Annotated in this window: 53 protein-coding genes, 1 tRNA gene, 1 pseudogene and 1 riboswitch (2 of these 56 cut by a window edge); of the genes and pseudogenes, 25 read left to right on the top strand and 30 right to left on the bottom strand. The window is 62.4% G+C overall.

Annotated features, from left to right (window positions below):
- A protein-coding gene (gene pta, locus I8746_RS14205) for a phosphate acetyltransferase (RefSeq protein ID WP_014755345.1) crosses the window boundary here: on the top strand, positions 1-1488 show its 3' portion. 600 nt of this gene lie to the left of the window's left edge; the window shows 1488 of its 2088 coding nt (coding positions 601-2088); its start codon lies beyond the left edge, outside the window; its stop codon occupies positions 1486-1488.
- Between the two features lie 79 nt (positions 1489-1567).
- On the opposite strand, the gene I8746_RS14200 is transcribed toward pta, so the two are convergent.
- The 8 genes from I8746_RS14200 to I8746_RS14165 form a co-directional block, all read right to left on the bottom strand.
- A complete protein-coding gene (locus tag I8746_RS14200; protein ID WP_003247328.1) occupies positions 1568-2287 on the bottom strand; it encodes an OmpA family protein in 720 nt (239 codons plus the stop codon).
- Positions 2288-2396: 109 nt separating this feature from the next.
- Positions 2397-3041 (bottom strand): MBL fold metallo-hydrolase, encoded by a 645-nt coding sequence (locus I8746_RS14195; RefSeq protein WP_004575872.1) that lies wholly within the window; start codon positions 3039-3041, stop codon positions 2397-2399.
- A gap of 334 nt (positions 3042-3375) precedes the next feature.
- Complete coding sequence (locus tag I8746_RS14190) at positions 3376-4068, bottom strand: sensor histidine kinase KdpD (RefSeq protein ID WP_010952009.1); 693 nt, start codon at positions 4066-4068, stop codon at positions 3376-3378.
- A complete protein-coding gene (locus I8746_RS14185) occupies positions 4065-5672 on the bottom strand; it encodes a tetratricopeptide repeat-containing response regulator (protein ID WP_003247330.1) in 1608 nt (535 codons plus the stop codon). The genes I8746_RS14190 and I8746_RS14185 overlap by 4 nt, the downstream gene beginning before the upstream one ends.
- Before the next feature lie 159 nt (positions 5673-5831).
- Positions 5832-8549 carry a LuxR C-terminal-related transcriptional regulator gene (locus tag I8746_RS14180; protein WP_012051199.1) on the bottom strand — a complete coding sequence of 906 codons (2718 nt, stop codon included), beginning with the start codon at positions 8547-8549 and terminating at the stop codon, positions 5832-5834.
- 326 nt (positions 8550-8875) lie between these two features.
- A complete protein-coding gene (locus I8746_RS14175) occupies positions 8876-10240 on the bottom strand; it encodes a DUF1329 domain-containing protein (RefSeq protein ID WP_012051198.1) in 1365 nt (454 codons plus the stop codon).
- Between the two features lie 25 nt (positions 10241-10265).
- On the bottom strand, positions 10266-12152 hold the full coding sequence (locus I8746_RS14170; protein ID WP_012051197.1) for a DUF1302 domain-containing protein: 1887 nt from the start codon (positions 12150-12152) through the stop codon (positions 10266-10268).
- A gap of 331 nt (positions 12153-12483) precedes the next feature.
- Positions 12484-14166 (bottom strand): fatty acid--CoA ligase, encoded by a 1683-nt coding sequence (locus I8746_RS14165; RefSeq protein ID WP_012051196.1) that lies wholly within the window; start codon positions 14164-14166, stop codon positions 12484-12486.
- Positions 14167-14459: 293 nt separating this feature from the next.
- Between I8746_RS14165 and I8746_RS14160 the strand changes: the two genes are divergently transcribed.
- From I8746_RS14160 to I8746_RS14150, 3 genes are all read left to right on the top strand, one after another.
- Positions 14460-15425 carry a 2-hydroxyacid dehydrogenase gene (locus I8746_RS14160; RefSeq protein ID WP_010952003.1) on the top strand — a complete coding sequence of 322 codons (966 nt, stop codon included), beginning with the start codon at positions 14460-14462 and terminating at the stop codon, positions 15423-15425.
- Between the two features lie 54 nt (positions 15426-15479).
- A complete protein-coding gene (locus tag I8746_RS14155; protein WP_014755338.1) occupies positions 15480-16478 on the top strand; it encodes a class I SAM-dependent methyltransferase in 999 nt (332 codons plus the stop codon).
- Positions 16479-16518: 40 nt separating this feature from the next.
- Positions 16519-16658: riboswitch (yybP-ykoY riboswitch) on the top strand.
- Positions 16659-16746: 88 nt separating this feature from the next.
- Positions 16747-17331 carry a TMEM165/GDT1 family protein gene (locus I8746_RS14150; RefSeq protein ID WP_003247342.1) on the top strand — a complete coding sequence of 195 codons (585 nt, stop codon included), beginning with the start codon at positions 16747-16749 and terminating at the stop codon, positions 17329-17331.
- A 43-nt stretch (positions 17332-17374) separates the two neighbouring features.
- On the opposite strand, the gene I8746_RS14145 is transcribed toward I8746_RS14150, so the two are convergent.
- From I8746_RS14145 to I8746_RS14130, 4 genes are all read right to left on the bottom strand, one after another.
- A complete protein-coding gene (locus tag I8746_RS14145; RefSeq protein WP_003247344.1) occupies positions 17375-18193 on the bottom strand; it encodes a M48 family metallopeptidase in 819 nt (272 codons plus the stop codon).
- 227 nt (positions 18194-18420) lie between these two features.
- The gene (locus I8746_RS14140; protein WP_003247346.1) at positions 18421-19041 is read right to left on the bottom strand and encodes an SOS response-associated peptidase; all 621 of its coding nucleotides are present in this window, start codon (positions 19039-19041) and stop codon (positions 18421-18423) included.
- Positions 19042-19056: 15 nt separating this feature from the next.
- Positions 19057-19317: a putative signal transducing protein gene (locus tag I8746_RS14135; RefSeq protein WP_003247348.1), complete on the bottom strand. Its 261-nt coding sequence runs from the start codon at positions 19315-19317 to the stop codon at positions 19057-19059.
- Positions 19317-19502 carry a CPXCG motif-containing cysteine-rich protein gene (locus tag I8746_RS14130; protein ID WP_003247349.1) on the bottom strand — a complete coding sequence of 62 codons (186 nt, stop codon included), beginning with the start codon at positions 19500-19502 and terminating at the stop codon, positions 19317-19319. Before I8746_RS14130 ends, I8746_RS14135 begins: the two co-directional genes overlap by 1 nt.
- 122 nt (positions 19503-19624) lie before the next feature.
- Here I8746_RS14130 and I8746_RS14125 point away from each other — a divergent pair, with 122 nt between their 5' ends.
- Complete coding sequence (locus I8746_RS14125; RefSeq protein ID WP_003247351.1) at positions 19625-20794, top strand: 1-acyl-sn-glycerol-3-phosphate acyltransferase; 1170 nt, start codon at positions 19625-19627, stop codon at positions 20792-20794.
- A 123-nt stretch (positions 20795-20917) separates the two neighbouring features.
- On the opposite strand, the gene I8746_RS14120 is transcribed toward I8746_RS14125, so the two are convergent.
- Positions 20918-21178, bottom strand: a complete 261-nt coding sequence (locus I8746_RS14120; RefSeq protein ID WP_012051192.1) for a hypothetical protein — start codon at positions 21176-21178, stop codon at positions 20918-20920.
- Between the two features lie 160 nt (positions 21179-21338).
- Between I8746_RS14120 and I8746_RS14115 the strand changes: the two genes are divergently transcribed.
- Positions 21339-21545, top strand: coding sequence for a hypothetical protein (locus tag I8746_RS14115; RefSeq protein WP_003247353.1), 207 nt, complete (start codon positions 21339-21341; stop codon positions 21543-21545).
- A 74-nt stretch (positions 21546-21619) separates the two neighbouring features.
- On the opposite strand, the gene I8746_RS14110 is transcribed toward I8746_RS14115, so the two are convergent.
- Positions 21620-22204, bottom strand: coding sequence for a YajG family lipoprotein (locus I8746_RS14110; protein ID WP_010951995.1), 585 nt, complete (start codon positions 22202-22204; stop codon positions 21620-21622).
- Positions 22205-22349: 145 nt separating this feature from the next.
- On the opposite strand from I8746_RS14110, the gene I8746_RS14105 reads away from it, so the two are divergent.
- Positions 22350-22583, top strand: a complete 234-nt coding sequence (locus I8746_RS14105) for a hypothetical protein (RefSeq protein WP_041168293.1) — start codon at positions 22350-22352, stop codon at positions 22581-22583.
- A 601-nt stretch (positions 22584-23184) separates the two neighbouring features.
- Positions 23185-24693: a malate dehydrogenase (quinone) gene (gene mqo / locus I8746_RS14100; RefSeq protein WP_003247357.1), complete on the top strand. Its 1509-nt coding sequence runs from the start codon at positions 23185-23187 to the stop codon at positions 24691-24693.
- Positions 24694-24858: 165 nt separating this feature from the next.
- Here mqo and I8746_RS14095 read toward each other — a convergent pair whose 3' ends face one another.
- The 4 genes from I8746_RS14095 to I8746_RS14080 form a co-directional block, all read right to left on the bottom strand.
- Positions 24859-25149: a PA4642 family protein gene (locus I8746_RS14095; RefSeq protein WP_003247360.1), complete on the bottom strand. Its 291-nt coding sequence runs from the start codon at positions 25147-25149 to the stop codon at positions 24859-24861.
- Between the two features lie 68 nt (positions 25150-25217).
- Positions 25218-25688, bottom strand: coding sequence for a hypothetical protein (locus tag I8746_RS14090; RefSeq protein ID WP_003247361.1), 471 nt, complete (start codon positions 25686-25688; stop codon positions 25218-25220).
- 51 nt (positions 25689-25739) lie between these two features.
- Complete coding sequence (locus I8746_RS14085; protein WP_012051191.1) at positions 25740-26213, bottom strand: WbuC family cupin fold metalloprotein; 474 nt, start codon at positions 26211-26213, stop codon at positions 25740-25742.
- Positions 26214-26215: 2 nt separating this feature from the next.
- Positions 26216-26773 carry a hypoxanthine-guanine phosphoribosyltransferase gene (locus I8746_RS14080; protein ID WP_010951990.1) on the bottom strand — a complete coding sequence of 186 codons (558 nt, stop codon included), beginning with the start codon at positions 26771-26773 and terminating at the stop codon, positions 26216-26218.
- Positions 26774-26935: 162 nt separating this feature from the next.
- On the opposite strand from I8746_RS14080, the gene upp reads away from it, so the two are divergent.
- Together upp and I8746_RS14070 are read left to right on the top strand one after the other, a co-directional pair.
- Complete coding sequence (upp, locus tag I8746_RS14075) at positions 26936-27574, top strand: uracil phosphoribosyltransferase (protein ID WP_003247366.1); 639 nt, start codon at positions 26936-26938, stop codon at positions 27572-27574.
- Between the two features lie 2 nt (positions 27575-27576).
- Entirely contained in the window at positions 27577-28842 is a 1266-nt protein-coding gene (locus tag I8746_RS14070) for a uracil-xanthine permease family protein (RefSeq protein ID WP_003247369.1), read from the top strand.
- Between the two features lie 35 nt (positions 28843-28877).
- Here the strand turns inward: I8746_RS14070 and hemH are convergent, their stop codons facing one another.
- Positions 28878-29894 carry a ferrochelatase gene (hemH, locus tag I8746_RS14065; protein ID WP_012051190.1) on the bottom strand — a complete coding sequence of 339 codons (1017 nt, stop codon included), beginning with the start codon at positions 29892-29894 and terminating at the stop codon, positions 28878-28880.
- Positions 29895-29907: 13 nt separating this feature from the next.
- A complete protein-coding gene (locus tag I8746_RS14060; RefSeq protein WP_012051189.1) occupies positions 29908-30813 on the bottom strand; it encodes a TIGR01777 family oxidoreductase in 906 nt (301 codons plus the stop codon).
- Between the two features lie 187 nt (positions 30814-31000).
- Between I8746_RS14060 and I8746_RS14055 the strand changes: the two genes are divergently transcribed.
- The 5 genes from I8746_RS14055 (at position 31001) to I8746_RS14035 (ending at position 36076) form a co-directional block, all read left to right on the top strand.
- Complete coding sequence (locus tag I8746_RS14055) at positions 31001-31987, top strand: NAD(P)/FAD-dependent oxidoreductase (RefSeq protein ID WP_012051188.1); 987 nt, start codon at positions 31001-31003, stop codon at positions 31985-31987.
- Positions 31988-32090: 103 nt separating this feature from the next.
- The gene (locus tag I8746_RS14050; RefSeq protein ID WP_003247377.1) at positions 32091-33059 is read left to right on the top strand and encodes a DUF523 and DUF1722 domain-containing protein; all 969 of its coding nucleotides are present in this window, start codon (positions 32091-32093) and stop codon (positions 33057-33059) included.
- A complete protein-coding gene (locus I8746_RS14045) occupies positions 33049-33948 on the top strand; it encodes a MerR family transcriptional regulator (RefSeq protein ID WP_003247379.1) in 900 nt (299 codons plus the stop codon). Before I8746_RS14050 ends, I8746_RS14045 begins: the two co-directional genes overlap by 11 nt.
- Positions 33939-35366, top strand: a complete 1428-nt coding sequence (gene phrB / locus I8746_RS14040) for a deoxyribodipyrimidine photo-lyase (protein WP_004575883.1) — start codon at positions 33939-33941, stop codon at positions 35364-35366. Before I8746_RS14045 ends, phrB begins: the two co-directional genes overlap by 10 nt.
- A gap of 11 nt (positions 35367-35377) precedes the next feature.
- Entirely contained in the window at positions 35378-36076 is a 699-nt protein-coding gene (locus I8746_RS14035; RefSeq protein WP_014755326.1) for an SDR family oxidoreductase, read from the top strand.
- A 123-nt stretch (positions 36077-36199) separates the two neighbouring features.
- On the opposite strand, the gene I8746_RS14030 is transcribed toward I8746_RS14035, so the two are convergent.
- The 6 genes from I8746_RS14030 to hemA all read right to left on the bottom strand — a co-directional run bounded on the left by I8746_RS14030 (position 36200) and on the right by hemA (position 41550).
- Entirely contained in the window at positions 36200-36718 is a 519-nt protein-coding gene (locus tag I8746_RS14030) for an acyloxyacyl hydrolase (RefSeq protein WP_003247385.1), read from the bottom strand.
- A gap of 106 nt (positions 36719-36824) precedes the next feature.
- On the bottom strand, positions 36825-37622 hold the full coding sequence (gene murI / locus I8746_RS14025) for a glutamate racemase (protein ID WP_014755325.1): 798 nt from the start codon (positions 37620-37622) through the stop codon (positions 36825-36827).
- On the bottom strand, positions 37615-38370 hold the full coding sequence (locus I8746_RS14020; protein WP_014755324.1) for a molybdopterin-synthase adenylyltransferase MoeB: 756 nt from the start codon (positions 38368-38370) through the stop codon (positions 37615-37617). Before I8746_RS14020 ends, murI begins: the two co-directional genes overlap by 8 nt.
- Positions 38364-39194 carry a peptide chain release factor N(5)-glutamine methyltransferase gene (gene prmC, locus I8746_RS14015; protein WP_004575885.1) on the bottom strand — a complete coding sequence of 277 codons (831 nt, stop codon included), beginning with the start codon at positions 39192-39194 and terminating at the stop codon, positions 38364-38366. The genes I8746_RS14020 and prmC overlap by 7 nt, the downstream gene beginning before the upstream one ends.
- The gene (gene prfA, locus I8746_RS14010) at positions 39194-40276 is read right to left on the bottom strand and encodes a peptide chain release factor 1 (protein ID WP_003247392.1); all 1083 of its coding nucleotides are present in this window, start codon (positions 40274-40276) and stop codon (positions 39194-39196) included. Before prfA ends, prmC begins: the two co-directional genes overlap by 1 nt.
- Positions 40273-41550: a glutamyl-tRNA reductase gene (hemA, locus tag I8746_RS14005; RefSeq protein WP_003247394.1), complete on the bottom strand. Its 1278-nt coding sequence runs from the start codon at positions 41548-41550 to the stop codon at positions 40273-40275. Before hemA ends, prfA begins: the two co-directional genes overlap by 4 nt.
- Positions 41551-42240: 690 nt before the next feature.
- Between hemA and I8746_RS27595 the strand changes: the two are divergent.
- The 10 genes and pseudogenes from I8746_RS27595 to I8746_RS13960 form a co-directional block, all read left to right on the top strand.
- Positions 42241-42346 (top strand): annotated as a pseudogene (locus I8746_RS27595) (3-deoxy-7-phosphoheptulonate synthase); the annotation flags it as partial.
- Positions 42347-43216: 870 nt separating this feature from the next.
- A complete protein-coding gene (locus I8746_RS14000; RefSeq protein ID WP_012051182.1) occupies positions 43217-44938 on the top strand; it encodes a tetratricopeptide repeat protein in 1722 nt (573 codons plus the stop codon).
- Between the two features lie 4 nt (positions 44939-44942).
- Positions 44943-45560 (top strand): lipoprotein insertase outer membrane protein LolB, encoded by a 618-nt coding sequence (gene lolB / locus I8746_RS13995; RefSeq protein WP_003247402.1) that lies wholly within the window; start codon positions 44943-44945, stop codon positions 45558-45560.
- Positions 45561-45564: 4 nt separating this feature from the next.
- Positions 45565-46425: a 4-(cytidine 5'-diphospho)-2-C-methyl-D-erythritol kinase gene (gene ispE / locus I8746_RS13990; protein WP_221100766.1), complete on the top strand. Its 861-nt coding sequence runs from the start codon at positions 45565-45567 to the stop codon at positions 46423-46425.
- A gap of 20 nt (positions 46426-46445) precedes the next feature.
- Positions 46446-46520 (top strand) — tRNA-Gln (locus tag I8746_RS13985).
- Positions 46521-46568: 48 nt separating this feature from the next.
- Positions 46569-47510: a ribose-phosphate pyrophosphokinase gene (locus I8746_RS13980; protein WP_003247410.1), complete on the top strand. Its 942-nt coding sequence runs from the start codon at positions 46569-46571 to the stop codon at positions 47508-47510.
- Positions 47511-47628: 118 nt separating this feature from the next.
- Entirely contained in the window at positions 47629-48222 is a 594-nt protein-coding gene (locus tag I8746_RS13975; RefSeq protein WP_003247411.1) for a 50S ribosomal protein L25/general stress protein Ctc, read from the top strand.
- Between the two features lie 79 nt (positions 48223-48301).
- Positions 48302-48886, top strand: a complete 585-nt coding sequence (gene pth, locus I8746_RS13970) for an aminoacyl-tRNA hydrolase (protein ID WP_003247413.1) — start codon at positions 48302-48304, stop codon at positions 48884-48886.
- A gap of 24 nt (positions 48887-48910) precedes the next feature.
- A complete protein-coding gene (gene ychF, locus I8746_RS13965; RefSeq protein ID WP_012051179.1) occupies positions 48911-50011 on the top strand; it encodes a redox-regulated ATPase YchF in 1101 nt (366 codons plus the stop codon).
- A 174-nt stretch (positions 50012-50185) separates the two neighbouring features.
- Positions 50186-51898: a SulP family inorganic anion transporter gene (locus I8746_RS13960; protein ID WP_012051178.1), complete on the top strand. Its 1713-nt coding sequence runs from the start codon at positions 50186-50188 to the stop codon at positions 51896-51898.
- 19 nt (positions 51899-51917) lie between these two features.
- Here the strand turns inward: I8746_RS13960 and I8746_RS13955 are convergent, their stop codons facing one another.
- The 4 genes in view from I8746_RS13955 to I8746_RS13940 are tightly spaced (at most 3 nt apart) and all read right to left on the bottom strand, a layout consistent with a single transcriptional unit that may run on beyond the window.
- Entirely contained in the window at positions 51918-52940 is a 1023-nt protein-coding gene (locus I8746_RS13955) for a DUF2955 domain-containing protein (protein WP_012051177.1), read from the bottom strand.
- Positions 52930-54027, bottom strand: coding sequence for an HlyD family secretion protein (locus tag I8746_RS13950; protein ID WP_012051176.1), 1098 nt, complete (start codon positions 54025-54027; stop codon positions 52930-52932). The genes I8746_RS13955 and I8746_RS13950 overlap by 11 nt, the downstream gene beginning before the upstream one ends.
- Positions 54024-55538, bottom strand: a complete 1515-nt coding sequence (locus tag I8746_RS13945; RefSeq protein WP_221100765.1) for an efflux transporter outer membrane subunit — start codon at positions 55536-55538, stop codon at positions 54024-54026. The genes I8746_RS13950 and I8746_RS13945 overlap by 4 nt, the downstream gene beginning before the upstream one ends.
- 3 nt (positions 55539-55541) lie before the next feature.
- A protein-coding gene (locus I8746_RS13940; protein WP_003247421.1) for an AI-2E family transporter crosses the window boundary here: on the bottom strand, positions 55542-55673 show its end. 966 nt of this gene lie beyond the right edge of the window; only the last 132 of its 1098 coding nucleotides appear in the window; its start codon lies beyond the right edge, outside the window; its stop codon occupies positions 55542-55544.

Raw genomic sequence — 55673 nt, 5'->3', positions numbered from 1 at the left:
CTTGGCTGCATCCCCTACCAGCCCGAGCTGAACGCACCGCGGACACGCGATGTGGCCGAGCTGCTCGGCGCCCAGGTGCTCAATGCTGGCGATTACGAGCAGCGGCGCATGAGCAAGATCATCATCTGTGCACGCACGGTGGCCAACACGGTCCCGCTACTGACCTCGGGTACCCTGGTGGTAACCCCCGGCGACCGCGACGACATCATCCTCGCTGTCAGCCTGGCAGCGATCAATGGCGTGCCCCTGGCCGGCTTGCTGCTGACCAGCGACAGCAAGCCTGACGTGCGTATCCTTGGCCTGTGCCGCGGTGCACTGCAGGCCGGCCTGCCGATCCTTTCGGTCAGCACCGGCTCGTACGACACCGCCAACCAGCTTAACTCGCTGAACCGCGAAATCCCGGTGGACGACCGCGAGCGAGCCGAGTTCATCACCGACTTCGTCGCCAGCCACCTCGACGCGGCCTGGCTGCACCAGCGCTGCGGCACGCCGCGCGAACTGCGCCTGTCACCGGCAGTGTTCCGCTACCAGCTGATCCAACGTGCGCAGCAGGCCAACAAGCGCATCGTCCTGCCAGAAGGCGCCGAGCCACTGTTGGTGCAGGCCGCAGCCATCTGCCAGGCCCGCGGCATCGCCCGCTGTGTGCTGCTGGCCAAACCCGAAGATGTTGACGCCGTGGCCCGCGCCCAGGGCATCACGTTGCCGCCAGGGCTGGAGATTCTCGACCCCGAACTGATTCGCGGGCGCTACGTGGAACCCATGGTCGAGCTGCGCAAAAGCAAGAACCTCAACGCACCGATGGCCGAGCAGCAACTGGAAGACCCCGTGGTGATCGGCACCATGATGCTGGCCCTGGACGAAGTGGACGGCCTGGTCTCGGGCCTGGTGCACTCCACGGCCAACACCATCCGCCCGGCCCTGCAGCTGATCAAGACCGCACCCGGCTCGAGCCTGGTCTCGTCGGTGTTCTTCATGCTGTTCCCCGAGCAGGTGCTGGTGTACGGCGACTGCGTGATGAACCCGCACCCAAGCGCTGCCGAGCTGGCGGAGATTGCCCAGCAGAGTGCCGAATCGGCGCAGGCCTTCGGCATCGCGCCACGGGTGGCGATGATCAGTTATTCAAGCGATTCGGCCAGCGATGAAGAAGTCGAGAAAGTGCGCGAAGCGACACGCCTGGCACAGGACGCGGCCCAGGCGCTACTGATCGATGGGCCGTTGCAGTATGACGCAGCGGCCAACCCGGCAATCGCACGAGAGCTGGCGCCGGCGAGCCCGGTGGCCGGGCGCGCCACGGTGTTCGTGTTCCCCGACCTGAATACCGGCAATACCACGCACAAGGCGGTGCAGCGCAGTGCCGACGGGGTCAGCCTGGGGCCGATGCTGCAGGGTTTGCGCAAGCCGGTGAACGACTTGCCGCGTGGGGCGCAGGTTGACGATATCGTACATACCATTGCCCTGACGGCGATTCAGGCCAGCGTGGCGCGCTAAAAGCAGAGGCTTCTTTGCAAGCTTTGTGGGAGCGGGATTGCCCGCTCCCACAGAGCTGTAAAGCGGCCCTGAAGGTCAATCAGGGATACTGCTGAACCTGACCTTGCTGCTCATACTGCTGACCCGGAATCGGCTTCAGGTTCACTTCCACACGGCGGTTCTGCGCACGACCATTGGCGTCAGCATTGCTGGCGATCGGCTGGTCCGGGCCCATGCCACGGACAGAGATACGCGAGGCATCCACACCCTGCGAAGTCAGGTAGGTGCTGACCGCCTGCGCACGGCGCTGGGACAGGTCCATGTTGTGCTGGCGGCTGCCCGTGCTGTCGGTGAAGCCGACCACTTCGATGGTGTTCTGGTTGAACTGCTTGAACGAGCCAGCCAGGTTGTTCAGCGGCGAGTAGAAGCTTGGGGCGATGTTGGCCGAGTCGGTGGCGAAGGTGATGTTGCCCGGCATGATCAGCTTGATCTGGTCACCCTGACGCTGCACTTCCACACCTGTGTTGGCCATTTGCGCGCGCAGTTCAGCTTCCTGCTTGTCGGCGTAATAACCATAACCGGCTGCAGCGGCACCCACAGCGGCAGCACCGATCAGTGCACCCTTGCCACGGTTGTTGTGGTCGATGGCAGCGCCGGCGATGGCACCGGCCAGCGCCCCCAGGCCGCCGTACTTGGCGGTCTTGCTCATCCCTGTGGAGCCCTGCGCCTGACCCTGGTTGTCGTAGGGGTTCTGGCCGGCACAGCCGGTCATCAGTGCAGCGGCGGTTGCGACGATAATCAGACGACGCATGGTGAACATGGACAAGCTCCTACTGAAATTCATAAATGCGGCAGATCCCAAAGGGTTCTATGCCAGCCTTGGAACGCATCGGCAACGAAAAATTCCATGAAAGTGCCTTCATGTGCCATCAGGCACGCACGAATGGATTTTCCCGCATCTCGTCGCCCAAACGGGTGTCGGGCCCGTGGCCGGTCACCACGATGGCCTCTTCGTCCAGCCGGTACAGCCGCTCTTTGATGGAACGCACGATTGCCCGCTGGTCGCCACCCCACAAATCGGTGCGGCCAATCCCCCGGCGGAACAGGGTGTCACCGGCAATCAACAACTTGGCGTCGGCGAACCAAAAGCTCATCGAGCCCGGGGTATGGCCTGGCGTATGCAACGCCACACCGCAGCCGCAGGCCAGTTCTTCGTCATCGCCCAGCCAGCGGTCCGGTGCCGGTACCGGGGTGTAAGGTACGCCGAACATCTGGCACTGCATCTCAAGGTTGTCCCACAGCATCTGGTCGTCCTTGTGCAGGTGCAGCGTGGCACCCGTCAGCTCCTTGAGCTTGCCTGACGCGAGGAAGTGGTCGAAGTGCGCATGGGTGTGGATGATGCTCACCAGCGTCAGGCCGTGGACCTGCAGGCGGGCAAGGATCTTGTCCACATCACCACCCGGGTCGACGACCATGGCTTTCTTGGTCAGGGGGTCGCCGATCAGCGTGCAGTTGCACTGCAAGGGGCCGACGGGGAAGGTTTCGCGGATGAGGGCAGGCGGGGCTTGGGTCATGGTGTTCTCGCAGGTGAAGCTGGGTTCTGCTGGGAGCCTGACAGGAAAATGGGGTGGGTGCACGAGGTTCATGTCTTGAGCGAAGTGGCGCCTGTGAGCTCGAGCGCCGCCCGCGCGGCGCATCGCAAGCAAGCTCGCTCCTACATTTGTTTCGGGCCAGTTATTCCTGAGGCGGAGGTGCGCGCCACCTTGGCGCCCACCTCGATATTGCGTGGAACAAACAAGGCGGTCGCGCGCGAGGGTGCAGGCAATACTGGCCCGAAACAAATGTAGGAGCGAGCTTGCTCGCGATGCGCCGCGCGGGCGGCGCTCGATCGCCCAGGCACCCAATACCTCAAGGCAAAAACAACCTGAACAACCCGCCCCCAAGCGCCCCGCCGTTGGAGATCTCGATCCGCCCGCGCACCCCGCCGCTTTCATGCAACGCGGCGATCCGCGCCGCAAAATACAACCCAAGGCCGGTACTGCCGCTGGTCGAGTCGATGCCCTGGATGTAATCCTCCTGGCGCTCGAGCATGTGCTTTGGATAACCCGGGCCGTCATCGTTGACGCAAATGGCCAACTGGTTGTCGGCCTCTTCGATGGTGATCAGCAAGGCGTGCCCGGCAAAGCGGGTGGCGTTGGTGATGACGTTGGCGATCACCGAGGCCACCAGTTCGCGGTCGAAGAAACCCAGCGGGTTGTCGGTGTCGATGCGCCAGGTGGCGAGAATGTCGTTGTGCTTGAGTACTTCCTCGTGCGCCGCCAGCTGGGCTTCGATGAAATCATCCAGCTCATGGTAGTCCGGGCATACCGGCAACTGGTTCACACCCAGTTTGTACAAGCCCAGCAACTGCACCAGCATGCCGTTGAGGTGACGAAATTCATGCTCCATGATCCCCTGTTCGGCACCGCCGCGCAGTTCCTCGGGCAAGCGCTCCACCCACTGGCTGTGGGACTGGATCAGCGCCGACAACGAACTTTTGAGGTCGTGCACGGTGGAGGCGATCACCGTGGAAAAATCCAGCCCCTGATTGTCTTGATTCATGCGCCGAACACTCGGATGTGCAGTTTGCGGTAACGGTCATAGCGATTGTCGCTGGCAGGGATACCGGCCACGCTGGTCAAGGCGTCGCGGCACTCCTGCATGATCGCAGGCTGAGGGTTGTCACCGCCGATGCGCAGCAGCGCCTGGGCGGTATTGAGGGCGATGCTGATGTTCTTCGGCTGTAAACCCAATGCCTTTCGGAACAGTTGCAACGCCTCGCCAAGCTGCCCTCCCTGGTAACTGCGCACACCCTGCCGATTGAGGGTGACCGCTTCGGTAATGGCGTTGAGCACGCTGGGGTCATCCGTCAGCTTGCCCACTTTCTCCATGACCTTGGGGTCATCGCCATAACTTTCCACGCAGTTCTTCAGCACGCCGATGGCGGCGGCTTCCTGCCCCATCGCCTGCAGTTGCGCAGCGACCGTCAGGGCCGAATCGACAGAGAAGAACTGGTTCATCTTGTCCAGGCGCTGAATCGCCTGTTCTGTCAGCTTGCCGGCCGTTTCCGGGTCGCCGGCCTGCTGCAGGCTGGCAGCCTTCATCATCCGCGCACGCACCTGCAGGCCTTGGTCTTCGGGGTTTTCCTTGGCCACTTCGCTGAGCGTGGTGTTGATCTCGACCCGGGTACGGGCGTCCAGGCCGAAGCCTGCATTCTTGCTCATCAACGCCTGCACCAGGCCAAGGTTGTTTTCGGCATCCTTGTAGCGCGAACTCTGCCCCTGGTTCACCGCATGGCGGAACGCCTTCGATGCGCTTTCGAAGTCTTCGTTCTCCAGCGCCAGCTTGCCCAGCGTCGACTGCCGACGCACCGACAAAGGCGACAGGCGCACGGCTTCTTCAAGCAAGTTCTGCGCGCGCCGGGTATCACCCTGCGCCACCAGCACCTCGGCCATGCCATCGTAAAGGCCTGGCATGATCGGGAACGCCTTGAGCGCCTGCTCGTATACACCCTGGGCCTGGGCATTCTGACCACGCTTGTGCATCAGTGCGCCCAACGCGGCATATACCCACGGCTGCGGACGGCTGGCCAGGATGGCCTTGAGGAATTTTTCCAGTTCCTCGAAACGGTTGAGGTTGCGCAGGGCATCGGCCCGGTAGCGCAAGCACAAGGGTGCCAGACGCGGATCCTTCTTGCACAGCTCGGCGCAGGCCGCCAGTACTTCGGCCGGACGGTTGCGGTCCAGCGCCTGCAGGATCGGTTTTAGCAACGTCTTGCGCTGGAACAGTTTCTCGACGCGCTGGGCAAGGCCAACCCGGTTGAACGGTTTGGTCAGGTAGGCATCGGGCTCGTGCTCGATGGCGCTAAGGACAATCGCCTGACTGCTCTCGGCAGTGACCATGATGAACACGCACTCATGGCTGATGTGCTTGTCGATGATCAGGTCTTCAAGCACCTGCTGCCCGTTCTTCTTGCCATCGCCCAGATGGAAGTCCTGCAGGATGAAGTCATAGCGCTTCTGCGCGCACATGCGCAGCGCCTGCTCGCCGCTGTCAGCGGTGTCCACGTCGCGCACGCCCAACTCGCGCAACATGGAACGGGTCGACGTACGAAAGTCGGTAAAGTCGTCGACGATCAGAAAGCTCTTTTGCCCGTACTGCAGCATCAACACGACCTGCCTTGGAATGATTGAAAAATCGCGCGAGGCGATGCCACCGATCGCTGTATCGGCAGCTGGTCGGGAAAGATGAGGGTAGAGCATTGTCGGCCAAAAAATATGGCGTCAGGCCATCACTTTAACGAGCAATGACCTGCAGGGCCAGTATCACGCCAGCAACCCCAGGGATTTGGCCTTGGCCACCGCCTGGGTGCGCCGCTCCACGCCCAACTTGCTGTTGATGTGGCTGGCGTGGGTCTTCACCGTGTGCAGGGAAATGAACAGCCGCTCGCTGATCTGCTGATTGGAACAGCCTTGGGCAATCAGTTCGAGCACAGCCATTTCGCGGCCACTCAGCGCTTCGCCGTTGCCCGTACTGGCGATTGGCACTGGCGGCAGGTGCTTGAGCAGTTCCGCCTGCACCGGGCAAGCGGCGCCTGCCTGCAGTTGTTCATGAAGCCATTGCGGGTGTTTTTCCAGCAGTGGCTGCATTGGCTGCATCACACCGCCATGCGCCGCTTCCAGCAAACTTGGCAGCAACTGCGCGGCCTGCCCTTCCTTGCCTTCGTCCAACAGCAGGGAAAGCCATTGGCTCAAGGCGCTGACGGCGAGCATCATGCCGCCACTGGCCTGGCCGCGCTTTACCAGGCATGCCAGGCGCTGCACGGCATCGTCGCTACGCAACTGGATGCGATCGAGCGCTGCCTGCTGCAACGCAATGTGCAACGGCAGGAGCGGATGGAATTCCGGTGCCGCCGCCGGCTGCTCGCCGCCATAGGTCTGGCCCAGGCGCTGCAGCCAGGACTCCGCCAGGTCGGTACGTCCCTGGGCCAGCCACAGTTCGCATTTGACCAGGGTAATCATGGCCAGGTAGTAGACCGGGGGCACATCCCAGATGTGCATCAAGCGCTCGGCCTCGGCCAGTTCGGCAAAGGCCTCGGCAAAGTGACCTTCCCGGCCATCGAGCGTGGCAATCACGCAATGACCGATGAGCACACTGATGTCCCGGCACGCTCGCGCCTCACCCAGCCCGGCGCGCAAACGCGCGCGGCCCTGAGCTGGCTGCAGACGCGAGACCAGCAGGTAACCTTCATAAAGCGTCAGCCGCGCACGCACGGCATACAGCCGCTGTGCGGAAAGCCCTTGCAGACGTTGTAGCCCCTGGCGCACTTCGTCCAGCGCGCGCAGCACCTCGCCACGGGCATGCAGCACCCGCGCCCGATCGTAATGCGCCAGCGCCTCGAACAAGGGGTTACCGACCCGCTGGGCCAGCTCCAGGGCCTCGCGGTTCCAGCCTCGGGCCCGCCAGAAGTCGCCATCGGCAATGGCCAGGTTGGACAGCGTCGACAAACACACCAGGCGTTGGCCGTAGCGCTTGCTCGGCAGGCTCTGTAACGCTTCGCCGCAATAGGCCAGGGTGCGCTCGCGGTCGCCACGGCCACGGGCAATGACCCCACTGAGTGCCAGCCATTGGGCCAGCATCGACTTTTGCGCGGTCGCCGAAGGCGCGGGCAGAAAGCGACTGAGGTAGCCGGCCAGTTCTTCGGCAGCATCCAGCTGGCAAGCCAGCCCCAACGCCCAGCTGTACAGCACGATCAGCCGCGGCGTGCTGATCAACAGACTGTCGGGCAGGTCCATCTTCCAACGCAGCAACATGCCGACGTTCTGCTCGGCCAGCAGTTGCTCTTCGGACAAACTTTGCACCAGGTCGGCGGCAACATCGAGGTGGCCGGCACGCAAAGCCTGCTCCACCGCCTCGTCCAGCAGGTCCTGAGCTTCAAACCAGCGGCAGGCCCGCAAATGCAGAGCGACCTGCGATTCGCTCGCCTGTCGGCTACGCAGCAGGTCGGAGAACAAATGGTGATAGCGGAACCAGTGCCCATGCTCGTCCAGCGGCACAAGGAACACCTGATGCGCCTGCAGGAAGGTCAGGACGGCGGCACTGTCGTGGCGGCCACGCATCGCATCGCAAAGCGGAGCGCAGAAACGCTCCTGGCAGGCGGTTTCGTACAAGAAAGCCTGCACGTCTGCAGGTAGCCTATCGATGACTTCTTCAAGCAGGTAGTCGCGGATCAGACCCTCGCCACCATGCAGCGCCTGGGGCAAGGCTTGCTCGTCGGCGCTGTCGCTGGCCGCCAGTTGCCAGAAACGCAGCCCGGCGACCCAGCCGTCGCTGCGCTGGATCAGGTTGTCCAGTGCCTGGCCGCGCAGGCCGGTAGGCTGGCGACCGATCACTGCCAGCGACTCATCCGCGGTGAGGCGCAGGTCCTGTTCGTTAAGCTCGACCAACTGTCGGGACAGGCGCAGCCGCGCCAGGTGCCAGTCTGGCCGCTGGCGGCTGGTCACCAGCAACACCAGGCCGGGTGGCAGATGATTGAGGAAGAACTGCAGGCAACGGTCAAGCACCGGCCCTTGGGCCAGGTGATAGTCGTCCAGTACCAGCAGCAGCGGCGTATCAGCTTGTAGGTACAGCGCCAGCTCGTCGAGCAGGCCGTCGAGCCACTCTTCAAAGGCAAACGGCTGATGGCGCTGGCGCATTTTCAGCAGGCCCATGGCCTGGCCGCCCAGTGCCGGGCAGTATTGCTGCAGGCCTTCAAGCAAGCGCTCAAGGAAGCGGCCAGGGTCGGCGTCCCGCTGGCTCAGGCCAAGCCACAGGCTACGCCAGTGCTCGGGCAGTGTTTCGCAAAACTCGATGGCCAGGGAGCTTTTGCCGAAACCCGCCGGGGCATTGACCAGCAGCAGCCGCCCGCCCAAACCGGCTTCCAGCCGCTGGCACAAACGCAGGCGCTGCACATGGCCATCCGGCAGCGGCGGCCGGAAGAAACGCCCGTCCCGCAGGCCAAGGGCCTGACTCGCGAATCCATGCGTACGGGACAGATCTGTCATGGCCGGCTCGTTCTGGTTGGAAGACAACGGCGGTATGGATGTTTGCGAGACTAGCCGTTAACGCTGCGCATTTGAAGATGATGGACGCAATTGGCATGGAAAAGACTGCGACAAAAAGCAACATGGCTGATGGACAGGGGCTGGGGCGGGGGTTTGGGGAGGTATTCAGGAGGTTTATTGCCTTGCCCGGCCCCTTCGCGGGTGAACCCGCTCCTACAGGTTCCGCGTAGGAGCGGGTTCACCCGCGAAGAGGCCGGTTCAGGAAATAGAAACGCCCCGGCAAGCCGGGGCGTTCTGGGGATCAGACGGCGTTCAGTGATTTCAGCTTAGCGAATACCCGACTGACGCAGCGCTGCAGGCTGGAAATCGGCCTTGCTGGCACTGAAGCCAAAGTCGTAAGCGCGCTTCTCTTCGTTCTTCATGCCCAGGGCCAGGTAACGACCGGACTGCAGGTCGTAGATGGTTTCCAGGGTGTACCAAGGCACTTCCACGTTGTAATAAGGCTGAGCATGGGCCTCGGACACGCGCCACAGTTGGCCACGGCCGTCGTACTGGTCGATCACTGCGGCCTGCCAGGTGTCCTCATCGATGTAGAAATCACGCTTGGCGTAGATGTGCCGCTGGCCTGGCTTGAGGGTTGCGACTACGTGCCAGACGCGGCGCAACTCGTAACGGGCCAGGTCCTGGTTGATGTGCCCAGCCTTGATGATGTCGGCATACTTGAGCTTCGGATCATCCAGTTTGAAGGCGTTCGATGCGATGTACAGCTCCTTCTTGCCTTCCAGCTTCCAGTCGTAGCGGTCTGGCGCACCGTTGAACATGTCCAGGTTGTCCGACGTACGCAGGCCGTCGGCGGCGGTACCCGGGCCGTCATACGACACTTGCGGCGCCTGGCGAACGCGACGCTGGCCGGCGTTGTAGATCCACGCCTTGCGCGGCTCCTTCACCTGGTCGAGGGTTTCGTGCACCAGCAGCACGGTCCCGGCCAGGCGCGCTGGCGCGGTCACTTCCTGCTTGAAGTAGAACAGGATGTTGCCTGGGTTGTTCGGGTCGTAATCCTTCATCTTGTCGCGGAAGACGAACTGGTCGGAGAAGTAAACCGGGCTGAAAGAGCCGTTCTGCTGCGGCGTGGCCTGGATCACCAGGCGGCTGACACTACCCCCCCGGTAACGGGTGATGTGGTTCCAGATCACTTCCAGGCCGGTTTTCGGGATCGGGAACGGCACCGCCGTGTTGAAGTTGTTCAAACCGTTGCCGCCTTCCGTCAGCGTGGTCTGGGTGGCGTTTTTCTTGATGGCGGCGAACACGTCCGCAGGTACCGTGGAGCCGCGATGGGTTTTGAATACTGGGATCTTGAACGTGTCCGGGTAGCGCTTGAGCATGGCCATCTGGCCCGGCGAAAGCTTGTCCTTGTACTGCTCGGCGTTTTGCGCAGTGATGGTGAACAGCGGCTTTTCACTGCCATACGGGTCGGCCAGGAAACCCTTGCCGTCGACGCTGCCCGCACTCTTCGACAGCGGCTCCCACGGGCCGATCGAGCCATCGGCGTTGCCGGCCTTTTCAGCCCCCATCGGGGTCAGGGTACTGCCCAACTTGGCCGCCTCGTCGGCGGATACCGCAGCCATGACGCTGGTCGCCAGCAGGGACAGGCCCAGTACACCGGCTTGCAGTAGACTTCTGGTCTTGTTCATGTCGTGTCGTCCTGGATCTGTATGCTTAGAAGTTCACGCCGAAGCTGAGGGCGACGAAGTCGCGGTCATCCACGGTGCTGTACTTGCCATCGAAGAAGTTGGTGTACGACAGGCTGGCCGTGTAGGTGTTCTGGTACTCGGCGTCCAGGCCCAGACTGACTGCCTTGCGGCCTTCCTCGAAGTTGGCACCAGGGCCCGGCGAATAGCCGGACACGTCATGCGACCAGGCCACGCTCGGCTTCAGGTTGATACCCGCGAATACGTCGTTGTAGTCCCAGATGACACGGGCGCGGTAACCCCAGGAAGTGCTGGTGGTGTAGCCGTCGTTCTCGCATTTGCGGTTCAGGTTGGTGGTGGATGTCCCCGCACCCGCGCCAGCGATGGTGCTGCCATTGAGCGCCTGGCAGGTATCGGCGCCACCGGTGGATGGCAATGGACCTGGGCCGAACACCGGGTCGCGACCGTAGCGGGTATCGTGGGCATTCTCCAGGCCGCCGACGTGGGTGACACCCACTTCACCGACTACTGTCATCCGGCTGGCGCCCATCACCTGGTCGAAGAAATGGGTGAGGGTGGTCTGGAACTGGGTGATCTCCTTACGGCGATACCCATGCAGGTCTTGCCCCGGCGTACCGGTCAGCAACGATGCGTTGCTCAACGCGCCGCCAATGGGACGGACACCGGCGAACAGGATATCCGTGGTATTGAGTTGCACTGGCGCGTTAGGGCGGTAGCTGACTTCGCCGCTCCAGGCGGTGCCAGTGGGTAACGTGGTGGAGAAACTCAAGCCATAAAGGCGGATGTCCTCGGGGTATTCCACAAAGTACTCGGAATTACCCGCCACGATTAGAGGCGCCAATGCGCGCAGCTGTGCAGGCAGGGCGCTCAGCCCGGCGAACACGGACGGCGGAGCCCCTGTGGCACTGAAGATGGGTGCACGGCTGTGGTAGTTCATGAAGTAGGCGCCGAACTCCGTGTCCAACGGCTCGAACATATAGCGCATGGCCACACCGAACTGGCCGCTGTCACGCGCATCGCGGTCGGCACCACGGCGCACCATCACACCCTCTTCGTTGATGTTCACGCCCCGCGAGGCGAGGAACTGCTGCGCAGCGCCCGGCACCGTGCGGCTGCTATTGAGCACGCGCAAGTTGTCGGTACAACCATCGGCAATGATGTCCGGCTGGGAGAAGAAGGTGCCGCAGTTGTCGACGACCGTCTGGTCCCACTCGAGCTGGTAGAAGGCCTCGGCCGACAGGTTGTCGGTCAGGCTCTGCGAGATGTAGAACATGTTGACGGGAATCAGGCCTTCCTTGATCTCGGCCCCGGGGCGGCGGAACGCCGACACGTCGATGGGGTTGATCGAGTTGATGCCGCCGCCGATGAAGGTACTTTCACCCCAGCTCACTACCTGCTTGCCAAACCGCACCGAGCCAGGCTGATCGCCGATGGAGTAGTTGTGGTAGACAAAGGCGTCGAGCAGCTCGGCGCCGGACGACTTGGCGCCTTCCTTGCGGTTGGAGTCGCTGATGTCCTTGAACTCGCGGTTCTCGTCCTTCAGCTCGAAGTCGTACCAGTACTTGCCGCGCACGAACACACCGGTGTCGCCGTACTTGAGCTCCAGGTCATGAATGCCTTTGAAGATCTTGGAGAAGGTTTCGCCCTTCTTGAAGTTCAGGTGGCCATCGTCGGACGTCTGTGAAAGGCCCTTGCCGCCGTTGTTCACCCCTATCAGGTTCTTGTTGGGGTTGGCCGTCGACCAGCTGGCGCCGATGGAGAGCGACGAGTCGAACTGGCCTTCGATTTCACCAATGTTGAAGCTGACAGCGAAAGCAGGACTTGCGAGCGTGGAAGCAAGGCTGACGGCCAAGGGCAGCTTGGCCCGGCGCCAGAACAGGTTTGCAGATTTCATCGACGCTACTCCATGTACTTTTTTGTTATGGCAGTGAGTCCTTTCAAGAACGGCCCGAGCGACCGGTTTGCAGGCTTGCACCCGCGGCGACACAGCTTGCGCATGTCGCCCTCCCCCATTCCTGAAAATCCCCTGGCCCCGACTATAGCCAGCAGGCACAGGCGCTTGATCCCTCTAAAGTGTGATTTGCGCTCCATGCCACCAACTCGCTGCAGTTTTGCTCCGGTTGCGGGCTGGCAGTGCTCAAGGATGGCGCATTTCTGTCGTTTGGCAAGGCGGCGGGCTCTCTAGCATGCGGGTCACGCTCTGACGTGCGCGACCCGCACAACGGTTACAACGTGGAAAGGAACGCGCTGTTGCTGGCCTGCCACTGGACGATGTCCTGGCGGATGCGTTTCTTGTCGAGCTTGCCGACACTGGTCTTGGGAATTTCAGTAACAACGGCGATCTGGCTTGGAATCGCCCACTTGTTGATATGACCTTGCTCGACGAACGGCTTGAGGTGTTCCTTCAGTGCCTTGGCGTCGATAGCGTGGCCGTCACGTACCACCAGCAGGGCAAACGGGCGCTCACCCCACTGCGGGTCCGCCACCCCCACCACCGCCACTTCGCGGACGGCCGGGTGGCAGCTGATCAGGTCTTCCAGGTCGAGCGAGGAAACCCACTCGCCGCCGGTCTTGATCACATCCTTGATGCGGTCGCGGATGTCGATGTAGCCCATGCCGTCGAGGGTGGCGACGTCACCGGTGTGCAGCCAGCCACCCTGCCACAGCTCTTCGCTCTTCTCCGGTTCCTTGAAGTAGCCCATGGTCAGCCACGGCGCACGCAGTACCAGCTCACCCTGGGTTTCACCATCGGCGGGCAGGAAGTTGCCTTCGCCGTCGACGATGGCCGCTTCGACCAACGGCACCGGCACACCGGCCTTGATACGGTAGGTGACGCGCTCATCCTCGCTGCCGGCCTGCAGTTCATCGTTCAGGTGTGCTGCGGAGATCAACGGGCAGGTTTCCGACATGCCATACGCAGCGGTCAGCTGAATGCCGCGCGCCAGGGCGGCCTGGTACAGCGAACGGTTGAGCGAACTGCCGCCGATGATGATCTTCCAGCCGCCGAAGTCCTGCCCCTGTGCGTTCGGGCAGTTGAGCAGCATCTGCAGGATGGTCGGTACGCAGTGGGAGAAGGTGACCTTCTCTTCACGCCACAGCTTGACCAGCATGTCCGGCTCGTAGCGGCCCGGGTACACCTGCTTCATGCCGAGCATGGTGGCGGCGTAGGGGATGCCCCAGGCATGCACGTGGAACATCGGGGTGATGGGCATGTACACGTCGTTGCTGCCCAACAGGCGTACGCTGTCGATACTGCCGGTGACCGAGGCCTCGGCCAGTGTGTGCAGCACCAACTGGCGGTGGCTGAAATACACGCCCTTGGGGTTACCGGTGGTGCCAGTGGTGTAGAAGGTAGTGGCCACCGAGTTCTCGTCGAAGTCCGGGAAGTCGTAGCGCGGGCTGGCCGCCGCCAGCAGCTGCTCATACTCCCCGACCAGGTCGGGCAGGTCGGCAGTCTTGTCCGGGCCATCGGTCAGCAGCAAGGTCTTGTCGACAGTGGTCAGCTGCCCGGCGATGGCCTGGTACAAGCCCACGAAGTCGCTGTTGACCAGCACCACGCGGTCTTCGGCGTGGTTCATGGTGTAGAGGATCTGCTCGGGCGACAGGCGCACGTTGATGGTGTGCACCACAGCGCCGATCATCGGGATGGCGAACATGCATTCCAGGTAGCGATGGCTGTCCCAGTCCATCACCGCTACGGTATCACCGGCCTTGACCCCGGCCTCGGTCAGCACATTGGCCAGGCGGGCAATGCGCTCGTTGAGCTGTGGATACGTCAGCCGTATCTGGTCGCGGTAGACAATTTCCCGGGTCTTTTCATAGCGGCTGCCGGACATCAGCAGGCGCTTGATCAGCAATGGATAGGCATAGGCGCCCTCGGCGGGCTTGATGATGCGTGTCTGCAACATGGGGATCCCTTTTCTGAAAAGCGGGCCGGACAAGTCTGGGTTTACTGTAGTTCGCCAATGTGACGGCCAAATCAGCCGAAGGAATGATTTGCGCGGCAAAGGTATGAGTGGCGGGCGTTGACGGGCAGCAAGGTTGAGCTAGACACTGCGGCGGCGGCTTCAGGTTTGCGCCGAAGCCGAGTGCCTCTTCGCCGGCAAGCCCGCGCCTGCAAGGGTTGTGGTGACCTTGCGGGCGCGGGCGTGCCTGCGAATGGCCACAACGCCCTTATCCCTCCCTGCCACCGGAGATCTTCATGCCCAGCCCGCGTCGCGCCGTGTTTCTCGATCACCAGTCCCTGGACCTTGGCGACCTCGACCTTTCGCCCCTGAAGCAGCAGTTCGACCAGTTCGAACTGTTCGCCGCCACCCGCCCGGAACAGGTCGCGGAACGCTTGCAGGGCGCCGTGGCAGTGGTCAGCAACAAAGTCATGCTCGACGCCGCTACCCTGGCTGCCAACCCGCAACTGAAGCTGATCCTGGTGGCCGCCACCGGCACCAACAATGTCGACCTGGCCGCCGCCCGCGCCCAGGGCATCACCGTGTGTAACTGCCAGGGCTACGGCACGCCGTCTGTCGCCCAGCATACCCTGGCCCTGCTGTTGGCCCTGGCCACCCGGCTGTGCGACTACAACCAGGCGGTGGCCGATGGCCAGTGGGCCAAGGCCAGCCAGTTCTGCCTGCTGGACTTTCCTATCGTCGAACTGGAGGGCAAAACCCTCGGCCTGCTCGGCCACGGTGAACTGGGCGGCGCAGTGGCGAGGCTGGCCGAAGCCTTCGGTATGCGTGTGCTGAGCGGGCAGATCCCTGGCCGCCCGGAGCGCGCCGACCGGCTGCCGCTGGACGAGTTGCTGCCGCAAGTCGATGCCCTGACCCTGCACTGCCCGCTGAACGAGCACACCCGGCATATGCTCGGTGCCCGCGAACTGGCCCTGCTCAAGCCCAACGCGCTGGTGGTCAACACCGCCCGTGGCGGCCTGATCGACGAACAGGCGTTGGCCGATGCCCTGCGCGGTGGTCACTTGGGCGGCGCGGCGACCGACGTGCTGAGCGTGGAGCCGCCGGTCAACGGCAACCCGCTGCTGGAGCCCGGCATCCCGCGCCTGATCATCACCCCGCACAGCGCCTGGGGTGCCGTAGAGTCGCGCCAGCGCATCGTCGGCCAGCTCAGTGAGAACGCCCAGGCCTTCTTCGCCGGGCAGCCACGCCGCGTGGTCAGCTGAGCCAGGCGCCTGCCTCTGCTACACTGCGCCACTTTTTTCCAGGAGACGTCGTCCATGGACCCGCGCAGTGAAGTGTTGCTCCGCCAGGCAGAGCTGTTTCAGGGGCCGCTGCTGATCGCCGGCGCCCCCGCCGACGACCTGCTCGGCCAGTTGCCTCAGGCCCAGGCCTGGACTTGGCATGCCGGCGATCAGGCCATGCTCGAAAGCCGCTTCGCAGGCCGCAGCCATTACGGCGTCGAGGCCCCTGAAGCAGCATTCGAAAGCGCCGTGCTGTTCCTGCCCAAATCCCGCGAGCTGGCCGCCTATCTGCTCAATACCCTGGCGTCGCGCCTGGCTGGCCGCGAGCTGTACCTGGTCGGTGAGAAGCGCGGTGGCATCGAGGGCGCGGCCAAGCAGTTGGCGGCCTTTGGCAAGCCACGCAAGCTCGACAGCGCCCGGCACTGCCAGCTGTGGCAAGTGACCATCGACCAGGCACCGCAGGCAAAACCGCTGGAAAGCCTGGCCGAGCGCTTCGAGCTGGCCCTGGAAGACGGCCCGCTGCAGGTGATCAGCCTGCCTGGGGTATTCAGCCATGGCCGACTCGACCGAGGTACGGCCCTGCTCCTGAAGCATCTTGACGGCCTGCCCGGTGGTCACATGCTGGACTTTGGCTGCGGTGCCGGGGTACTGGGGGCCACGCTCAAACGCCGTTACCCACAAAGCCGGGTGACCTTGCTGGACGTGGATGCCTTCGCCGTGGCCGCCAGCCGCCTGACGCTGGCTGCCAACGGCCTGGAAGGCGAAGTGATCAGTGGCGATGGCATCGACGCCGCCCCTACCGAACTGAGCCTTATCCTGAGCAACCCGCCATTCCACACCGGCGTTCATACCAACTATCAGGCTTCGGAAAACTTGCTGAAAAAATCCGCCTTTCATCTGCGAAAAGGTGGCGAAATGCGCTTGGTTGCCAACAGTTTCCTGCGCTACCAACCACTGATCGAAGGGGCGTTGGGCAACTGCCAGGTACGTGACGAGGCCGACGGTTTCCGCATCTACCAGGCAACTCGCGGATAAAAAACAGCGCTTGCCGAAAACGTTTTGCCTAGGCAGAATCCGCACCGTCCTAGGGGAGTAGTCTCCCGCGAGCACCCAGCTCGCCCGGTACGCGTCAACATACTTGGTCCACAGACCATGGCGCGTGCGACCCACCATGCACGCCTGCATGGCGAGATCCGCATAGACGGATCGAGGGTTTGACAAGACCTATGACACGCACACCTTACCCGGGGCGGGGAGGCTGTACGTGTCATAGCCGTGTCGACCCGCCCCCGTAGGAATCCTGATGCTGGAATCACTGTTGGTCCCCACCGCTATCGTTGCCCTGGCCGAGATCGGCGACAAGACGCAACTGCTCGCACTCATTCTCGCTGCCCGCTTCCGCAAACCCTGGCCGATCATCGCCGGCATCATCGCCGCCACCTTGGCCAACCATGCCGCAGCCGGTGCCGTGGGGGCTTGGGTCGGCAGCTTCTTCAGCGATTCGGCACTGCACTGGATCCTGGCCGCGAGCTTTACCGCCACCGCACTGTGGACCCTGGTACCGGACAAGATGGATGACGACGAGAACCCGGCTCGCCGTTTCGGGCCGTTCCTGACGACACTGATTGCGTTCTTCCTGGCCGAAATCGGTGACAAGACCCAGGTCGCCACCGTGATGCTGGCTGCGCAGTATCCGCACCTGATCATGGTCATTATCGGCACTACCCTGGGTATGCTGATTGCCAACGTGCCGGTGGTACTGGCGGGTAACTTCGCGGCTGACAAACTGCCGTTGACGCTGATTCGCCGCCTGGCGGCAACGGCGTTCTTCGTGCTGGCGATCGTGGCCGTCTATTCGGCAATGAAGGCCAGTGGCTGGATTGGATAAAGGGAAAACCGGGGGCTGCCATGCAGCCCCACGATTCAGGCATTTATTGCTTGGCTGCTGCCTGATACAGCGGCATCACCTTCGGAATCGCCGCCTGCAGCGAAGCAATGCGGCTCGCGGACGCCGGGTGAGTACTCATGAACTCAGGCGGTGCACCTTCGGAAGCCTTGCTCATCTTGTTCCACAAGGTGATCGCGGCATTCGGGTCGTAGCCGGCACGCGCCGACAGCTCCAGGCCAATCAGGTCGGCCTCGTTCTCGTTGGCCCGGCTGTTTGGCAAGGTCATGGCGTAGTTCACCACCGTGTCGGCCATGGCCATGCTGCTCTGGCCGAGGCCGAAGATGGCACCGGCACCCTGACGAGCCATTTCCACACCGTATGCCTTGGACATGGCCTCGCGGCTATGCTCGCGCAAGGCGTGGGCAATCTCGTGCCCCACCACTGCGGCAATTTCCGCATCGGTGAGCTTGAGCTGATCGATCAGCCCGGTGTAGACGATGATCTTGCCGCCCGGGCCGCAGTTGGCGTTCAGTTCATCACTCTTGATCACGTTGACTTGCCAGTCCCACTGCGCGGCATCCGGGCGGAATTTGGGCGCCTGGGCGATCAGGCGGTTGGCAATGGCCTGCACACGCTTGGCATCGGCGCTGGACTTGTCGAGCACACCCTTGCTCGACGCTTCACCCAGGGTCTGCTGATACGACTGCGCGTACATCTGGTTGACCTCATCGGTCGAGAGCATGCTGAACATGTACTGCTGGCGCTCGACGCCAACAGCACCGCCGCTGGTGGTATTCACCGCCTGGCAGCCGGCCAGCAGGATGCCAGCACTCAGTAGGCTGACGACAAAAGACTTACGCATGAAAACACTCCCTATCCACATGCGGCGTATCCTAGGCCGAGTCGCCAGTGGCTGCCATAGCCGCAGGGAAGATTTTCGTCGCCTGTACCGGCCTCTTCGCGGGCAAGCCCGCTCCTACAGGGGTAACACGACCGAGGGCAGGAGCAGGCTTGCCCGCTCCTACAGCAGGGGTAACACGATCATTGTAGGAGCGGGCTTGCCCGCGAAAGGGCCGGCACAGCCCCCCATCAAGCCGGGGTAAGACACTCCGGCGCATCCAGCTTCGGGTCATTGACGAAATTGGCCAAGGCCCGCTCACGCAACGTCGCAGGTGGGCTGGCCAGCAGCTCGTGCAAGCGGGTAACCGGCGTGTCCGGGTCGAGCCAGGCCGCCTGTCCGGCCTCGTCCAGTATCAGCGGCCGACGCTGGTTCATGGCCGCCTGGGTCACCACCGCGCAACTCAACCATACCTGGTCCTGCACCGGGTAGGCCTCCCACACCGCCGCAAAATACAGCGACGCGCCCTCCCCCGGGGTCAACCAGAACGGGCGTTTGCGCACGTTGCCACGCCATTCGTAAAAGCCGTTGGCCGGCATCAGGCAGCGACGCTGGCGAAATGCATCGCGAAACATCGGTTGCTCGGCCAGCGTTTCGGCCCGGGCATGGGCGGGGGTACGGGACAGGTCGGTGAGCCAGGCCGGGGTCAACCCCCAGCGCGCCTTTGCCAGTTGCTGCTGGCCATCAAGCTGGCGCTGGATCAGCACCGACGCCCCTGGCGATATATTCCATTGGGCCGGCTGGCCGACGGGAAAACCCGGCAGACTGGCAAGGGCCTGGGGCCAGCGAAACAGGGCATAACGTCCACACATGGGGGAATTCAGAACCTAGCAGATCAAGGTACCGGGGACATGCTCCGGCTCGTCGCCAACCAGTGGCTGGGCATCATTGTACGCATCGATCAGCTGCCGTGCGCATTCGGCCTGCTCATCAGCCACGATAAGCCCCAACAGGCCCTGCAAGGGCAGCTCGCCGGCGGCACCGAGCAGGTCACGGCCGACCACGTGTACATCGATCCCCTCGCTGGCAAGCATGCCTGCCAGCATTTGCGCCTCGAGCAGGCTTTCCGGTTCGTAGATGCGCTGCATCAGGCGTCGTCCTCGCGGCGGACTTCAAGCATCCATTCGTCACCATGCACCTGCAGAATGCACACCACAGGCTGGCAGCACACCTGACAATCCTCGGTATAAACCTGGTCGCCCGCAGACAGATCGACGGTAGTTTCCACACGTTCGCCACAATAAGGGCAATCATAGAAGTCGGTTTCCAGCATCGCGGCCTCCGCAGTGACTTATGCGTATAATTGCCGGTCTGTTTACAGGGTCTGTGTGCGTCCGAGCCGTTTTTCGGAGCCCGTCCCTACCTTATTACCCTAGCCGTTTCCAACAAGAGAGCATGATGGGCGAATTCGATGCCATCCGACCGTACGACGACGCTGAGGTCCCTGCCGTTCTGGCACGCCTGCTCAGCGACCCGGCATTCCTCGATATCCTCACTCACTTCCGCTTTCCGCGTGCGGCCGGTGCTCTCGGCTGGTTGCTCAAGCCCTTGATCGCACGCCGCCTGCGCAAGGAATTCGCCGGCGTTACCTGTGTCTCGACCCTGCAGGACAAAGTCGAGTACTACGTCGACCAGACCATCGATCGCGCCACCGACGGCGTCACCTATTCGGGTGTGGAACAGCTCAAGGCAGGCACCGCCTACCTGTTCCTGGCCAACCACCGTGATATCGTCATGGACCCGGCCTTCGTCAACTATGCCGTGTACCACGCCGGCCTGCCCACGCCGCGCATCGCCATTGGCGACAACCTGCTGCAAAAGCCCTTTGTCAGCGACATGATGCGCCTGAACAAAAGCTTCATCGTGCACCGTTCGATCAGCGGGCGGCGCGAAAAACTGGCTGCCTACCAACTGCTATCGGCCTACATCAACCACTCGATCCGCAACGATGCCACCTCGATCTGGATTGCCCAGGCCGAAGGTCGGGCCAAGGACGGTGACGACCGTACCGACTCGGCGATCCTCAAGATGTTCCACATGAGCCGCAAGGACGAGCCGTTCGGTGCGGTTATCCAGAGCCTGAACCTGACCCCGGTGTCGATCAGCTACGAATACGACCCGTGCGACCAGGCCAAGGCCCGCGAGCTGTACATCCGCGCCACAACCGGCACCTACAAGAAGGCGCCGGGCGAAGATGACAACAGCATTGCCAAAGGCATTACCGGCTACAAGGGCCGAGTCCACATCAACTTCGCGCCGCCGGTAACCGAGTACCACGAAGACACAAAACAGCTGGCGGCAGAGATTGACCGGCAGATTCTGGGGGGCTACCGACTGTTCCCAGTGCATTACCTGGCGTATGCGATGTGGGAAGGCAAGGACGAAGCCCTGCAGGTGCCAAGCGCCGAGAAGGTGTTCCCGGCGGATGAGCTGGCCAAGGCCAAGGAAGAATGGCAACGGCGTCTGGATGCCTGCCCGCAAGAGCAGCGGCCGTACCTGGTGTTGCAGTATGCGACGCCGGTGCGCAACCAGTACCAGGTCCGGCAGCAGACGCCGGTCGCCTGATCGATCCCGGGGGCTGCGTTGCAGCCCAAACGCGACACAAGGCCGCTCCCACAGAGAATTGCGTCCACCCTTGTGGGAGCGGTCTTGTGTCGCGATTGGGCCGCAACGCGGCCCCGATGGTTCTCAGACCCAGGTGCTGAACCAGGACAGCAGCAGCGCCATCGCCAGGCACGAAAAGCCCAGGATGTAGAAGTATTTCGGCACCCGAAGTTCGAAAGCGTCCACTACCCCCTCGTCTACTGCCATGTACGCGCGGGTTTCGGCCTCGCGCCGCCGCGCACTGTGCAGCAGCAAACCGCCCGGGCAGGTCAGCAGCAGCGCCAGCAGGTTGATCAGCTTGGTGGGATGGGCGGCCAGGAACCCCCAGAGCACTTGCAAGGACATCACGCGACCTCGATGTGAGCAGTGACAAAGGCCAGCATTCTACCCAAGTCGCACCGTGGCGCCCGGCCTTGGCGACAAACTGTCATTAAATTTCATCTGTCATCCGCTCGTCATCCATACAGGCGACCCTGTCGACCTTTTGATGACCCGGAGCTTTTTCATGTTGCACGCCGAAAACCAGGACCGCCTCTACCTCGTTGCCCAGAGCGATGAACAACAGGCGCTGATCGATGGTTTTGCCATCAATGTGCAGGACCGCCAGTGGCTGGTCTACTGTGCGCTTGGCGGACATGTGCATGAGGACTTGCCCGAAGTGGATGCAGGCACAGGGTTCAGCTTGCTGGATTTCCACATAGAAGCGGCGTAAATCTGTGCCGTCCAGGCAACAAAAAACCCGCTGCCTGTCACTCAGGCAGCGGGTTCTCTGACACAACCTGAAGCTTACTGACCCAGCACCTGCCCAATGCTCGGGTCCTTGAACAGGCGGGTCAGGGCATCGCTCAGCACATCCCCCACCAGCTGGGTGTTGGTGTCCTGATTCGGCGCCATGCCGAAACGCTGGTCCAGCGAAGCGCCATAACGGCCGCTGTAACGGCGGCCGCCATTGGTCACATCAGCGCGGAAGGTGGCGCCGATGGTGGCCTCGGTCACGTAAAGGTTGTCTTTCGGCGACTGGTACTTCAGTTCGGCGAGGGTCACGGTCAGCTGCGGCGCATTGCCGGCGTTCGGGGTTGGGGTGAAGCCGAGCAGGCGCACAGCGGCTTCAGCCTGAGCCTGCAGCTTGGGCACCACGTCGTTACCGCTGACGCTGATGGTGCTGGTCTCGGGGTACATGCCACCGCGGGTACCCAGGGACTGTGAAGGCCGGCCATCAACTACCCGGACCACCACCGGCTGGCCATGGCCGACCGGGGCCAGCTGGGCCTTGAGCGTGGGTTGCGGGTTGAGTTGTTGCGGGCTGTGGGCACAACCGACCAGGCTAAGGCTGGCCACGGCGATCAAACCGAACAACAGACGTTGCAACATGCGCGTTTCTCCAGAAAATGCGGCAAAGGCCCACAGTATACCTAGCCAGGCACAGACCAGTCATCGGCCCAACCCGCTTGTCACAATCGTTTCATCGCCACACCCTTATCCTTGCGCCAAGCCCTAACGCAAAGGACTCGCCGCCATGACCTCGCTCTTGACTCAGCTCTTCCAACGGTCGCGTCACAACGCTTATGCCCGCCTTGACGCGGATGGCAAATGCCTGGCCTTCAAGCAATGCAGCCAGGCACCACGGGGCATCGACTGGGTGCAGATCAGCGAAATTCAGCTGGCCTGGCTGGGGCGCGAGCTGCCCGCCGAAGCCGGGGTTTGCGCCCGCGCAAACCGCCGTTGGCACCAGCGCCTCCTCGTTGCCTGACAAACGCTGCAATAAAAACCACGAATGGCGACATTTCTGCCCGCGACATCGCTATAATCTCCCCCCGATTATAAGGACGTCTCCTGATCGGGCCCCGCACTCGCCGATTGACCCCGGCAACTTCACCGCTTCGCCCACAGAGAGCCTTCCACTCAGGTCTTGCATCGGCTGTCGTGCCTGCTTTTTCTGGCCCTTCACACTGCATGAACCTGCGGGTTGCCATCGCGCAGTCCCCTTTTGAGGTTCACGTCTCCAAAAGAGCGTGAAAAAACGGTTTTCACAACTTCACAAGAGTGTGGCGAGCAAATGAACAGTCTGGCATGTGCAAAAGCGGCAGATGTGTCCCGAACAGCCCTGAACAGGCGGCAGATGCGCTCATCCCGTATGAGTGTCTGAACCGTTCCATAACGCACGCACGACACCTTGACCATAAGTCGAATTGCCGCACCTGTGGCAAACGGCGTTCAATACACGAACCCGAAGACTGATTGGCGGTGTCCGCGGAAGTTGCAAGAACTGCGAAAAGTCGGACATGGCGACCCTGGCAAACCCAGGTCCTATGCTGTCAATTAGGTAGCTGTAGATTGTGGAGACGCGTTAAATGGCGCAGAACGAATCGGTTGATGTGGTACTGGTAGGCGCGGGCATCATGAGTGCCACCCTGGCCGTACTGCTCAAGGAGCTTGACCCGACCCTGAAGCTTGAGGTCGTCGAGGCGATGGACTCCGGGGCCGCGGAAAGCTCCAACCCCTGGAACAACGCAGGCACCGGCCACGCCGGCCTGTGCGAGCTGAACTACACGCCGCAGGCCGCCGATGGCAGCATCGACATCAAGAAGGCCGTGCACATCAACACCCAGTTCGAGGTTTCGCGCCAGTTCTGGGCCTACCTGAGCAAGAAGGGCAACTTCGGCTCGGCGCGTGCCTTCATCAACCCTGTCCCGCACCTGAGCTATGTCGAGGGTGACAAGGGTGTTTCCTTCCTCAAGAAGCGCTTCGAGCTGCTCAAGCAGCACCACGCCTTCGCCGAGATGGAATACACCGAAGACAAGGCCGTGATGAACGACTGGATGCCGCTGATGATGCCTGGCCGCCCGGCCGACCAGCACATCGCCGCTACCCGCGTGGCCAAAGGCACCGACGTCAACTTCGGCGCACTGACCAACAAGCTGCTCAAGCTGCTGGGCGACTCGCCGGACGCGCAGGTCAAGTACAGCAAGAAGGTTGTCGGCCTGCGCCGTAACGGCAGCGGCTGGACCGTGAGCATCAAGGACGTCAACAGCGGCGGCAGCCGTGAAGTCGACGCCCGCTTCGTCTTCCTCGGCGCCGGCGGCGCGGCCCTGCCGCTGCTGCAGTTGTCCGGCATCCCGGAAAGCAAAGGTTTCGGCGGCTTCCCTGTCAGCGGCCAGTGGCTGCGTTGCGACAACCCGGAAATCGTCAAGCAGCACCAGGCCAAGGTCTACAGCCAGGCCGCTGTCGGCGCCCCGCCGATGTCGGTACCGCATCTGGACACACGCGTCGTGGACGGCAAGACTTCGCTGCTGTTCGGCCCGTATGCCGGCTTCACTACCAAGTTCCTCAAGCACGGCTCGCTGATGGACCTGCCGCTGTCGGTGCGCATGGGCAACATTGGCCCGATGCTGGCCGTGGCCCGCGACAACATGGACCTGACCAAGTACCTGGTCAGCGAAGTGATGCAGTCGATGGAGCAGCGTCTGGAAGCCCTGCGTCGTTTCTATCCGCAGGCCAAGGCCGAAGACTGGCGCCTGGAAGTGGCGGGTCAGCGCGTGCAGATCATCAAGAAAGACCCGAAAAAAGGCGGCGTGCTGCAGTTCGGTACCGAGCTGGTCTCGGCCCAGGACGGCAGCCTGGCAGCTCTGCTCGGCGCATCGCCGGGTGCCTCGGTGACCGTGTCGATCATGCTGGAACTGATCGAGCGCTGCTTCCCCGAGCAGGCCAAGGGTGCCTGGGCTGCCAAGCTCAAGGAAATCTTCCCGGCTCGCGAGAAGACCCTGGCAACCGATGCTGCGCTGTACCACAAGATCAGTGCCGATAACGACGCGGCCCTGGACCTGGCAGAAAGCAGCCCGGCGGCCAAGCATTACGCCTGAACCGCCTGCTAACGAAAAAACGCCCCTCGGGGCGTTTTTTTGTGCCTGGAGACCTATCAGCCTGTGCCGGCCTCTTCGCGGGCTTGCCCGCTCCCACAGGTTCGGCGCTGCCCTCATCCCTGTGGGAGCGGGCGAGCCCGCGAAAGGGCCAGCACAGGTTGAAGATCAACCGCGGGCTTTATCGATGATCTCGATGTACTCAGGGGCATTGCGCTGGTCGGCAATTTGCTCGACGAAGGTCTTGCCGTGCTCGTCCTTGCCATCCAGGTCCAGGCCAGCTTCGACGAAGAAGCCTACAAAGCGCTCAAAGTCGTCCACGCGCAGGCCACGGTAAGCCTTGACCAGCTTGTGCAGCGACGGCGAAGTCACACCATCGGCCGGCTCGAACTGAAGGAACGACTTGATGTAGTCGTCGCTGATTTCGTCACCGATTACCTGTTTCTTGTCTTTACGCATTGCCGACTCCAACTGGACCATCACGGAATTTCGAAGGCCGGCAGTTTACCCCCCGCAGGCTTCGCGCCTCAACGCGTACGTACCGTCCCGGTGTGCAGGTCGGCCCAGATATGGCCGTTGCCGTAAGTCAGAAACTGCACGTACAGGGTTTCGTTACGCAGCAGGTCCATGACCACCCGGTAGTTGCTGACTGGGTAATTCAGGCTCAAGGTGCGGGTTTTAGCGTCATACACAGGCTTTTTCAGGCTTTTGGCCGCTTCACCATCGAACGTCAGCAGCACCTGGGCAATGGTTGCGCCCTTGCTCAGCGGCTTGCCCTTCAGGCGCACCTGCAACGACGATGTGATCGGAATCGGCTGCTGATCGGACTGGCGCTGGGCCCCTACGACCACCGAATAGTCAGTCACTTGCAGCAATTGCTGGCTGGTCGGCGCTTCCTGGCGCAGGGACTGGTCATCAGGTGGCAGGAACTGACTGTGCAGCGGTGCGGCAGCGAGCGGCAGGCTGACCGCCAGCAGGAGGGGAAGAATCGCACGCATGTGAGGCTCCTTGTATGAAGGAGCACTCTAGCATGCCGGGTGCAGCCGATATCAATCGAACTGCGCGCGCATCCAGGCCTGGTAATCGGCCACGCCGGCTTCACCCTCGCGCGGCGCCCAGTGTGCGTGCTCGCCCTCGCCCACTGGTCGGTATGGCCCAGCCTTGCACTCGAACAGGATGCTGTCGGGCTCCAGCACCACCAAGCCATGGTAGGTACCAGGCGCCAGATCCACACCCAGACAGTCACCACCGGCCTGCAGCACCCGCTTGTCTGCAACCGTGCCCTGTTCATCGAAGATCAGCAGGCCAAAGCACCCCTTGAGTGCTATCAAGGTTTCAGCCTTGTCGGCGCTCACATGGCGATGCGGCGGAATGTAGGTGCTTGGTTGCAGCCCGACCGCCATGCGATGGCAGGGCTCTTCCATTTCGTGGAAGGTGTGATGCTGCCGCCCGCGCGGGTTGGCTGCGGCCTTTTCGGCCAGCCCGACGAACAGCGATTGGTCGATGAACGCAGGCTGGCGCACGGTTACAGCCCCTTTACGGCGAAGATGCCGTTAGCATTGCGCCAGTACCCTTTGTAGTCCATGCCGTAACCGAAGATATAGCGATCGACACAAGGCAGGCCCACATAGTTGGCCTTGAGGTCAGGGCTTGCCTTGCGGTCGTGATCCTTGTCGATCAGCACAGCGGTGTACACCGAGCGGGCGCCGGCATGCTTGCAAAACTCGATGATGGCGCTGAGGGTGTGGCCTTCGTCGAGGATATCGTCAACGATCAACACGTCACGGTCGATGAAGGACACTTCCGGCTTGGCCTTCCAGAAAAGCTCGCCGCCGCTGGTCTGGTTGCGGTAGCGGGTAGCGTGCAGGTAGGAGGCTTCCAGCGGGAACTGCAGGTGAGTCAGCAGTTTGCCGGAGAAGATCAGGCCACCATTCATCACGCAGAACACAACCGGGTTCTTGTCGTGCAGGTCCTTGCAGATCTGTTCGCCGACTTTGGCGATGGCCGCTTCGACTTCGGCTTCGGTGTACAGGCAGTCAGCTTCATGCATGACTTGACGGATATGCTCGAGATCGGCGGACATGGCGCGCTCCGGGGGGCATTTTGGAAAAGCGGGCAAAGGTACGCATCCGCTCGTCACAGATCAAGCATTTATGGACTAACGTCCAGAATGACCAGACGACAGCACAGGCTGAATAGATTAATCTAGCGCGGTTTTTTTGCCCGCCTTTCGGAGCCCTCCCCTATGCCCACTCGTGAGATCCGCCATCCGCTGATCCGCCACAAGCTTGGCCTGATGCGCCGTGCCGATATCAGCACCAAAAATTTTCGCGAACTCGCCCAGGAAGTCGGCGCGCTCCTGACGTATGAAGCCACCCAGGACCTGCCCCTCGAAACCTACGAGATCGACGGCTGGTGTGGCAAGGTCTCGGTTGAAAAAATCGCCGGCAAGAAGATCACCGTAGTACCGATCCTGCGCGCCGGCATCGGCATGCTCGACGGCGTGCTCAGCCTGATCCCGGGTGCCAAGGTCAGCGCCGTCGGCGTTGCCCGAAACGAAGAAACCCTCGAAGCCCACACCTACCTGGAAAAGCTCGCGCCGGACATCAACCAGCGCCTGGCCCTGATCATCGACCCGATGCTGGCCACCGGCGGCTCGATGGTTGCCACCATCGACCTGCTGAAAAAGGCCGGCTGCAAAGAGATTCGCGCCATGGTGCTGGTCGCCGCACCAGAAGGCATCGAGGTGGTGGAAAAAGCCCACCCGGACGTGAAGATCTACACCGCCTCGATCGACCAGCGCCTGAACGAGCACGGCTACATCGTGCCAGGCCTGGGTGATGCCGGTGACAAGATCTTCGGCACCAAGCAAAAGGACGCCTGACCATGCAGGACGGCTTCAACGACCCGCTCTGGCGCCAGGTCGTTTCGGGCGCGCAGATGCTCTTCGTGGCATTCGGCGCGCTGGTGCTGATGCCCCTGATCACCGGCCTCGACCCGAACGTCGCGCTGTTCACCGCCGGCATCGGCACACTGCTATTCCAGCTGGTCACCGGCCGGCAGGTACCGGTGTTCCTGGCCTCGAGCTTTGCCTTCATCACGCCGATCATCCTCGCCAAAGGCCAGTTCGGCCTGGCCGAGACCATGGGCGGCGTGATGGCTGCCGGCTTCGTGTACACCTTCATGGGCCTGATGGTAAAAATCAAAGGCACCGGTTTCATCGACCGCATGCTACCGCCGGTGGTGATCGGCCCGGTGATCATCTCCATCGGCCTGGCCATGGCACCAATCGCCGCCAACATGGCGATGGGCAAAGGTGGGGACGGTACAGCGCTGATGCCATACAAGACGGCCATGCTGATCTCGATGCCAGCGCTGCTGACAACCTTGATCGTTGCCGTATTCGGCAAGGGCATTTTCCGCCTGGTGCCCATCATCTCCGGCGTGCTGGTGGGCTTTGCCCTGTCGTTCGCCTTTGGCGTGGTCGACACCGCCAGGATCGCTGCCGCACCGTGGCTGGAAATCCCCAATTTCACCGCCCCTGCGTTCAACTGGCAGGCCATTCTGTTCATCGTCCCGGTTGCGCTGGCGCCGGCGATCGAGCATATCGGCGGGGTGATCGCAGTGGGCAGCGTGACCGGCCGTGACTACCTGAAAAAGCCTGGCCTGCACCGGACATTGCTGGGCGACGGCCTGGCGACTACTGCAGCCGGCCTGTTCGGCGGCCCGCCCAACACCACCTATGCCGAAGTGACCGGCGCGGTGATGCTGACCAAGAACTACAACCCGAAGATCATGACCTGGGCAGCGGTCTTCGCCATTACCCTGGCGTTCATCGGCAAGTTCGGCGCGCTGCTGCAGAGCATCCCGGTGCCGGTGATGGGCGGCATTCTGTGCCTGCTGTTCGGCTCGATTGCAGCGGTGGGCATGAACACCATGATCCGCCACAAGATTGACCTGGGCGAAGCACGCAACTTGGTGATCGTCTCGGTGACACTGGTGTTCGGTATCGGCGGCGTGCTGATCGGCAGCGGTGACGGCCCGGATGACTGGGGCCTGAAGGGCATCGCCCTGTGCGCCATTGTGGCTATTGCGCTGAACCTGATTCTGCCGGGTAATGACAGCTGGAAGCACAAGAAGCTGGATGTGTAAACGGTCGGTAGGGGCCGCAAGGCGGCCCCTTCGATTCAGGCCTTTTCACACATATCAGCCAACACCCTCACCCACTCCGGGTGATCATTCAGGCACGGCACCAGCACCAGCTCCCGGCCACCCGCCTCGACAAACTGCTCGCTGCCACGCATGCCTATCTCTTCCAGCGTCTCGATGCAATCCGCCACAAACGCCGGGCACATCACCAGCAGCTTCTTCACACCGGCCTTGGCCAGTTCATCCAACCGCGTCTCGGTGTAGGGTTCGATCCACTTGTCCCGGCCCAGTCGCGACTGGAACGATACCGACCACTTGCCATCAGGTATGCCCATTTTCTGCGCAAAGGCTTTGGCCGTAGCCAGGCATTGCCCGCGATAGCAAACCGAACGTACTTCGGCGGTTGCACCGTGGCAGCAATCGGCAGCACGCAGGTCGTGCTTGACCCCTTTCGGAAACAGCTTTTTCAGGTGCCGCTCCGGCAAACCATGGAAGCTCAGCAGCAGGTGGTCGTAACCCGTCTCAAGGTGCGGCCGGGCACTGGCAGCCAGTGCCTCGATGTACGCCGGGTGCTCGTAGAACGGCTGCAGCACACGCATCTGCAACGGCAACTGGCGCTCGCTGACCGTCTGTTTTGCCAGGTCGACCACCGTGGTCACCGTGCTGTCGGCGAACTGTGGATAAAGCGGCGCCAAAGTCACCTTGCGCACACCTTGGGCGGCCAGCCGCTCCAACACATCAGGCAACGCTGGCTGGCCGTAGCGCATGGCAATTTCCACTGGGCCATGGGGCCAGTGCTCGACCATCGCTGCCTGCAGGCGACGGGTCAGCACAACCAGAGGCGAGCCCTCCTCCCACCAGATCGAAGCGTAGGCGTGTGCCGACTGCTCTGGGCGCTTGATCAGGATCAGCGACACCAGCAAGCGCCGCACCGGCCACGGCAGGTCGACCACGTATGGGTCCATGAGGAACTGGTTGAGGTAACGGCGCACATCGGCCACCGAGGTGGAGGCCGGGGAACCCAGGTTGACCAGCAGCAGGGCGTGATCGGTCATGCAGCGTCCTATGTCAGAGGCCACTGGACAGGTTGTCCAGCGCCGATTGCAGATCGTTGAAGCGGAAGGTGAAGCCGGCTTCCAGCAAGCGTACCGGGCGCGCCCGCTGGCCTCCCAGCAGCAAGGTGGACATCTCGCCAAGCCCGGCCTTGAGCAGCAATGCCGGCACTGGCAACAGCGCCGGCCGATGCAGGGCGCGGCCCAGTCGCCTGGCAAACTCACGGTTGCGCACAGGCTCCGGCGCGCAGGCATTATAAGGACCGCTGGCATCCTTGTGCTGCAAGAGAAAATCAATCAGGGCGACCTGGTCGTCTATATGAACCCAGGGCATCCACTGCCGCCCATTGCCCAAAGGCCCGCCCACCCCCAGCTTGAAGGGTATGCGCAGGCGCGACAAAAAGCCGCCATCGCTGGCCAGCACCAGGCCAGTACGGACCAGTACCACGCGGATCCCCTGCGCTTGCGAACGCTGGGCGGTCTCTTCCCAGGCAATGCACAACTGGCTGGCGAAATCTTCACGCACCGGGGGTGAAGCCTCGGTCAGTTCGCGTTCGCCACCGTCTCCGTACCAACCTACCGCAGAGCCGGAGATCAACACCTCCGGGCGCTGCTCACGGGTGCCCAACCAAGCCAGCAATTGCTCGGTAAGGGTGACACGGCTGGCCCACAGCACATTGCGCCGGGCGGCCGTCCAGGGCCTGTCGGCAATCGGCGCACCCGCAAGGTTGACCACCGCATCAAGATGATCGTCGGCCTCCAACTGCTCCAGGCGCGCGATACCGCGCACCCCGCTACCACAGATTTTTGCCACCTGTTCAGGACGCCTGCTCCAAACCGTAAGCCGATGCCCTTGGCCCAGCCAGTACTGGCACAGATGCTTGCCAATCAAACCGGTGCCACCTGTCAGCAATATATGCATGGCTGTGTCCTCGCAGAATGCGTCGGTGGTCTATTTTTAACAGCAAGGCACTTTTTTGACCCGACGCTCTCGGATAAACATAGGCCAACCTGCCCGCTAACACGGAATAACCTTATACAGAATTTTTGCATTGTACAGGTTTGCCTGACAGCGTAGTCTGCTCACAGCAAGGTTTGAAGAGGCCATCATGACAATACCTATCGCTATCATCGGGGCCGGCATCGCCGGTTTGTCAGCCGCCCAGGCTTTGCAAAAGGCCGGGCAATCCGTGCACTTGTTCGACAAAGGCCACGGCAGTGGCGGGCGCATGGCCAGCAAGCGCAGCGAAGCCGGCGCGCTCGACCTGGGCGCACAGTACTTCACTGCCCGTGACCGACGCTTTGTCGATCAGGTGCAGCAATGGGTGGCCGCCGGCTGGGCCGAACAATGGAAGCCTCAACTGTATAACTACCGTGACGGCGAACTCACCCCTTCCCCTGACGAGCAGACGCGCTGGGTAGGCGTGCCACGCATGAGCGCCATTACCCGCGGCTTGCTCAAGGACGTCACGGTCAACTTCGGCTGCCGCATAGCGGAAGTGTTTCGCGGCAAGCAGTACTGGCACCTGCAAGATACCGAAGGTTGCAGCCACGGCCCCTACAGCCGTGTGGTCATCGCCGTACCGGCACCGCAGGCCACGCCACTTCTGGCCGCCACACCGAAGCTGGCGGCCGTGGCCGCTGGCGTGCAAATGGAACCTACCTGGGCCGTGGCCCTCGCCTTCCAGGCACCGCTGGATACGCCAATGCAAGGCTGCTTCGTGCAGGACAACCCGCTGGACTGGCTGGCCCGCAATCGCAGCAAGCCCGGCCGCGACGAGCACCTGGACACCTGGGTACTGCACGCGACGTCAGACTGGAGCCGCCAACACATCGACCTGCCCAAAGAAGTAGTGATCGAACAGTTGTGGGGCGAATTCGCCGAACTGGTCGGCTGCGTGGTACCACCGCCCACCTTCGCCCTGGCCCACCGCTGGCTCTATGCCCGCCCCAGTAGCAACCATGAGTGGGGCGCACTGGCCGATGCCGACCAGGGCTTGTACGCCTGTGGGGATTGGTGCCTGTCCGGCCGCGTCGAGGGCGCATGGCTCAGTGGCCAGGAAGCGGCGCGGCGCTTGCTCGAACACCTTGAGTGATGCCGAACTATACAAAAATACTAGTTTGCATAACTTCAGCGCTGTGCTGAAATAAACCTGTACAAGTTTCGAGTCACGTACAGGTTTATTTTCGGAGGCAGCCATGCACGACCCTTCCGCCCACCGCAAGCCGCGTATCGCCATCAGCGCCTGCCTGACCGGGCACAGCGTGCGCTACAACGGCGGCCACAAGGCCTCCGACCTGTGCCGTAAACAGCTGGAACAGCACTTCGACTGGCTACCTGTGTGTCCGGAAGTGGCAATCGGCCTGGGTGTTCCGCGCGACCCGATTCGCCTGGTCGGCAACCCCGAGCAACCCGAAGTGGTCGGCACCCGCGACCCCGGCAAGGACCTGACCGACCCGCTGCGCACCTATGGCGAGCAGATGGCCAACGAACTTGACGACATCTGCGGCTACATCTTCATGCAGAAGTCACCTTCTTGCGGCCTGGAACGGGTAAAGGTTTATCAGGACAATGGCCACCCGGCCGTGCATGGTGGGCGCGGCGTCTATGCCCAGGCTTTCTGTGCATTGCGCCCGGACCTGCCAGTAGAGGAAGAAGGCCGCCTGCATGACCCCGTGCTGCGCGAGAACTTCATAAGCCGCGTTTACGCCTACGCCGACTGGCAGCGCCTGCTGGCCGAGGGCCTGAACCGTGGCGCGCTGGTACGCTTTCATTCGCGCTACAAGTATTTGCTGATGGCCAATAACCCCCAGGCCTATCGCACCCTCGGCCGCCTGCTTGGCAGCATGAGCAAGGCTGATGAACCACAGAGCATCGGCCCGCGCTATTTCAGCCAGCTGATGCAAGCCCTGCGCCGCTGCGCGAGCCGCGGCACCCACAGTAACGTGCTGCAGCACCTGAGCGGTTACTTCAAGGATGCCCTGACGCAGCAGGACAAGGCCGAGTTGCAGGCAGTCATCGGCCAATACCAACAAGGCGTGGTACCACTGGTAGTGCCACTGACCTTGCTCAAACACCATTTGCGCAAGCACCCAGACCCCTACCTGCAGCAACAAGCCTACCTGCAGCCGCACCCCGAGAGCCTGGGCTTGCGCAATGCGGTCTGAGGACTTGCTGCCCATCGGCGAACTTGCCCGTCGCACCGGCGTAAACCCGGTCACCCTGCGCGCCTGGGAGCGCCGGTATGGGTTGCTCAAGCCACAGCGCACCGCCAAGGGGCATCGCCTGTACCCACTTGAGCAGGTCGAACGCGTCGAGGCGGTCCTGGCTTGGCTGCAGCGTGGCGCGTCGGTCGGCCAAGTCCGCGAGTTGCTCGACAAACCCGCCAGCACCCCACCGAAGGGGGACTGGCAAGCCAGGCAATTCCAGCTGATCGAAGCCATCGCCGGCCTTTCACAGCGCGCCCTCGACCAGCAACTTAACCAGGCCATGGCGCTGTACCCGGCAGTCACCCTGTGCGAACAACTGCTGCTGCCGCTGCTCGACATGCTCGACCAGCGCTGGCGCAATTACTTCAACGCTCGGCTGGAGCAGGTCTTTTTCCACAGCTGGCTGCGCAGCAAGCTTGGTGCCCGCGTGTACCACGACAACCAGCTGCTGCAAGGGCCCGCCGTGCTGCTGGCCGAAGACAGCGAACGCACCTTCAGCCCAGACTTATGGTTGTGCGCCTGGCTGCTCACCAGCAATGGCTTCCCGGTCGAGGTGCTCGAGCAGCCCGTCGCAGGCCCGCAATTGCTAAGCGCCGTCAACGCGCTCAAACCACGCGCCTTACTCCTGCACTTGGGCCCACGCATCGACGACAAGGCGTTGCTGCGCACCCTGCAAGGCTTACCAATCCCCAAGCTGTTGGGTGGTGCCACGCTGGCGCTGCATGAAGCCCGCTTGAAGGCTTTTGAGCTACCCGACCTTTTCCTGTTCGACACCCCGCAGGCGGCATTGCGCGTGCTTCAAGCCCATGATCGACAGCCTGTAGAGATAAATGCCCCATGCACCTGACCTGGCTGCGCAGCGACCTGCGTATCGATGACAACACTGCACTCAGCGCCTCCACCGAGCGCGGCCCGACCATCGCCCTGTGGCTGGTCAGCCCCGGACAATGGCAAGCCCATGACGATGCCGCCTGCAAAGTCGACTTCTGGCTGCGTAACCTGCATGACCTGCGCCAATCACTGGAAAAGCTGAACATCCCCCTGCTGATCCGCACAATCGATACCTGGGACCAGGCGCCACAGGCGGTGCTCGATGTCTGTCGCCAACATCAGGTGCAAAGCGTGCACTGGAACGAGGAGTACGGCATCAATGAGCAGCGCCGGGATGATGCCACCCGGGCACTGCTGGAAAAGTCGGCCATCCAGGCGCACAGCTACCTCGACCAGCTGTTCTTCCGTCCGGGCACCGTACTGACTCGCAGTGGCGATTACTTCCAGGTGTTCAGTCAGTTCAAGAAGACCTGCCTTGAGCATCTGCACCGCAGCCTGCCGGCCCTGGCACGGCGGGTGAAGCGCCAGGCCCCGCTGAACATCGGCAGCGACCCAATCCCGCAACATGTAGAGGGGTTCGGAAAAACCACGCCCGCACTGCGCGACCACTGGCCAGCAGGTGAGGCTGAGGCACAGTCCCGTCTGTCACGCTTCCTGGACGAAACCATCGACGACTACCACCACTTGCGCGACTTACCTGCCAAGCCCGGCACCAGCCAGCTTTCCCCCTACCTGGCCGCCGGCGTGATTTCGCCCCGCCAATGCTTGCACGGTGCACTGGCCAGCAACCGGGGCGAGTTCGACAGTGGCAGCATGGGCGTGCAGACCTGGATAAACGAGCTACTCTGGCGGGAGTTCTACAAGCACATCCTGAGCGGTTATCCACAGGTCTCGCGCCACCGCGCCTTCCGCGCCCAAACCGAAGCCTTGCCCTGGCGTGACGCCCCGGCAGACCTGGAGGCCTGGGAGCAGGGCCGCACCGGCTTCCCGATCATCGATGCCGCCATGCGCCAGTTGCTGCACACCGGGTGGATGCACAACCGCTTGCGCATGATCGTGGCCATGTTCCTCAGCAAGAACCTGCTGATTGACTGGCGCAAGGGCGAGCGACACTTCATGCGAAACCTGATAGACGGCGATCTGGCCGCCAACAACGGGGGTTGGCAGTGGAGTGCGTCCACCGGCACCGATGCGGTGCCCTATTTCCGTATCTTCAACCCGGTTTCGCAGTCGCAGCGCTTCGATCCTCAGGGGCATTTCATTCGCCACTGGGTACCAGAACTACAAGCACTCGATGAAAAAGCCATCCATCAGCCCATTAAATCGACGGACCTTTTCGGTAATACTTCTTACCTAAGTCCAATCGTAGATCTCAGCAGCAGTCGCCAGCGGGCCCTGGAAGCGTTCAAAGGGCTGCCACGCCGGCAGAATTAGGGGATAACGTCTTGATTAACTCACGCAGTTTCTGGGTTACGGGCGCAAGCAACGGACTTGGCTTGGCTTTGGTGGAGCGGATGCTCGATGAAGGACATCGCGTTGCCGCGAGTGGCAAGAATAGCGACGCACTGGATGCTTTGGGGGCACGCTACGGCAGCCAATTGTTGCGGTTGCCGTGGCAGTTGCATGAAGAACAACACGTCAGCCATGCGTGCCAACAAATTTGCCATGCCTGGTGTTCGCTGGACGGGCTGATCCTCAACACCGGCACCACCGATTACCTGCCAGACAATGCCAGTGACAGTGAGCTGATCGAAGCGATCGTCACTACCAACCAGCTGGCCGCAGAGCATTGCCTGAGCAAAGCGCTGCCGTTGCTGGAAAAGGGTCAGTCGCCGCAGGTGATGGCGCTTTTCAACCGCTATTCGGCGTTGCAGCTGTTTGCACCGACACAGGTGACTGCGGGCTGGAACAATTTGCCGCAATGGATGCGTGAGCAACGCAAGGCCCTTGAGGACCAAGGGGTAGCACTGACCATTGTAGGGCCACAATCGTTGAAGGTTACGCTAACGTCGGCACAGGCGATACCGGAGGCGTGGACGCCCGGCAGTGCCGCAGAGGAGTTGCTGCGGCGTTGGCCTCAGAGAGAACCCGAACTGATCCTGGAGACGCTGGACCTCAGTAGCCTGTGGCCGCTGGCGCGTTAACACCTGAAATCAGCATTACCGTCTTCGCGGGCAAGCCCGCTCCTGCAAATTACCCATACCTTGAGTGCTGTGGTATGCCGGCAGGAGCGGGCATTGCCCGCGAAGTGACGAGTGCAGGCGAACTCAGAGCGCCATTCTGTAATGCAGGCTGTAGCTTTCTACACCATCATTGGGCTCTTTGATGCCGGCATTGGAATAGTGAATCGCCCGCACCCCAATCTCATGCCCGCCGGCAAAGCGCAAACCAAAGCCGATGCGGTCCTCAAACTGGAAAGCCGAACCCAGCTCGTTGCTTTCCAGCTCGGTGCTGGAGAACGCCGCCACCCCGATGCCGGCTTCGATGTAAGGCTTCACCGACTCCCCGGCAAATTCATAGACGAACACCGGCGCGAAGGACAGGCTGTGATTGCTTGCGGTCTCGTCGCCATCCCAGTAGGTGTAGGCCCCATCCCAATAGCCGGTCAGCCGACCAACGCTGGTCTGCCACCAACTCGCATCCCAATTCGATTGCAGCCCTAGCCGGTAAACCATTGTCGAATCGCCGGTCTGCCCCACCGAAAACGAAACATCGGCAGCTTGTGCCGACATCGCTTGCCCCAAAACAAAGGCAGCAGCCGCTGCCAAGCCGAGCAGTTTCCTCATAAGAAACATCCTTCTTTCTGATGCTGTTGTTAGTGTCCGCCTCATCTCAGGCAAAGCGGTAGAAAGCAGAAGTGGAACGATAGTTCAGCCTTTTTTCACGTTTTTTTCACAACGCAAAGCTTTGCACATCGTCCGACTTATGCCACAGCACAGGTAGGATTTTTCTTAAGGCTTCTGGGTCAGCGCTTGTCCAGAAGCGTGCAGCGCCGGCCGGGCCTTCGGCCAAGAGATCACTGGCACCCAGCAGCCGTCGCAACTGACGCGCCACGGCCGCGCCGGTGTCGATGATGGCCACGTCATTCGGCACCATGCCGGCCAGCAATGGGCGAAGGAAAGGGTAATGGGTGCAGCCGAGGATCAGCGTATCGCAACCTGCTGCCAGCAGCGGCTGCACGTAACCTTGCAGCATCTGGCGCAACGCCGGACTTGCAAGGTCACCGGTTTCGATCAGTTCGACCAGCCCCGGGCAAGGCTGGGTAATAACCTGTACGTCGTTGGCGAAGCGGTCGAGCAAGGCTGCGAACTTGGCACTCTGTAGGGTACCGGTGGTGGCCAGCACGCCGACCACGCCCGAGCGTGTGGCTGCCGCTGCAGGCTTGACGGCCGGTTCCATGCCCACCAACGGCCAGGTCGGATACAACTCGCGCAGGTCGGCCACTGCCGCCACCGTGGCGGTGTTGCAGGCCAACACCATGGCCTTTGCGCCTTGCTCATGGAAGAATTCGGCAATGTGCCGGCAGCGCTCGCGGATATAGTCCGGCGACTTCTCACCGTAGGGTATATGCCCGCAGTCGGCCACATACAGCAACGTCTCGTTGGGCAGCAGGCGCTGGATCTCGGCCAGCACCGACAAACCGCCAACCCCCGAGTCCATGACGCCGACCGGCGCCGAGCGCTCAGCCATCGCGCTTGCCACAGACCGTGCACGCCGGGTCGCGCTTGACACGAAGCTCGCGGATACGGGTGCCGAGGGCATCGATCAACAGCAAGCGGCCGACCAACGGCTCACCGAAGCCAGCCAGCAGCTTCATCGCCTCCAGCGCCTGCAGGCTACCCACCAGCCCCACCAGCGGGCCAATGACGCCAGCTTCGCTGCAGGTCAGTTCGGCTTCGCTACCATGCCCGTACAGGCAGTGGTAGCACGGGCTGTAGTCGCGCCGCGGGTCGAACACCGACAGTTGACCCTCCAGACGGATTGCCGCTCCGCTGACCAGCGGCTTGCCGGCGGCGACACAGGCAGCGTTGACCGCCTCGCGGGTAGAGAAATTGTCGGAGCAGTCCAGTACCAGGTCGACTGCCGCCACCGCAGCCGTCAGCGAGTCCTCGTCCAGTGCCTGGCGGTGAGCAACCAGGCTGACTTCCGGGTTGATTGCCTGCAAGCGCTGCAAGGCAGAGTCGACCTTGCTCATGCCGACGCTGGCACTGTCGTGGATGACCTGGCGTTGCAGGTTGGTCAGGTCGACGGTGTCGAAGTCGGCCAGATGCAGCTCACCCACGCCAGCGGCGGCCAGGTACAGGGCGACTGGCGAGCCCAGGCCACCCAGCCCGATGATCAGCGCTTTGCTCTGCTTGAGCCGCAGCTGGCCATCGATGTCGATCTGGGACAGCAGCACCTGGCGGCTGTAACGCAGCAGTTCCTGATCACTCAGCATGGCAGTCGCCCCAGGGTAATGCGTTCATGGCCGCCCAGGTCCGTGCGGCTGGCCACCTCGATAAAGCCATGTTCAGCCAGCAGAGCACGTACCGCTGCCGCCTGATCGTAGCCATGTTCCAGCAGCAGCCAACCACCTGGCAACAAGTGCGCGGGGGCCTGGGCGGCGATCACGCGAAGGTCGTCCAGGCCATCGGCACCGGCCACCAGGGCACTGCTGGGCTCAAAGCGCACGTCGCCGGCCACCAGGTGCGGGTCTTCAGCGGCGATGTAGGGCGGGTTGCTGACAATGAGGTCGAAACGCTCCCCGGCCAGGCTGTCGAACCAGTGGCTTAGCCGTACCCGAGCGTTGGCCAGGCCTAACCGCTGGCGGTTGCGCTCGGCGAGGGCAGCAGCCTCCTCCACCCGGTCAACCGCTGTCACCTGCCAGGCCGGGCGTTCGCTGGCCAGCGCCAGAGCGATGGCCCCCGTACCCGTACCCAGGTCGAGAACCTTGGCTGGCGAAGCGGGTTGCAGCTCAAGCGCCGTCTCGACCAGCAGTTCGGTATCCGGCCGCGGGATCAGGGTATGCGGCGCAACCTCCAGGTCGATCTTCCAGAAGCCCTGCAGCCCAAGGATATAGGCCACTGGCTCGCCGCCACGGCGGCGCTGCAGGTAGCCGGCATAGGTCTCGGCATCTTCGCTGCTGACAATACGCTCGGGCCAGGTATGCAGGTAGCTGCGCGATTTACCGATGGCCGCAGCCAGCAGCAGTTCGGCATCCAGGCGCTCAGTGGGCGATTCAGGCAACTGCGCGTTGCGCAACAGGCTGGCGATGACAGTCATCAGTCCCCCAAGGCGGCCAGTTGATCGGCCTGGTATTCGGCCAGCAGCGGTTCGATCACCGCGTCTACGCCACCGCTGAGGATGTCGTCCAACGAATACAAGGTCAGGTTGATGCGGTGGTCGGTCACCCGCCCCTGTGGATAATTGTAGGTGCGGATGCGCTCGGAGCGGTCACCGGACCCCACCAGCAGCTTGCGCTCACTGGCAATGGCGTTCTGCGCGGCACTGGTCTGCATGTCGTTCAGCTTGGCCGACAGCCAGGACATGGCGCGGGCGCGGTTCTTGTGCTGCGAGCGCTCCTCCTGGCATTCGACCACGATACCGGTGGGCAAGTGGGTGATACGGATCGCCGAATCGGTCTTGTTGACGTGCTGGCCGCCGGCACCGGAGGCACGGTAGGTGTCCACGCGCAAGTCGGCCGGGTTGATTTCGATGGCGGCCTGCTCGTCCGGCTCGGGGAGCACCGCCACCGTGCACGCGGAAGTGTGGACACGGCCTTGGGACTCGGTCTCGGGCACACGCTGAACCCGGTGTGCACCGGACTCGAACTTGAGCTTGCCGTAGACATTCTCGCCCTCGACGCGGGCAATGATTTCCTTGTAGCCGCCGTGCTCGCCTTCGTTCTCGGACAAGATCTCCAGGCGCCAGCCGCGCTTTTCGGCGTAGCGCGAATACATGCGGAACAGGTCACCAGAGAAGATGGCTGCCTCGTCGCCACCCGTACCGGCGCGGATTTCCAGAAACACGTTGCGACCGTCGTTGGGGTCTTTGGGCAGCAGCATGCGCTGCAGCTGCGCCTCCAGCGTCAGCAGTTGCTCCTTGGCTTCACGCACCTCTTCCACGGCCATTTCACGCAGGTCCGGGTCACTGTCCTTGAGCAGCGCCTGGGCACCTTCGAGGTCATCCTGGACTTTGCGCCACTCTTTATAAGCAGCGTAGACCGGCTCTACCTCGGCATACTCGCGGGAGTAGGCGCGAAAACGCGTCTGGTCGGAAATAACCTCGGCGTCACCGAGCAGGGCGGTGAGTTCTTCGAAACGGTCCTGGAGGATTTCCAGTTTGTTCAGCAGCGACGCTTTCATTGCGGGGATTTGTCCGTGGAGCCCTCGTTGAGGGCAAAGAGTTCCTGGGCCATGGCCAGCGCATCAAGGCGGCCCTCGGCCGAGAGCTTTTTCAGCTGCACGCTGGGCGCATGCAGGAGTTTGTTGGTCAGGCCCCGGGCCAGCTGGGCCAGCACGTCTTCGGGGTTGCCGCCATTGGCCAGCAGGCGCAGGGCCTTTTGCAGTTCTTCGTCGCGAAGGCGCTCACTTTGCTGGCGATAGGCCCTGAGCACGTCCACCGCAGCCAGTTCGCGCAGGCGCAGCATGAAGTCTTCGGCGCCCACGGATACCAGCTCTTCGGCCGCCTGGGCCGCGCCCTGGCGGCTCTTGAGATTTTCCGCCACTACATCGTGCAGGTCGTCGACGGTGTACAGGTAGACATCATCCAGCTCGCCGACTTCGGTTTCGATATCGCGAGGTACAGCGATGTCGACCATGAAGATCGGCTTGTGTCGGCGCTGTTTCAGTGCGCTCTCGACCGCGCCCTTGCCCAGGATCGGCAACTGGCTGGCGGTGGAACTGATCACGATGTCACTGTTGGCCAGTTCCTGGGGGATGTCTGCCAGCAGCACGGCATGCGCACCGAACTGCTCGGCCAGGATGCTGGCGCGCTCCAGGGTGCGGTTGGCCACCACGATACGGCGTACGCCCTGCTCGTGCAGGTGGCGGGCGACCAGGGTGATGGTTTCGCCGGCACCGATCAGCAGGGCCTGGCTGCGGCCCAGGTCGGCGAAAATCTGCTTGGCCAGGCTGACCGCGGCGAACGCAACCGAAACCGGGTTTTCACCGATGGCCGTATCGGTACGCACCTGCTTGGCGGCGCTGAAGGTGGCCTGGAACAGGCGCCCAAGCAACGGCCCGACGGTACCGGCTTCGCGGGCCACGGCGTAGGCGGACTTCATCTGGCCCAGGATCTGAGGCTCGCCGAGAACCAGCGAGTCCAGGCCCGAGGCCACGCGCATCATGTGCTTCACGGCCTCGTGCTCTTCATGCACGTAGGCGCTGGCGCGCAACTCGTCGAGGCTGAGGCGGTGATAGTCGGCCAGCCACTGCAGCACGGCGTCGGCGGACAGGTGGTCCTGCTCTATATAGAGCTCACTGCGGTTGCAGGTCGACAGGATCGCCGCCTCGCGGCTGGACGTCAGTCGGCAGAGCTGCTGCAGGGCGTCTACCAGCTGCTCTGGGGTAAACGCCACGCGCTCGCGTACGTCTACCGAGGCAGTCTTATGGTTGATACCAAGTGCAAGAAAGGCCATGCAAGGTCGCTGGTTGTGACGGGAAGCCGATAATTGTCCTCTTTCGCAGGTTTCAGGACAACCACCGTTCGCTATTGTGCTGATAGTCCTGCGGCTATCGCCGCTCGCGGGCCAGCATCAACGTTGATTTCAGGTTTCACTCCCGCTTTTGATCTGCTTCTGATCTTCGCGACTTCAGGAGGCCGAACGCAGTCCTTGCCAGTTAAAGACTGTTACCTATGTGCGTGAACTGATTTGTAACCCATGTGGGTGAGCCATACCGGCGAAAAGGTGAGTCAGCGTCGCCATCGCAAATGGACGGTTCGCCGAGTCAAAACAGACGAGTTTGCTTCTTGCTTCTTGCTTCTTGGATGTGAGCATCCACATTAAATAGGTATTCATTCGCGAAGGTGGCGCGTAGTCACCTTTCCGCCCTTACGGCGGGTTACTTTGGTCGTGGCCAAAGTAACCAAAGCCGTCGGCTCCCATCATCCGGCCCCTACGCTACGCTCCGGGGTCCCCTCGCTCCGGGCTTGCTCCCGGGAGGACCGCGCTGCAGGCCCCATCCTGGGGCCCAGCGCTTGACGGGCATCCATGCCCGTCACCTCCCTCCGCAAGCCCTGCGCTCGGCCTCCTGAAGTCGCAATCTGCGTCGCCTGGACTACCGCGCGCTTAGAAGCAAAAGCCAAAGCAAGAGCAAGAGCAACGACGTTCTTCCAGGTACACCAGGCCGAGGGCAGCCATGCCGGCGTATCCTTATCCAGATGACTGGGCAGAACCTCACCGAATGCATCGGCGGTGCCGGCCGATCACCGAATTCGCTTCTCGCTTTTGATCTTGCTTCTAAGTGCGCGGTAGGCCAGGCGACGCAGATTGCGACTTCAGGAGGCCGAGTGGAGGCATTGCGGAGGGAGATGACGGGCATGGATGCCCGTCAAGCGCTGAGGCCCCATGGATGGGGCCTGCAGCGCGTGCTCCCGGGAGCAAGGCCGGAGCGAGGGGACCCCGGAGCGCAGCGTAGGGGCCGGATGATGGGAGCCGACGGTTTTTGGTCCCTTTTTGCCACGACAAAAAGGGACCCGCCGTAAGGGCGGAAAGGTGAGTCGGCGTCGCCATCGCAAACGGACTGTACGCCCGATCAGAACCAGCGCTTAAGCTTTTGAGCTTTTGAGCTTTTGAGCTTTTGAGCTTTTGAGCTTTTGAGCTTTTGAGCTTTTGAGCTTTTGAGCTTTTGAGCTTTTGAGCTTTTGGGCCTTTGGGTTGTGCGCTTTCACGGGGCAGGCCCAACATTCATTCACGATGTAGGCGCCTATTCACCTTTCCGCCCTTCCGGCGGGTTACTTTGGTCGTGGCCAAAGTAACCAAAACCGTCGGCTCCCATCATCCGGCCCCTACGCTCCGCTCCGGGGTCCCCTCGCTCCGGGCTAGCTCCCGGGAGGACCGCGCTCGGCCTCCTGAAGTCGCAATCTGCGTCGCCTGAACTATCGCGCGCTTAGAAGCAGAAGCAGAAGCAGAAGCAGAACAACAGCACGAACGCTGGGCATCGTGGCCAGCCTGGGGCGAACCCTGCGCGCGCAGTGCGGTCTGCATAGGCTAAGCGTAGCTTCATACCTTCGCAGGTGGGTTTGCCTACGCGCTTGTGTCATCATGCTCCGACCGCCGGTGAGTCCTCCTAATAAGCCTTTCTATGAACAAACCATACGCATTGCTGCTTGCCTTCGCCCTGCTCCAGGGCTGCCAGAGCCTGGCCCCGCAAAAGGCCGAGCCTCCCGTCGCCGAAGCTGGCAAGGCAGAGGCGGAAAAGCCCGTGGTGTATGGTTCGTTCAAGCAGGACACACTCTATAGCCTGTTGGTGGCAGAGCTGGCCGGCCAGCGCAACCGTTTCGACATCGCCCTGGCCAACTACACCGATCAGGCAGCAAAAACCCAGGACCCAGCAGTTTCCGAGCGCGCCTACCGCATTGCCGAGTACCTCGGCGCCGACGAGCCGTCACTGGAGAATGCACTGGTCTGGGCGCGCAACGACCCGCAGAACCTCGACGCCCAGCGCGCCGCCGCCATCCAGCTGGCCCGCGCCGGCCGCTATGACGAGTCCATGGCCTACATGGAAAAGGTACTGCAGGGCCAGGGCGACACCCACTTCGACTTCCTCGCCCTGTCCGCAGCCGAAACCGATCAGAGCACCCGCGACGGCCTGCTACACAGTTTCGAACGCCTGCTGGTGAAATACCCCGACAACGGCCAGCTGATATTCGGCAAGGCCCTGCTGCTGAACCAGGACGGCAAGACCGAAGAAGCCCTGGAACTGCTTGAGTCGCACCCGGCACAAAACGGCGAAGTCGCCCCGATCCTGCTGCGCGCCCGTCTGCTACAGGCCCTGGACCGTGGTCCAGAGGCCCTGCCACTGCTGCGCGGGGCGATTCGCGACAACCCGGACGACAAACGCCTGCGCCTCACCTACGCTCGCACCCTGGTCGAACAGGACCGTATTGCCGATGCCAAAGGCGAGTTCATCAGTCTGGTCCAGCAATACCCCGATGATGACGAATTGCGCTACTCGCTGGCGCTGGTGTGCCTGGAGAACAAAGACTGGGATGAAGCCGAAGGCTACTTGCAGGAGCTGATCGAGCGCGACAGCTACGTTGACGCCGCGCACCTGAACCTGGGCCGCATCCACGAGGAGCGCCACGACCCTGCTGGCGCTCTGGATGAATACGCCCTGGTCGGCCCAGGCCCAGACTACCTGCCGGCACAGCTGCGCCAGGCCGACATCCTGATCGCCAACGGCCGCGGCAGCGATGCCTCGCGCCTGCTCGCCGAAGCGCGCGAAGCCCAGCCAGACTACGCCATCCAGCTATTCCTGATCGAATCGGAAAGCTACAGCAACAACAACAAGGACGCCCAGGCCAATCAGGTGCTGCAGCAAGCCATCCAGCGCTACCCGGACGACCTCAACCTGCTTTACACCCGCGCCATGCTGGCCGAGAAGCGCAACGATTTGACGCAGATGGAAAAAGACCTGCGCGCCATCATCGCCCGCGAGCCAGAAAACGCCATGGCCCTGAACGCCCTGGGCTACACCCTGGCCGACCGCACCACCCGCTATGCCGAAGCCAAGGCGCTGATCGACAAGGCCCACCAATTGACCCCCGATGACCCGGCAGTGCTCGACAGCCTGGGTTGGGTCAACTATCGCCTGGGCAACCTCGACGTCGCTGAAACCTACCTGCGCCAGGCCTTTGCCAACTTCCCCGACCACGAAGTGGCCGCCCACCTGGGCGAAGTACTGTGGGCCAACGGCAAGCGCCGCGAAGCTCGCCATGTATGGGCCAAGGGCTTCGAGGCCCAGGCCGACAGCCCTATCCTGCGCAAGACCCTTTTGCGCCTGACCGGATCCGAGACTCTTTAACGCCATGTTCCTGCGCCATTGCATCACCTTTACCATGATCGCCCTGCTGGCCGGCTGTGCCGGCTTCGGTAGCCGCGAGGCCCTGCAGGGCCACGGCGACCCGCAGCAGTGGCGCGCCCACAAAGCGCAGCTGAGCAGCCTCGATGGCTGGCAGATCAACGGCAAGGTCGGTATCCGTGCCCCGCGCGATTCCGGCAGCGGCACGCTGTTCTGGCTGCAACGTCAGGACTATTACGACATTCGCCTGGCCGGCCCGCTGGGCCGTGGTGCCGCACGCCTTACCGGCCGCCCAGGTGGCGTGGTGCTGGAAGTGGCCAACCAGGGCCGCTACGAAGCCACCAGCCCAGAAGCCCTGCTGGAAGAGCAACTGGGCTGGCAACTGCCGGTTTCGCACCTGGTCTGGTGGGTGCGCGGCCTGCCCGCCCCCGACAGCAAGAGCAAGCTGACCCTGGATGGCGACAGCCGCCTGGCCAGCCTCGACCAGGATGGCTGGCAGGTGCAGTACCTGAGCTACACCGAACAGAACGGCTACTGGTTGCCCGAGCGCCTGAAGCTGCACGGCAAGGACCTGGACGTGACCCTGGTGGTCAAGGACTGGCAGCCGCGCCAGCTGGGGCATTGATCGCATGCAAAAGCTCACCCTGCCCGCCCCGGCCAAGCTCAACCTGTGGCTGCACATCATCGGCCGCCGCGCAGACGGTTACCACGAACTGGAAACGGTGTTTCAGTTTCTAGACCATGGCGACGAATTGAGTTTTGCCCTGCGTGACGATGGCGTGATCCGCTTGCACACCGAGATCGAGTCCGTCCCCCACGACAGCAACCTGATCGTACGGGCCGCGCGCATGCTGCAAGCACAATCGGGCACCACGCTTGGCGCCGACATCTGGCTGACCAAGGTACTGCCCATGGGCGGAGGTATCGGCGGTGGCAGCTCGGACGCCGCGACCACTTTGCTGGCCCTGGCCCACCTGTGGCAACTGGACTGGGACGAAGACCGCCTGGCCGCACTGGGCCTGAGCCTGGGCGCCGATGTGCCGGTGTTCGTACGCGGCCACGCAGCATTCGCGCAAGGCGTAGGCGAACAACTGACCCCGGTCGACCCGACCGAACCCTGGTATGTCGTGCTGGTGCCGCAAGTGTCTGTCAGCACAGTAGAAATTTTTTCACATCCACAGTTGACACGTGATTCTCTCCCCCTTAAGATGCGCCCCGTTCCCGAGGGAAACAGTCGAAATGACTGCCAACCGGTGGTAGAGCAGAATTACCCAGAAGTTCGCAATGCGTTGAATTCACTGGGAAAATTCACTGAGGCTCGACTAACCGGCACTGGAAGTTGTGTGTTTGGGGCCTTCCCAAGCAAAGCCGAAGCTGATAAAGTTCTGGCCCTTCTTTCAGCGACCCAAACAGGGTTTGTGGCGAAAGGAAGCAATATTTCGATGTTGCATCGCAAGCTGCAAAGTCTGGTCAAGAAGTCGAGCGCATGAGCGTTCGCAGCAACAGATACAGGGGCGTCGCCAAGCGGTAAGGCAGCAGGTTTTGATCCTGCCATGCGTTGGTTCGAATCCAGCCGCCCCTGCCATTTTCCTTATACTCATCCAGGTATACCCTCAGCCTTCAGGTACTGCGCGTGTCCAAGATGATGGTCTTTACGGGGAACGCTAACCCCGATCTGGCTCGGCGTGTCGTACGTCAGCTGCATATCCCTCTCGGTGACGTCTCTGTCGGTAAATTCTCCGACGGCGAGATCAGTACTGAGATCAATGAAAATGTTCGCGGTAAAGACGTTTTCATTATTCAGCCGACCTGCGCCCCGACCAACGATAACCTGATGGAACTGGTAGTGATGGCCGACGCCTTCCGCCGCTCCTCAGCATCCCGAATCACCGCCGTGATTCCCTACTTCGGATATGCCCGCCAGGACCGCCGTCCGCGTTCGGCACGTGTAGCCATCAGCGCCAAAGTCGTTGCTGACATGCTCACTGTCGTAGGTATCGACCGTGTACTCACCGTCGACCTGCACGCTGACCAGATCCAAGGCTTCTTCGATATCCCCGTCGACAACATCTACGGCTCGCCCGTACTGGTTGACGACATCGAAGACCAGCGTTTCGAGAACCTGATGATCGTCTCCCCGGACATCGGTGGTGTCGTGCGCGCACGCGCTGTCGCCAAGTCCCTGGGCGTCGATCTGGGTATCATCGACAAACGCCGCGAAAAGGCTAACCACTCCGAGGTTATGCACATCATCGGCGACGTCGAAGGGCGCACCTGCATCCTGGTAGACGACATGGTCGACACCGCAGGCACCCTGTGCCACGCGGCCAAAGCCCTGAAAGAGCACGGCGCTGCCAAGGTTTACGCCTATTGCACGCACCCTGTCCTGTCGGGCCGCGCCATCGAGAACATCGAGAAGTCGGTACTGGACGAGCTGGTGGTGACCAACACCGTTCCGCTGTCCGCCGCTGCTCAAGCCTGTGATCGTATCCGCCAGCTGGATATCGCACCGGTTGTCGCTGAAGCGGTACGCCGCATCAGCAACGAAGAATCGATCAGCGCGATGTTCCGCTAAGCGGGACACGTGTTGATGTGAAGCGCCCCGCCCCAACCTGTGTTGGGGCGGGGCTTTTTTGCCATCCCCGTTGGCGCTGGTCGCAAACGCCCTCGGGGGGCTATTTTGGAGAAACAAAATGACTGATTTTATTCTGAACGCCCAAGCGCGTACTGACCTGGGGAAAGGTGCGAGCCGCCGCCTGCGTCACTCGCTGAGCATCCCAGCCGTTGTCTACGGTGGCGATAAAGAAGCTCAATCCCTGACCATCCTGGCCAAGGAAATCACCAAGCTGTTCGAAAACGAAGCTGCCTTCAGCCACGTTATCGAACTGAACGTTGACGGTGTTAAGCAGAACGTCATCATCAAGGCCATGCAGCGCCACCCAGCCAAGCAGTTCATCATGCACGCTGACTTCGTTCGCGTCGTTGCTGGCCAGAAGCTGACCGCCAAGGTTCCGGTTCACTTCATCAACGAAGAAGCCCCGGTCAAGAAAGGCGGCGAGATCTCCCACGTTGAGTCCGAGATCGAAGTTTCCTGCGAAGCCAAAGACCTGCCTGAGTTCATCGAAGTTGACCTGGGCAACGCCGAAATCGGCACCATCATCCACCTGTCGGACCTGAAAGCTCCGAAAGGCGTAGAGTTCGTCGCTCTGGCCCACGGTGATGACAAAGCTGTTGCCAACGTTCACGCTCCACGCGTTGCTCCAGAAGCAGAAGGCGCTGCCGAGTAATCCACTCGCACGCCGGCGTTGATCGGGTTACAGTGCCGCGCGCACTGTAACCCACCAACTCCAAGGAAGAGCCCCTGACGTGACCGCCATCCAGTTGATCGTTGGCCTGGGTAACCCCGGCCCCGAATACGAACAGACCCGGCATAACGCAGGGGCTCTTTTCGTTGAACGCCTTGCCAGCGCCCAGCGTGTTTCGCTGACCGCTGACAAAAAGTATTTCGGCCTGACGGCTAAATTCAGCCATCAGGGCAACGACGTTCGTTTGTTGATCCCCACCACCTACATGAACCGCAGCGGCCAGTCCGTAGCGGCCTTGGCCAATTTCTTCCGCATCAAGCCGGAAGCGATACTGGTGGCACACGACGAACTCGATCTGCCCCCGGGCGTTGCCAAGCTCAAGCGCGGCGGCGGCCATGGTGGGCACAACGGCCTGCGCGACATCATCGCGCAGCTCGGCAACCAGAACGACTTCCACCGCCTGCGGCTTGGCATCGGCCACCCGGGTGACGCCAAACTGGTATCCAACTTCGTCCTGGGCCGCGCGCCGCGCGCCGAGCAGGAGAAGCTCGACGCCAGCATCGATTTTGCCCTCGGCGTGCTGCCGGACGTGCTTGCCGGCGATTTCGCCAAGGCGATGCGCGAGCTGCACAGCCAGAAGGCCTGATTTCCTTTAGAGAGGGGAATACCCATGGGTTTCAATTGCGGCATCGTCGGCCTGCCCAACGTCGGCAAGTCCACCCTGTTCAACGCCCTGACCAAGTCTGGCATCGCGGCGGAGAATTTCCCTTTCTGCACCATCGAGCCGAACAGCGGCATCGTGCCTATGCCCGACGCTCGCCTGGCTGCGCTGGCTGAAATCGTCAAGCCAAACCGCATCCTGCCGACCACCATGGAATTCGTCGACATCGCCGGCCTGGTTGCCGGTGCCTCGAAAGGCGAAGGCCTGGGCAACAAGTTCCTCGCCAACATCCGCGAGACCGACGCCATTGCCCACGTGGTGCGCTGCTTCGAAGACGAGAACGTGATCCACGTTTCCAACAGCGTCGACCCCAAGCGTGACATCGAGATCATCGACCTCGAACTGATCTTCGCCGACCTCGACAGCTGCGAAAAGCAACTGCAGAAGGTAGCGCGCAACGCCAAGGGTGGCGACAAGGATGCCCTGGCGCAGAAGGCCATTCTGGAAAAGCTGATCCCGCACTTCACCGAAGGCAAGCCTGCGCGCAGCCTGATGAAGAACATGGCTGAGGACGAAAAGGCCCTGATCCGTGGCTTCCACCTGCTGACCAGCAAGCCGGTGATGTACATCGCCAACGTCGCTGAAGACGGCTTCGAGAACAACCCGCACCTGGACGTGGTCAAGGCCATTGCCGAGGAAGAAGGCGCGGTAGTGGTGCCGGTGTGCAACAAGATCGAAGCAGAAATCGCCGAGCTGGATGACGGTGAAGAGAAAGACATGTTCCTGGAGGCCCTGGGCCTTGAAGAGCCTGGCCTGAACCGCGTGATCCGCGCCGGTTACGAGCTGCTGAACCTGCAGACCTACTTCACTGCCGGCGTGCAGGAAGTACGCGCCTGGACCGTTCGCGTCGGAGCCACTGCCCCGCAGGCAGCCGGCGTTATCCACACCGACTTCGAAAAAGGCTTCATCCGCGCTGAAGTGGTGGCCTATGACGACTTCATCCAGTTCAAGGGTGAAGCCGGTGCCAAGGAAGCCGGTAAGTGGCGTCTGGAAGGCAAGGATTACATCGTCAAAGACGGCGACGTGATGCACTTCCGCTTCAACGTCTAAGCGGTAACCTGCAGCACACACAAACCCCTTGAGGCTTGCGCTTCAAGGGGTTTTGTTTTGCCCGGACATGCGCCCTGTGCAGGGGCGGCCTTGTGTCGCAACGGGCCACAAAGCGGGCCCCGCCCCCAGCATCTAAGCTGAGGTTCAGCGCCCTTCTCGCCCAGAGCCGACACCATGCCCCACCCCACTCGTTTCGACTGGCAACGCTGGTTACCCGGCCTGGTCACCCTGCTCCACTACAAGGCAGCCTGGCTACCCAAGGACATCGCCGCCGGCCTGGTGCTCACCACCATGCTGGTGCCTGTGGGCATCGCCTACGCCGAGGCTTCCGGCGTCCCCGGCATCTATGGCCTGTACGCCACCATCATCCCCCTGCTGGCCTATGCCCTGTTCGGTCCCAGCCGTATCCTGGTGCTGGGCCCGGACTCGGCGCTGGCCGCGCCTATCCTGGCGGTGGTGGTGCAATACGCGGCCAGCGACCCACAGCGGGCGATCGCCATCGCCAGTATGATGGCCTTGGTCGCCGGGGCGTTCTGTGTGATTGCCGGGCTGCTGCGCCTGGGCTTTATCACCGAGTTGCTGTCCAAGCCCATCCGCTATGGGTACATGAACGGCATCGCCCTGACCGTATTGATCAGCCAGTTGCCCAAGCTGTTCGGCATCAAAGTCGACAGCGAAGGGCCCTTGCGCGACCTTTGGTCCTTGGGCCAGGCGCTATACGCCGGCCAAGGGCACTGGCCAAGCTTTGTCGTGGGTGCCGGTAGCCTGGCGCTGATTCTGCTGCTCAAACCGTTCAAGCGCCTGCCGGGCATCCTGATCGCCGTGGTACTGGCGACGCTGGCAGTGAGCGTGTTCAACCTCAATCAGATGGGCGTCAAGGTACTCGGGCAACTGCCCCAGGGCCTGCCCGGCTTCGTCTTCCCCTGGGTCAGCGACATTGACCTGGTCGAGGTGCTACTGGGCGGGATTGCAGTGGCGCTGGTGTCGTTCGCCGACACCAGTGTGCTGTCACGCTCCTATGCCGCGCGCCTCAAGATGCGGGTAAACCCCAACCAGGAAATGTTCGGCCTGGGCGTGGCCAACCTGGCCTCGGGGCTGTTCCAGGGCATACCAATCAGCAGCAGTTCGTCGCGTACCCCAGTGGCCGAAGCTGCCGGCTCGCAGACCCAGCTCACCGGCATCATCGGCGCCCTGGCGGTAACCCTGTTGCTGCTGGTAGCGCCCAATCTGATGCAGCACCTGCCCAACAGCGCTTTGGCTGCGGTGGTGATTGCCGCTGCACTGGGGCTGTTCGAGTTTGCCGACCTCAAGCGTATCTTCCGCATGCAGCAGTGGGAGTTCTGGCTGTCGTTCACCTGCTTTGTCGGCGTGGCAGTGTTCGGTGCCATTCCCGGTATCTGCATTGCCGTGGTGGTGTCGGTGATCGAGTTCCTGTGGGACGGCTGGCGGCCGCACCACGCGGTGCTTGGCCGGGCGGATGGGCTGCGCGGTTACCATGACATGCAGCGTTATCCACAGGCCCGGCGTATTCCAGGGCTGGTGCTGCTGCGCTGGGACGCGCCGTTGTTCTTTGCCAACGCCGAGCAGTTCCAGAACACAGTGATGGCGGCGGTAGACGCGTCGCCAACGCCGGTGCAACGGGTGGTAATTGCCGCTGAGCCTGTGACCAGTATCGATATCACTTCGGCGGACATGCTGGCCGAGCTGGACCGGGCATTGGAGGCGCGGGGGGTGGAGTTGCAGTTCGCCGAAATGAAGGACCCGGTGAAGGACAAGATGCGGCAGTTCGAGTTGTTCGAGCATATGGGGGAAAAGGCCTTTCATCCAACGGTGGGCGCAGCGGTGGATGCCTATCTGGAAGAGAGTGGGGTTGATTGGCAGCCCTGAATGGCCTGGGGGAGCGGGCTTAACTGCGAAGAAGCCCGCGCCGACTCCGAAGCCGGTCAATCCAGATCAACATGGCGCTGGCATACACCGACACCGCCAGAAACAGCGCCATACGCACCGCAAATGCCTTGTACACATCCTGCCCACCTGCACTGTCCTGCACCGACTGCCCCAGCAAGATCAACAGGGTCGTCAGGCAACTGACCCAGTACGCCGGGCTCTGCCGGCTCGGCACCGCCTGGTACAGGCGCCGAGCCTGCCAGAGGGCGAACAGCAGTACCCACAAAAAGAACATCCACAGGTGAACGAACAGGCTCAGCGCTACCCACAGCACTATCGCCAACACCCCGGCAAGCACGGTTGAACCGATCAGCTCGCGGCTGGCGTGCCGCGCGCGGGTTTCACCGGCTTGTTGCCCCACGCTCACGGCCTTCATGATCAACGGCATGTACTGGTCAGGGGCGATCAATGCCAGCAGAAAGGCCGGCATCACGATCAACGTGGCACGCAGCGCCACCCAGCTGACATGCTCGCTGCCCAGCAGCGGCGGTACCGGCGGTGCTGGCGCATTGGCAGGTTCGGGGAACAACCTGTGCGCCACTGACGTGCCCAGCACTGCCAGCAGCATGCCTTTGGCCAGCGCTTCAACCACCGACAATGCCAGGGTGAAGTCACTGGTGCCGGCAGCGGCGATCATGGTCAGGCCGACCACCAGCAGGTTGGCCAGCAGGCCGTTGCCACCCTTCAGCGCATAGCGCAAGGTCAGGAAAACACCCACCCCGACCAGTAACACCCCGGCCAACGGAGCATGGCGCAACAGCGGAATCAGCAGCAACCCGCTGCCGCAAGCGAGCAGCACCAATAACGCCAGGGCCGGTGCCGCACGCAGGGGCAATGGCTGACTGCGCATGGCCAGCAACAGCACCGCAAACACCGGCGCCAGGATCGGCACCGGCAAGCCGATACCAAAGCTCACCGCCAGGCACAACGCCACACCCCAGGCCAGGCGCAGCGCCCGCAAGCGGCGCCATTCAATAGGCATACGACAGCCAGCTCATCAGCCACATGAACAACCGGCCCAGCAGGTTCAGTGGGTTGCCTTCGCTGGGCAGGGCCATGACCTCGGCCTGACCACCGACCCGCAGCGCGGTCTTGTCCTGAAGCTGGTCGCGCTCCAGCTCCACAATAACCGGGAAACGCTGCGCCGAACGCAGCCACTCGCGGCTATTCTGCACGGTCGGCAGCGTACCCGGCGGCGTGCTCTGGCCCACGCTTACGCCATAGCCAATGCTGCGTATACGCCCTTTCAACACGGTGCCCGGTAGCGCATCGAGCACCACCAGCACCGGGGTTTCAGGACGCAAGCGACCGAGGTTGTTCTCGGTCATGTCCGCACTTATCCACACATCATGGATACTGATCAGGGTCATCATCGGGCTGCCCGCCCCGACATAGTGGCCAACGTCTGTGCGCAGGTCGGTGATCAACCCGTTCGCGTCGGCACGCACGACGGTACGGGCAAGGTCCAGGCGGGCCTTTTCCACATTGGCCGCAGCACTGCGCAGCTGGGCGTTGTCTTCCTGTGCCCCGCCCTGCTGCTCACGGGCGCGCTCTACCTCTGCGCGGGCTGCCGCCACTTGGCTGATGGCCTGGTCGCGGGTGGCCTGGGCGCCTTCCAGGCGGCGCACCGACACCGTACCGGGGTCCTCGTCAATCAGCCGTTTGAGGCGCTCGGCGTCCTGGCGCGCCTTACGTTCGTTGGCCTGGGCGGCCACCAGCGCTGCCTGCGCCGAATCGATGCCGGCGGTACTGGCGCCGATCTGCCGGCGCACGGTATCGAGGTCGGCTTCGGCACGGGCCAAGGCAATGCGGTACTGCTCCTGATCGAGTTCGAACAGCACATCGCCCTGGCGCACCTCCTGGTTGTTGCCTACGGCCACACGCTTGATCTGCCCGGCCACTTCGGCGGCCACCGGGACCACGTAAGCCTGCAGGCGAGCTTGCTGGGTGTACGGCGTATAGCGGTCAGCCAGCAAGTACCAGAGCAGGCTGACGGCAATCAGCAGCAGCACCCAGCGCATGCCGCGATCCGGGGCTGACGGGGGCGGCGTGGGCGTGGCGTCGCTCATTCGGTTTCACCTTGTGCATGCGCGGTGGGGGCTGGCTCGTCGAGCAACTCGCCCCAGTCGGTGCGTTGCTGCATTTGCTGGCGGGTCGCCGGGTCGATCGGCGCGCGGCTGGCGTCCCAACCACCACCCAGGGCCTTGTACAACGTCACCAGGCTGCTGACCGCGTTGCCACGGCTGACCAGGTAACCGTCCTGTTGCTGCAACAGCAGTTGCTGAGCATCGAGCACCCGTTGAAAATCAGCGAAGCCTTCGCGGTATTGCGAGCTGGCCAGATTCAGCGAGCGCTGCGCAGCCTGAGAGGCCTGCTCGCGAATGGTTGCACTCTGCAGCGAGCGCACCAGCCCGCTGGCAGCATCGTCGGCCTCACGGGCGGCTTCGCGCACGCCCTGCTGGTACAACTCGATCAGTTGCTGCAAGCGGGCATCTTCCACGCGTACGGTGTTCTTGCGCCGGCCATAGTCGAACGGGTTCCAGATCAGGCTTGGGCCAGCCACCAGGTCGAAGGTGTCAGGCAGATGATTGGCCGATAGAAAGGTCCAGCCGATACTGCCAAGCAAGCTCAGCTGTGGATAAAGATCGGCCTCGGCCACCCCGACCAGCGCCGACTGCGCCGCCACTGCCTGCTCGGCGGCACGGATGTCCGGGCGGCGCTGCAGCAGGCTGGCCGGTACATCCTGCAACACTGCCCGGTCTGGCAAGGGCAGTTGGCCATGGCCGGCCGCCAGCTGCGGCAGCGGCCCAGGCGGGCGGCCGAGCAGCGAACACAGCACATTGCGCAGGGCATTGAGCTGGTTCTCGAACTCGGGAATGGTGGCCTGGGTCGCCAGGTATTGAGTACGCGCCTGCTGCCAGTCGAGTTCGTCATTTTCACCGTGGCGGAACAACCGCTCGGTGATCTCCAGGCTACGCGCCTGGCGCTTGGCGTTCTCTTGTGCAATAGCCAGCCGCGCTTCGGCAGTGCGCAGGGCAAAGTAGGTGTCGGCCACCTGCGCACGTAGCAGCAGCATGGCATCGGCGTAGTTGGCCTGGGAGGCGAAATAGACGGCATCGGCGCTTTCGATGGCGCGACTGAAGCGGCCCCAGAAGTCAATTTCCCAGCCGATGTCGAAGCCCACGCTGGATTGCCAGAACACCGAATCACGGGCCGAAGGCGTACCAGACTGATCCTGCTTCAGGTACAGGCTTTGCGCGCTCAGTTGCTGCAGCTGCGGATAACGCCCGGTCTGCACGATGGCCAACTGGGCACGGGCTTCAGCGATACGCAGGCCAGCCACGCGCAGGTTGGTGTTGTTGGCGTCGGCCTCGGCTATCAGCGCGTCCAGCGTTGGGTCGGCAAACACTGCCCACCACTGGCGCAGGTCGGGCGCCGCCGCGCTGCGCCCGGCCTGCTCCAGCATTGGCGTGCTCCAGCCGCCCAACCACGGCGTTTGGGGCTTTTCATAATCCGGGCCGACCTGGGTGCAACCGGCCAGCACCATCAGCAGCCCCAGGCCACAGCAACGGTTGGGCATGGCTCAGGCGGCAGGTGGTGCCGGTTGCTCCGGCACCTGCAGCGCAACCCATTGCCAGAACAACACGTAGGCCACGCCAAGGATTACCGGGCCGATGAACAAGCCGATGATGCCTTTGACCACCATCCCGCCCAA

Source organism: Pseudomonas sp. USTB-Z (assembly GCF_019691255.1).
Lineage (GTDB): Bacteria > Pseudomonadota > Gammaproteobacteria > Pseudomonadales > Pseudomonadaceae > Aquipseudomonas > Aquipseudomonas alloputida.
The sequence above is the reverse complement of the archived record's forward strand: the minus strand, read 5'-3'. Positions and strand labels throughout refer to the sequence as shown.

What these genes read in the sequence shown, in the direction of transcription:
- I8746_RS14200 (WP_003247328.1), bottom strand. Translation starts at nt 2,287, where the DNA reads ATGTTCACCATGCGTCGTCTGATTATCGTCGCAACCGCCGCTGCACTG.
- I8746_RS14195 (WP_004575872.1), bottom strand. Translation starts at nt 3,041, where the DNA reads ATGACCCAAGCCCCGCCTGCCCTCATCCGCGAAACCTTCCCCGTCGGC.
- I8746_RS14190 (WP_010952009.1), bottom strand. Translation starts at nt 4,068, where the DNA reads ATGAATCAAGACAATCAGGGGCTGGATTTTTCCACGGTGATCGCCTCC.
- I8746_RS14185 (WP_003247330.1), bottom strand. Translation starts at nt 5,672, where the DNA reads ATGCTGCAGTACGGGCAAAAGAGCTTTCTGATCGTCGACGACTTTACC.
- I8746_RS14180 (WP_012051199.1), bottom strand. Translation starts at nt 8,549, where the DNA reads ATGACAGATCTGTCCCGTACGCATGGATTCGCGAGTCAGGCCCTTGGC.
- I8746_RS14175 (WP_012051198.1), bottom strand. Translation starts at nt 10,240, where the DNA reads ATGAACAAGACCAGAAGTCTACTGCAAGCCGGTGTACTGGGCCTGTCC.
- I8746_RS14170 (WP_012051197.1), bottom strand. Translation starts at nt 12,152, where the DNA reads ATGAAATCTGCAAACCTGTTCTGGCGCCGGGCCAAGCTGCCCTTGGCC.
- I8746_RS14165 (WP_012051196.1), bottom strand. Translation starts at nt 14,166, where the DNA reads ATGTTGCAGACACGCATCATCAAGCCCGCCGAGGGCGCCTATGCCTAT.
- I8746_RS14160 (WP_010952003.1), top strand. Translation starts at nt 14,460, where the DNA reads ATGCCCAGCCCGCGTCGCGCCGTGTTTCTCGATCACCAGTCCCTGGAC.
- I8746_RS14155 (WP_014755338.1), top strand. Translation starts at nt 15,480, where the DNA reads ATGGACCCGCGCAGTGAAGTGTTGCTCCGCCAGGCAGAGCTGTTTCAG.
- I8746_RS14150 (WP_003247342.1), top strand. Translation starts at nt 16,747, where the DNA reads ATGCTGGAATCACTGTTGGTCCCCACCGCTATCGTTGCCCTGGCCGAG.
- I8746_RS14145 (WP_003247344.1), bottom strand. Translation starts at nt 18,193, where the DNA reads ATGCGTAAGTCTTTTGTCGTCAGCCTACTGAGTGCTGGCATCCTGCTG.
- I8746_RS14140 (WP_003247346.1), bottom strand. Translation starts at nt 19,041, where the DNA reads ATGTGTGGACGTTATGCCCTGTTTCGCTGGCCCCAGGCCCTTGCCAGT.
- I8746_RS14135 (WP_003247348.1), bottom strand. Translation starts at nt 19,317, where the DNA reads ATGCAGCGCATCTACGAACCGGAAAGCCTGCTCGAGGCGCAAATGCTG.
- I8746_RS14130 (WP_003247349.1), bottom strand. Translation starts at nt 19,502, where the DNA reads ATGCTGGAAACCGACTTCTATGATTGCCCTTATTGTGGCGAACGTGTG.
- I8746_RS14125 (WP_003247351.1), top strand. Translation starts at nt 19,625, where the DNA reads ATGATGGGCGAATTCGATGCCATCCGACCGTACGACGACGCTGAGGTC.
- I8746_RS14120 (WP_012051192.1), bottom strand. Translation starts at nt 21,178, where the DNA reads ATGTCCTTGCAAGTGCTCTGGGGGTTCCTGGCCGCCCATCCCACCAAG.
- I8746_RS14115 (WP_003247353.1), top strand. Translation starts at nt 21,339, where the DNA reads ATGTTGCACGCCGAAAACCAGGACCGCCTCTACCTCGTTGCCCAGAGC.
- I8746_RS14110 (WP_010951995.1), bottom strand. Translation starts at nt 22,204, where the DNA reads ATGTTGCAACGTCTGTTGTTCGGTTTGATCGCCGTGGCCAGCCTTAGC.
- I8746_RS14105 (WP_041168293.1), top strand. Translation starts at nt 22,350, where the DNA reads ATGACCTCGCTCTTGACTCAGCTCTTCCAACGGTCGCGTCACAACGCT.
- mqo (WP_003247357.1), top strand. Translation starts at nt 23,185, where the DNA reads ATGGCGCAGAACGAATCGGTTGATGTGGTACTGGTAGGCGCGGGCATC.
- I8746_RS14095 (WP_003247360.1), bottom strand. Translation starts at nt 25,149, where the DNA reads ATGCGTAAAGACAAGAAACAGGTAATCGGTGACGAAATCAGCGACGAC.
- I8746_RS14090 (WP_003247361.1), bottom strand. Translation starts at nt 25,688, where the DNA reads ATGCGTGCGATTCTTCCCCTCCTGCTGGCGGTCAGCCTGCCGCTCGCT.
- I8746_RS14080 (WP_010951990.1), bottom strand. Translation starts at nt 26,773, where the DNA reads ATGTCCGCCGATCTCGAGCATATCCGTCAAGTCATGCATGAAGCTGAC.
- upp (WP_003247366.1), top strand. Translation starts at nt 26,936, where the DNA reads ATGCCCACTCGTGAGATCCGCCATCCGCTGATCCGCCACAAGCTTGGC.
- I8746_RS14070 (WP_003247369.1), top strand. Translation starts at nt 27,577, where the DNA reads ATGCAGGACGGCTTCAACGACCCGCTCTGGCGCCAGGTCGTTTCGGGC.
- hemH (WP_012051190.1), bottom strand. Translation starts at nt 29,894, where the DNA reads ATGACCGATCACGCCCTGCTGCTGGTCAACCTGGGTTCCCCGGCCTCC.
- I8746_RS14060 (WP_012051189.1), bottom strand. Translation starts at nt 30,813, where the DNA reads ATGCATATATTGCTGACAGGTGGCACCGGTTTGATTGGCAAGCATCTG.
- I8746_RS14055 (WP_012051188.1), top strand. Translation starts at nt 31,001, where the DNA reads ATGACAATACCTATCGCTATCATCGGGGCCGGCATCGCCGGTTTGTCA.
- I8746_RS14050 (WP_003247377.1), top strand. Translation starts at nt 32,091, where the DNA reads ATGCACGACCCTTCCGCCCACCGCAAGCCGCGTATCGCCATCAGCGCC.
- I8746_RS14045 (WP_003247379.1), top strand. Translation starts at nt 33,049, where the DNA reads ATGCGGTCTGAGGACTTGCTGCCCATCGGCGAACTTGCCCGTCGCACC.
- phrB (WP_004575883.1), top strand. Translation starts at nt 33,939, where the DNA reads ATGCACCTGACCTGGCTGCGCAGCGACCTGCGTATCGATGACAACACT.
- I8746_RS14030 (WP_003247385.1), bottom strand. Translation starts at nt 36,718, where the DNA reads ATGAGGAAACTGCTCGGCTTGGCAGCGGCTGCTGCCTTTGTTTTGGGG.
- murI (WP_014755325.1), bottom strand. Translation starts at nt 37,622, where the DNA reads ATGGCTGAGCGCTCGGCGCCGGTCGGCGTCATGGACTCGGGGGTTGGC.
- I8746_RS14020 (WP_014755324.1), bottom strand. Translation starts at nt 38,370, where the DNA reads ATGCTGAGTGATCAGGAACTGCTGCGTTACAGCCGCCAGGTGCTGCTG.
- prmC (WP_004575885.1), bottom strand. Translation starts at nt 39,194, where the DNA reads ATGACTGTCATCGCCAGCCTGTTGCGCAACGCGCAGTTGCCTGAATCG.
- prfA (WP_003247392.1), bottom strand. Translation starts at nt 40,276, where the DNA reads ATGAAAGCGTCGCTGCTGAACAAACTGGAAATCCTCCAGGACCGTTTC.
- hemA (WP_003247394.1), bottom strand. Translation starts at nt 41,550, where the DNA reads ATGGCCTTTCTTGCACTTGGTATCAACCATAAGACTGCCTCGGTAGAC.
- I8746_RS14000 (WP_012051182.1), top strand. Translation starts at nt 43,217, where the DNA reads ATGAACAAACCATACGCATTGCTGCTTGCCTTCGCCCTGCTCCAGGGC.
- lolB (WP_003247402.1), top strand. Translation starts at nt 44,943, where the DNA reads ATGTTCCTGCGCCATTGCATCACCTTTACCATGATCGCCCTGCTGGCC.
- ispE (WP_221100766.1), top strand. Translation starts at nt 45,565, where the DNA reads ATGCAAAAGCTCACCCTGCCCGCCCCGGCCAAGCTCAACCTGTGGCTG.
- I8746_RS13975 (WP_003247411.1), top strand. Translation starts at nt 47,629, where the DNA reads ATGACTGATTTTATTCTGAACGCCCAAGCGCGTACTGACCTGGGGAAA.
- ychF (WP_012051179.1), top strand. Translation starts at nt 48,911, where the DNA reads ATGGGTTTCAATTGCGGCATCGTCGGCCTGCCCAACGTCGGCAAGTCC.
- I8746_RS13960 (WP_012051178.1), top strand. Translation starts at nt 50,186, where the DNA reads ATGCCCCACCCCACTCGTTTCGACTGGCAACGCTGGTTACCCGGCCTG.
- I8746_RS13955 (WP_012051177.1), bottom strand. Translation starts at nt 52,940, where the DNA reads ATGCCTATTGAATGGCGCCGCTTGCGGGCGCTGCGCCTGGCCTGGGGT.
- I8746_RS13950 (WP_012051176.1), bottom strand. Translation starts at nt 54,027, where the DNA reads ATGAGCGACGCCACGCCCACGCCGCCCCCGTCAGCCCCGGATCGCGGC.
- I8746_RS13945 (WP_221100765.1), bottom strand. Translation starts at nt 55,538, where the DNA reads ATGCCCAACCGTTGCTGTGGCCTGGGGCTGCTGATGGTGCTGGCCGGT.